61 protein-coding genes and 1 pseudogene (1 of these 62 running past the window's edge) are annotated in these 54918 nt (G+C 62.1%); 34 read left to right on the top strand and 28 right to left on the bottom strand.

Translation table 11 applies throughout. The annotated features are described in order from the left end of the window. A protein-coding gene (locus DLM46_RS11005) for an IclR family transcriptional regulator (protein ID WP_115100793.1) crosses the window boundary here: on the top strand, positions 1–90 show its final stretch. 780 nt of this gene lie to the left of the window's left edge; the window shows 90 of its 870 coding nt (coding positions 781–870); the start codon falls outside the window, past its left edge; the stop codon is at positions 88–90. Next, positions 87–968, top strand: coding sequence for an IclR family transcriptional regulator (locus DLM46_RS11000; RefSeq protein WP_115100792.1), 882 nt, complete (start codon positions 87–89; stop codon positions 966–968). Before DLM46_RS11005 ends, DLM46_RS11000 begins: the two co-directional genes overlap by 4 nt. 60 nt (positions 969–1028) lie before the next feature. On the opposite strand, the gene DLM46_RS10995 is transcribed toward DLM46_RS11000, so the two are convergent. The 3 genes from DLM46_RS10995 to DLM46_RS10985 all read right to left on the bottom strand — a co-directional run bounded on the left by DLM46_RS10995 (position 1029) and on the right by DLM46_RS10985 (position 3910). Next, positions 1029–1889 (bottom strand): MurR/RpiR family transcriptional regulator, encoded by an 861-nt coding sequence (locus tag DLM46_RS10995; protein WP_115100791.1) that lies wholly within the window; start codon positions 1887–1889, stop codon positions 1029–1031. Positions 1890–1963: 74 nt separating this feature from the next. Further along, positions 1964–3046, bottom strand: a complete 1083-nt coding sequence (locus DLM46_RS10990; RefSeq protein WP_115100790.1) for an ABC transporter ATP-binding protein — start codon at positions 3044–3046, stop codon at positions 1964–1966. 90 nt (positions 3047–3136) lie between these two features. Further along, positions 3137–3910, bottom strand: coding sequence for an SDR family oxidoreductase (locus DLM46_RS10985; protein WP_115100941.1), 774 nt, complete (start codon positions 3908–3910; stop codon positions 3137–3139). 337 nt (positions 3911–4247) lie between these two features. Between DLM46_RS10985 and DLM46_RS10980 the strand changes: the two genes are divergently transcribed. The 3 genes from DLM46_RS10980 (at position 4248) to DLM46_RS10970 (ending at position 7388) form a co-directional block, all read left to right on the top strand. Next, positions 4248–5480 (top strand): ABC transporter substrate-binding protein, encoded by a 1233-nt coding sequence (locus DLM46_RS10980; RefSeq protein ID WP_115100789.1) that lies wholly within the window; start codon positions 4248–4250, stop codon positions 5478–5480. A gap of 142 nt (positions 5481–5622) precedes the next feature. Beyond that, the gene (locus DLM46_RS10975) at positions 5623–6540 is read left to right on the top strand and encodes a carbohydrate ABC transporter permease (protein ID WP_115100788.1); all 918 of its coding nucleotides are present in this window, start codon (positions 5623–5625) and stop codon (positions 6538–6540) included. Continuing rightward, positions 6537–7388, top strand: coding sequence for a carbohydrate ABC transporter permease (locus DLM46_RS10970; RefSeq protein WP_115100787.1), 852 nt, complete (start codon positions 6537–6539; stop codon positions 7386–7388). Before DLM46_RS10975 ends, DLM46_RS10970 begins: the two co-directional genes overlap by 4 nt. A 134-nt stretch (positions 7389–7522) precedes the next feature. On the opposite strand, the gene DLM46_RS10965 is transcribed toward DLM46_RS10970, so the two are convergent. The 4 genes from DLM46_RS10965 to DLM46_RS10950 all read right to left on the bottom strand — a co-directional run bounded on the left by DLM46_RS10965 (position 7523) and on the right by DLM46_RS10950 (position 10235). Beyond that, complete coding sequence (locus tag DLM46_RS10965; RefSeq protein ID WP_244306069.1) at positions 7523–7834, bottom strand: hypothetical protein; 312 nt, start codon at positions 7832–7834, stop codon at positions 7523–7525. 128 nt (positions 7835–7962) lie between these two features. Then, positions 7963–8397, bottom strand: coding sequence for a lysozyme (locus tag DLM46_RS41225; RefSeq protein WP_425273979.1), 435 nt, complete (start codon positions 8395–8397; stop codon positions 7963–7965). 198 nt (positions 8398–8595) lie between these two features. Continuing rightward, the gene (locus DLM46_RS10955; protein ID WP_115100785.1) at positions 8596–9225 is read right to left on the bottom strand and encodes a flagellar biosynthesis sigma factor; all 630 of its coding nucleotides are present in this window, start codon (positions 9223–9225) and stop codon (positions 8596–8598) included. Next, positions 9222–10235, bottom strand: a complete 1014-nt coding sequence (locus tag DLM46_RS10950; RefSeq protein WP_115100784.1) for a DUF2515 family protein — start codon at positions 10233–10235, stop codon at positions 9222–9224. The genes DLM46_RS10955 and DLM46_RS10950 overlap by 4 nt, the downstream gene beginning before the upstream one ends. A gap of 278 nt (positions 10236–10513) precedes the next feature. On the opposite strand from DLM46_RS10950, the gene DLM46_RS10945 reads away from it, so the two are divergent. Continuing rightward, complete coding sequence (locus tag DLM46_RS10945) at positions 10514–10789, top strand: hypothetical protein (protein ID WP_425273974.1); 276 nt, start codon at positions 10514–10516, stop codon at positions 10787–10789. 76 nt (positions 10790–10865) lie between these two features. Here DLM46_RS10945 and DLM46_RS10940 read toward each other — a convergent pair whose 3' ends face one another. Continuing rightward, positions 10866–11075, bottom strand: coding sequence for a hypothetical protein (locus DLM46_RS10940; protein ID WP_115100783.1), 210 nt, complete (start codon positions 11073–11075; stop codon positions 10866–10868). 43 nt (positions 11076–11118) lie between these two features. Between DLM46_RS10940 and DLM46_RS10935 the strand changes: the two genes are divergently transcribed. After that, a complete protein-coding gene (locus DLM46_RS10935; RefSeq protein ID WP_115100782.1) occupies positions 11119–12696 on the top strand; it encodes an MFS transporter in 1578 nt (525 codons plus the stop codon). A gap of 332 nt (positions 12697–13028) precedes the next feature. Here DLM46_RS10935 and DLM46_RS41220 read toward each other — a convergent pair whose 3' ends face one another. Together DLM46_RS41220 and DLM46_RS10925 are read right to left on the bottom strand one after the other, a co-directional pair. After that, a complete protein-coding gene (locus tag DLM46_RS41220; protein ID WP_425273973.1) occupies positions 13029–13205 on the bottom strand; it encodes an H-NS family nucleoid-associated regulatory protein in 177 nt (58 codons plus the stop codon). Between the two features lie 167 nt (positions 13206–13372). Beyond that, on the bottom strand, positions 13373–13768 hold the full coding sequence (locus DLM46_RS10925; RefSeq protein WP_115100780.1) for a VOC family protein: 396 nt from the start codon (positions 13766–13768) through the stop codon (positions 13373–13375). Positions 13769–14102: 334 nt separating this feature from the next. Between DLM46_RS10925 and DLM46_RS10920 the strand changes: the two genes are divergently transcribed. From DLM46_RS10920 to DLM46_RS10915, 3 genes are all read left to right on the top strand, one after another. Beyond that, positions 14103–14426 carry an isochorismatase family protein gene (locus DLM46_RS10920; protein ID WP_115100779.1) on the top strand — a complete coding sequence of 108 codons (324 nt, stop codon included), beginning with the start codon at positions 14103–14105 and terminating at the stop codon, positions 14424–14426. A 6-nt stretch (positions 14427–14432) separates the two neighbouring features. After that, positions 14433–14615: a hypothetical protein gene (locus DLM46_RS39010; protein WP_133300325.1), complete on the top strand. Its 183-nt coding sequence runs from the start codon at positions 14433–14435 to the stop codon at positions 14613–14615. Positions 14616–14728: 113 nt separating this feature from the next. Continuing rightward, positions 14729–15355 carry an acyl-homoserine-lactone synthase gene (locus DLM46_RS10915; protein WP_115100778.1) on the top strand — a complete coding sequence of 209 codons (627 nt, stop codon included), beginning with the start codon at positions 14729–14731 and terminating at the stop codon, positions 15353–15355. Positions 15356–15422: 67 nt separating this feature from the next. Here the strand turns inward: DLM46_RS10915 and DLM46_RS10910 are convergent, their stop codons facing one another. Continuing rightward, a complete protein-coding gene (locus tag DLM46_RS10910) occupies positions 15423–16139 on the bottom strand; it encodes an autoinducer binding domain-containing protein (protein WP_133300324.1) in 717 nt (238 codons plus the stop codon). A gap of 282 nt (positions 16140–16421) precedes the next feature. Between DLM46_RS10910 and DLM46_RS10905 the strand changes: the two genes are divergently transcribed. The 11 genes from DLM46_RS10905 (at position 16422) to DLM46_RS10865 (ending at position 24799) form a co-directional block, all read left to right on the top strand. Continuing rightward, complete coding sequence (locus DLM46_RS10905; RefSeq protein WP_115100776.1) at positions 16422–17165, top strand: thioesterase II family protein; 744 nt, start codon at positions 16422–16424, stop codon at positions 17163–17165. Beyond that, positions 17162–17623 (top strand): acetyl-CoA carboxylase biotin carboxyl carrier protein, encoded by a 462-nt coding sequence (locus tag DLM46_RS10900; protein ID WP_165847950.1) that lies wholly within the window; start codon positions 17162–17164, stop codon positions 17621–17623. Before DLM46_RS10905 ends, DLM46_RS10900 begins: the two co-directional genes overlap by 4 nt. Positions 17624–17693: 70 nt before the next feature. Continuing rightward, entirely contained in the window at positions 17694–18506 is an 813-nt protein-coding gene (locus DLM46_RS10895; protein ID WP_115100774.1) for an AfsA-related hotdog domain-containing protein, read from the top strand. 51 nt (positions 18507–18557) lie between these two features. After that, the gene (locus DLM46_RS39825) at positions 18558–18860 is read left to right on the top strand and encodes a hypothetical protein (protein WP_208866263.1); all 303 of its coding nucleotides are present in this window, start codon (positions 18558–18560) and stop codon (positions 18858–18860) included. Beyond that, complete coding sequence (locus tag DLM46_RS10890; RefSeq protein WP_208866262.1) at positions 18853–19557, top strand: SDR family NAD(P)-dependent oxidoreductase; 705 nt, start codon at positions 18853–18855, stop codon at positions 19555–19557. The genes DLM46_RS39825 and DLM46_RS10890 overlap by 8 nt, the downstream gene beginning before the upstream one ends. A gap of 97 nt (positions 19558–19654) precedes the next feature. Next, positions 19655–19903 (top strand): hypothetical protein, encoded by a 249-nt coding sequence (locus tag DLM46_RS39360; protein ID WP_165847949.1) that lies wholly within the window; start codon positions 19655–19657, stop codon positions 19901–19903. Next, entirely contained in the window at positions 19900–21030 is a 1131-nt protein-coding gene (locus DLM46_RS10885) for a ketoacyl-ACP synthase III (protein WP_165847948.1), read from the top strand. Before DLM46_RS39360 ends, DLM46_RS10885 begins: the two co-directional genes overlap by 4 nt. Further along, positions 21005–21661, top strand: a complete 657-nt coding sequence (locus tag DLM46_RS10880) for an HAD family hydrolase (RefSeq protein WP_115100771.1) — start codon at positions 21005–21007, stop codon at positions 21659–21661. Before DLM46_RS10885 ends, DLM46_RS10880 begins: the two co-directional genes overlap by 26 nt. Before the next feature lie 20 nt (positions 21662–21681). Next, positions 21682–22878 carry a cytochrome P450 gene (locus tag DLM46_RS10875; RefSeq protein ID WP_115100770.1) on the top strand — a complete coding sequence of 399 codons (1197 nt, stop codon included), beginning with the start codon at positions 21682–21684 and terminating at the stop codon, positions 22876–22878. A gap of 32 nt (positions 22879–22910) precedes the next feature. Continuing rightward, positions 22911–24356, top strand: coding sequence for a long-chain fatty acid--CoA ligase (locus tag DLM46_RS10870; RefSeq protein WP_115100769.1), 1446 nt, complete (start codon positions 22911–22913; stop codon positions 24354–24356). A gap of 2 nt (positions 24357–24358) precedes the next feature. Next, complete coding sequence (locus DLM46_RS10865) at positions 24359–24799, top strand: carboxymuconolactone decarboxylase family protein (RefSeq protein ID WP_115100768.1); 441 nt, start codon at positions 24359–24361, stop codon at positions 24797–24799. Here DLM46_RS10865 and DLM46_RS10860 read toward each other — a convergent pair. From DLM46_RS10860 to DLM46_RS10845, 4 genes are all read right to left on the bottom strand, one after another. Next, positions 24796–25740, bottom strand: a complete 945-nt coding sequence (locus tag DLM46_RS10860; RefSeq protein WP_115100939.1) for a LysR family transcriptional regulator — start codon at positions 25738–25740, stop codon at positions 24796–24798. The two genes, DLM46_RS10865 and DLM46_RS10860, sit on opposite strands and share 4 nt — an antisense overlap. An 859-nt stretch (positions 25741–26599) precedes the next feature. Next, complete coding sequence (locus DLM46_RS10855) at positions 26600–26899, bottom strand: ArsR/SmtB family transcription factor (protein WP_115100767.1); 300 nt, start codon at positions 26897–26899, stop codon at positions 26600–26602. A 34-nt stretch (positions 26900–26933) separates the two neighbouring features. Continuing rightward, the gene (gene ilvB / locus DLM46_RS10850) at positions 26934–28799 is read right to left on the bottom strand and encodes a biosynthetic-type acetolactate synthase large subunit (RefSeq protein WP_115100766.1); all 1866 of its coding nucleotides are present in this window, start codon (positions 28797–28799) and stop codon (positions 26934–26936) included. Between the two features lie 136 nt (positions 28800–28935). Then, on the bottom strand, positions 28936–29529 hold the full coding sequence (locus DLM46_RS10845) for an AraC family transcriptional regulator (protein WP_115100765.1): 594 nt from the start codon (positions 29527–29529) through the stop codon (positions 28936–28938). Between the two features lie 461 nt (positions 29530–29990). Here DLM46_RS10845 and DLM46_RS10840 point away from each other — a divergent pair, with 461 nt between their 5' ends. Next, positions 29991–30986, top strand: a complete 996-nt coding sequence (locus DLM46_RS10840) for a GlxA family transcriptional regulator (RefSeq protein WP_115100764.1) — start codon at positions 29991–29993, stop codon at positions 30984–30986. Continuing rightward, entirely contained in the window at positions 30983–31513 is a 531-nt protein-coding gene (gene mug / locus DLM46_RS10835) for a G/U mismatch-specific DNA glycosylase (RefSeq protein ID WP_115100763.1), read from the top strand. The genes DLM46_RS10840 and mug overlap by 4 nt, the downstream gene beginning before the upstream one ends. Here mug and DLM46_RS10830 read toward each other — a convergent pair. Continuing rightward, on the bottom strand, positions 31474–32406 hold the full coding sequence (locus DLM46_RS10830; protein WP_115100938.1) for a LysR family transcriptional regulator: 933 nt from the start codon (positions 32404–32406) through the stop codon (positions 31474–31476). The genes mug and DLM46_RS10830 overlap by 40 nt on opposite strands. Before the next feature lie 222 nt (positions 32407–32628). Here DLM46_RS10830 and DLM46_RS10825 point away from each other — a divergent pair, with 222 nt between their 5' ends. The 4 genes from DLM46_RS10825 to DLM46_RS10810 all read left to right on the top strand — a co-directional run bounded on the left by DLM46_RS10825 (position 32629) and on the right by DLM46_RS10810 (position 37715). Beyond that, entirely contained in the window at positions 32629–33303 is a 675-nt protein-coding gene (locus DLM46_RS10825; protein ID WP_115100762.1) for an antibiotic biosynthesis monooxygenase family protein, read from the top strand. Between the two features lie 81 nt (positions 33304–33384). Beyond that, a complete protein-coding gene (locus tag DLM46_RS10820; protein ID WP_115100761.1) occupies positions 33385–35010 on the top strand; it encodes an MFS transporter in 1626 nt (541 codons plus the stop codon). A 12-nt stretch (positions 35011–35022) separates the two neighbouring features. Then, the gene (locus DLM46_RS10815; RefSeq protein WP_115100760.1) at positions 35023–36099 is read left to right on the top strand and encodes an HlyD family secretion protein; all 1077 of its coding nucleotides are present in this window, start codon (positions 35023–35025) and stop codon (positions 36097–36099) included. Next, a complete protein-coding gene (locus tag DLM46_RS10810; RefSeq protein WP_115100759.1) occupies positions 36096–37715 on the top strand; it encodes an efflux transporter outer membrane subunit in 1620 nt (539 codons plus the stop codon). Before DLM46_RS10815 ends, DLM46_RS10810 begins: the two co-directional genes overlap by 4 nt. 351 nt (positions 37716–38066) lie before the next feature. On the opposite strand, the gene DLM46_RS10800 is transcribed toward DLM46_RS10810, so the two are convergent. The 3 genes and pseudogenes from DLM46_RS10800 to DLM46_RS10795 all read right to left on the bottom strand — a co-directional run bounded on the left by DLM46_RS10800 (position 38067) and on the right by DLM46_RS10795 (position 40479). Further along, on the bottom strand, positions 38067–39437 hold the full coding sequence (locus DLM46_RS10800; RefSeq protein WP_341868589.1) for a coiled-coil domain-containing protein: 1371 nt from the start codon (positions 39435–39437) through the stop codon (positions 38067–38069). A 207-nt stretch (positions 39438–39644) separates the two neighbouring features. Then, positions 39645–39905 (bottom strand): annotated as a pseudogene (locus DLM46_RS41115) (DNA-binding protein); the annotation flags it as partial. Positions 39906–40236: 331 nt separating this feature from the next. Further along, positions 40237–40479 (bottom strand): hypothetical protein, encoded by a 243-nt coding sequence (locus DLM46_RS10795; protein ID WP_115100757.1) that lies wholly within the window; start codon positions 40477–40479, stop codon positions 40237–40239. A gap of 295 nt (positions 40480–40774) precedes the next feature. Between DLM46_RS10795 and DLM46_RS10790 the strand changes: the two genes are divergently transcribed. Both DLM46_RS10790 and DLM46_RS10785 read left to right on the top strand, forming a co-directional pair. Further along, the gene (locus tag DLM46_RS10790) at positions 40775–41593 is read left to right on the top strand and encodes a CHAD domain-containing protein (protein WP_244306066.1); all 819 of its coding nucleotides are present in this window, start codon (positions 40775–40777) and stop codon (positions 41591–41593) included. 145 nt (positions 41594–41738) lie between these two features. Beyond that, positions 41739–42305, top strand: a complete 567-nt coding sequence (locus DLM46_RS10785; protein WP_115100755.1) for a hypothetical protein — start codon at positions 41739–41741, stop codon at positions 42303–42305. A gap of 88 nt (positions 42306–42393) precedes the next feature. Here DLM46_RS10785 and DLM46_RS10780 read toward each other — a convergent pair whose 3' ends face one another. The 7 genes from DLM46_RS10780 to DLM46_RS10750 all read right to left on the bottom strand — a co-directional run bounded on the left by DLM46_RS10780 (position 42394) and on the right by DLM46_RS10750 (position 48867). Next, complete coding sequence (locus DLM46_RS10780; RefSeq protein ID WP_115100754.1) at positions 42394–42876, bottom strand: NUDIX hydrolase; 483 nt, start codon at positions 42874–42876, stop codon at positions 42394–42396. A 315-nt stretch (positions 42877–43191) separates the two neighbouring features. Further along, on the bottom strand, positions 43192–43731 hold the full coding sequence (locus tag DLM46_RS10775; RefSeq protein ID WP_115100753.1) for a carboxymuconolactone decarboxylase family protein: 540 nt from the start codon (positions 43729–43731) through the stop codon (positions 43192–43194). Between the two features lie 61 nt (positions 43732–43792). Continuing rightward, positions 43793–44350 (bottom strand): SDR family NAD(P)-dependent oxidoreductase, encoded by a 558-nt coding sequence (locus DLM46_RS10770; RefSeq protein ID WP_425273972.1) that lies wholly within the window; start codon positions 44348–44350, stop codon positions 43793–43795. Positions 44351–44450: 100 nt separating this feature from the next. Beyond that, positions 44451–45119, bottom strand: coding sequence for a DUF2894 domain-containing protein (locus DLM46_RS10765; RefSeq protein WP_115100752.1), 669 nt, complete (start codon positions 45117–45119; stop codon positions 44451–44453). After that, positions 45112–45759 carry an OmpA family protein gene (locus tag DLM46_RS10760; protein ID WP_115100751.1) on the bottom strand — a complete coding sequence of 216 codons (648 nt, stop codon included), beginning with the start codon at positions 45757–45759 and terminating at the stop codon, positions 45112–45114. Before DLM46_RS10760 ends, DLM46_RS10765 begins: the two co-directional genes overlap by 8 nt. After that, positions 45756–48113 carry a DUF802 domain-containing protein gene (locus tag DLM46_RS10755; RefSeq protein ID WP_115100750.1) on the bottom strand — a complete coding sequence of 786 codons (2358 nt, stop codon included), beginning with the start codon at positions 48111–48113 and terminating at the stop codon, positions 45756–45758. The genes DLM46_RS10760 and DLM46_RS10755 overlap by 4 nt, the downstream gene beginning before the upstream one ends. A gap of 10 nt (positions 48114–48123) precedes the next feature. Continuing rightward, entirely contained in the window at positions 48124–48867 is a 744-nt protein-coding gene (locus DLM46_RS10750) for a DUF3348 domain-containing protein (RefSeq protein WP_115100749.1), read from the bottom strand. Between the two features lie 242 nt (positions 48868–49109). Between DLM46_RS10750 and DLM46_RS10745 the strand changes: the two genes are divergently transcribed. Both DLM46_RS10745 and DLM46_RS10740 read left to right on the top strand, forming a co-directional pair. Continuing rightward, positions 49110–49823 carry a cytochrome c biogenesis CcdA family protein gene (locus tag DLM46_RS10745; RefSeq protein ID WP_115100937.1) on the top strand — a complete coding sequence of 238 codons (714 nt, stop codon included), beginning with the start codon at positions 49110–49112 and terminating at the stop codon, positions 49821–49823. Between the two features lies 1 nt (position 49824). After that, positions 49825–50346 carry a thioredoxin family protein gene (locus tag DLM46_RS10740; RefSeq protein ID WP_115100748.1) on the top strand — a complete coding sequence of 174 codons (522 nt, stop codon included), beginning with the start codon at positions 49825–49827 and terminating at the stop codon, positions 50344–50346. A gap of 230 nt (positions 50347–50576) precedes the next feature. Here DLM46_RS10740 and DLM46_RS10735 read toward each other — a convergent pair whose 3' ends face one another. Continuing rightward, positions 50577–51038, bottom strand: coding sequence for a MarR family winged helix-turn-helix transcriptional regulator (locus DLM46_RS10735; RefSeq protein ID WP_115100936.1), 462 nt, complete (start codon positions 51036–51038; stop codon positions 50577–50579). 334 nt (positions 51039–51372) lie between these two features. Between DLM46_RS10735 and DLM46_RS10730 the strand changes: the two genes are divergently transcribed. Together DLM46_RS10730 and DLM46_RS10725 are read left to right on the top strand one after the other, a co-directional pair. Continuing rightward, positions 51373–52083, top strand: coding sequence for an SDR family NAD(P)-dependent oxidoreductase (locus DLM46_RS10730; RefSeq protein ID WP_115100747.1), 711 nt, complete (start codon positions 51373–51375; stop codon positions 52081–52083). A 59-nt stretch (positions 52084–52142) separates the two neighbouring features. After that, positions 52143–52379, top strand: coding sequence for a tautomerase family protein (locus DLM46_RS10725; protein WP_115100746.1), 237 nt, complete (start codon positions 52143–52145; stop codon positions 52377–52379). A gap of 90 nt (positions 52380–52469) precedes the next feature. Here DLM46_RS10725 and DLM46_RS10720 read toward each other — a convergent pair whose 3' ends face one another. Next, positions 52470–53570, bottom strand: coding sequence for an NAD(P)H-dependent flavin oxidoreductase (locus DLM46_RS10720; RefSeq protein ID WP_115100745.1), 1101 nt, complete (start codon positions 53568–53570; stop codon positions 52470–52472). 230 nt (positions 53571–53800) lie between these two features. Here DLM46_RS10720 and DLM46_RS10715 point away from each other — a divergent pair, with 230 nt between their 5' ends. Further along, positions 53801–54727 (top strand): LysR family transcriptional regulator, encoded by a 927-nt coding sequence (locus DLM46_RS10715; RefSeq protein ID WP_115100744.1) that lies wholly within the window; start codon positions 53801–53803, stop codon positions 54725–54727. The last annotated feature ends 191 nt before the right edge of the window (positions 54728–54918 follow it).

Raw genomic sequence — 54918 nt, 5'->3', positions numbered from 1 at the left:
CCCACCGCTCAGGCGCTCCTCGCCACGGCTCGAGACATCGGCGCCGAACTTGCGGCGACGCCTTCTCTGCTTGCTTCTTCCACATCGTGACCGACTCTCCCGACACTTCGCCCAATAGCGCCGCCGATGCGAAACCGCAGCGCGGCATCCAGTCGCTCGACAGCACGGGCGAATTGCTTGCCGCGCTGGTCGCGGCGGCGCGGCCGCTGACTTTGCGCGACCTTGCCGCCGCCGCGGGCATGCCGCCGGCCAAGGCGTTTCCGCATCTCGTGAGCTTGCAGAAGATCGGTTTGCTGAACCGCGATGCGGCGGGGTGTTTCGAAGCCGGTCCGTTGGCGTTGGAGCTTGGCTTGATCGGCCTGCAGCGGCTGTCGCCGACGCGGGAGGCTGAACCGGAAGTGGTCGAGCTGGCGGCATCGACAGGCATGAGCGTCGCGATGGCGGTGCTCGGGCCGCTCGGGCCAACTGTCGTGCGACTGGAGGAATCGGCGCGGCCGCTGCATGTGAGCTTGCGGGTCGGCACGGTGATGTCGCTGGTGAATACGGCAATTGGCCGTGTGTTCGCCGCTTACGTGGCGGACGATGTGCGCAATGGCTTGCTCGCGCAGGATCATTTGCGGCTGGCGGGCGCGGACCAAGCGGATATCTTCGCGACGGCGGCAACGACGACCGCGGCGAGCGCTAAAAAAGCGGCGCCGGCGCAAGGGGCCAAACACTACGCGCAACGGCTCGCACAGATTCGCGCGGACGGCATCGATACCGCGTTGAGCCGCCCCGTGCCGGGCATCAACACGCTGGCCGCGCCCGTGCTGGACCACACCGGCAGCATCTGTCTGGTGCTCGCGCTGATGGGGCCGACCGGCAGCTTCGACAGCGAACCGACGGGCAATCCTGCGCGCACGTTAAAGGCCGCGACGCTGCGGTTGTCGCGGCGGTTCGGGTGGATCGAGGCGGCGGCCGCAGGCTGAAGAGGGGTTCGCCGAAGGGCGTGTAAGCGTTTTAAGTCGCCGTGCGATTCACGCCGGCGGTTAGTCCCCCGCCGCCTCCGGCTCATGCGACAACCGCGCCTTCGCATGCCGCATCTTTTCGAGCGTCTTCGGACCGAGCTTCAGCGCGACGCCGATCGCGAGCGCATCCATGATGCACAGATGCACGAGCCGGGACACGCCCGGCGTATTCGGATCGATCGGGCTCGGCACGCGCAGCAGCAGCGGAATATCGACGAGCCACGCAAGCCGCGAGCCGACGTTAGTCAGCGCAATCGTTGTTGCGCCCCGCTCCTTCGCGATCTGAATGCTTTCGTTCACTTCGACGCTGCGGCCTGAATGGGAAATCGCGAACGCCACATCGCCCGGCTCCATCAAGCCGGCATATAGCCGCTGCAGATGGCCATCGGTAAAAGCCGTCGAAGCGATATCGAGCCGCAGGAACCGCAGCGCCGCATCTTGCGCGACGAGCCCCGACCCCGAACCGACACCGAAGAAGAACACCCGCCGCGCGCTCGCCAACGCCGCGATCGCGCTTTCGACCACGACGGGATCGAGCGCGCCGCGCGCATGCGTGATGCCGTCGACTGCCGCTTCGCCGACCTTGTCCATCAGCGTCTGCACATCGTCGTCGCGCGCCACCGCAGCCGATGCGTACGGCAAGCCGCCCGCCACGCTCTGCGCCAGTTGCATCTTGAAGTCGCGCAGACCATGCGCGCCGATCGCGCGGCAAAAGCGCGTGACAGACGGCTCGGAGACATCGGCGCGCTGCGCAAGCTCGGTGATGCTCGCCCGCATGGCGAAGTCGACGTCGCTCAGCACCATGTCGGCGACCTTGCGCTCGGCGGGCCGCAAATTGGCCAGTGCGCCGCGGATGTGGGGAATCAAGTTCGGTGCGGACACCCAGTGTTCCTTAAGGGTTAAATGAATCCGCGTCGCGTCGCAGCTTCAATCGGCTTCAGCCAGCATCGCGCGGTTCAGACCAGCCTGTGCCCACTCTCCGTATCGAACAGATGAATATGTTCGGCCGGCAAGCGCAGCGTCACGCGCTGACCGGGCTCGACTTTCGAGCGCTGGCGAGTCGTCACACACCACGTGCTGCCGCCTATTTTCCCGTACAAATGCGTCTCGGCGCCAGTCGGCTCGACTACTTCGACTTCCATCGAAGCATCCGGCGTTTCCGCCGCGGTCTCGATGTGCTCGGGACGCACGCCGAGCGTGACCTTCGCGCCGGCAGTCGCCGAAGCCGGCGCGCCCTCCAGAACGATTTCGCCGCCGTCGCCCAGCTTCAACGCGAGACCGGCGCCTTGCGCGCGATTGACCAGCACGCCTGCGGCGAAATTCATCGACGGCGAGCCGAGGAAACTCGCGACAAACAGATTCGCCGGATGGTCGTACAGTTCCAGCGGCCGGCCGATCTGTTCGATACGTCCCGCGTTCATCACGACGATACGGTCGGCCATCGTCATCGCTTCGATCTGATCGTGCGTGACGTAGATCACCGTATTCTTCAGACGCTGATGCAGCGCCTTGATTTCCGTGCGCATCTGCACGCGCAGCTTGGCGTCGAGATTCGACAGCGGTTCGTCGAACAGGAACAGCGACGGCTCGCGCACCACCGCGCGGCCCATCGCCACGCGCTGCCGTTGACCGCCGGACAGCGCACGCGGCAAGCGATCCAGGTAGCCACTGAGATTCAGCATCTTCGCGGCGGCTTCGATGCGCGGCTTGAAACTCGCCGACGGCTCCTTGCGAATGCGCGGCCCGAACGCAATGTTGTCGTAGACGGACAGATGCGGATAGAGCGCGTAGCTCTGGAACACCATCGAAATATTGCGCTGCTGCGGCGCGAGACCATTCGCGCGCGTGCCGCCGATCATCAGATCGCCGCCGCTGATTTCTTCGAGCCCCGCCACCATCCGCATCAACGTGCTCTTGCCGCAGCCCGACGGGCCGACCAGCACGACGAACTCGCCGTCGTCGATGTGCAGATCGATGCCGTGGACCACCTGCGTGTCGCCGTAGCGCTTGAAGATGCCGCTCAGTTGCACTGCTGCCATGCTGTCCTCATTGTCATTCCGTCGTGCTGTCGTGCCTCATTGAACGCAGTACGCGCCGCGCGTACCCGTTCAAGGCCCGTTCAAGGCGTTTCAAAGCGTCTCGAGCGTCAGTTCCTCGGCCATCGGACGGTTGCCGGCCATCAAGCCGCCGTCCACTGGCAACGCGACGCCGGTAATCACACGCGCCATCGGCGACGCGAGAAACAGCACCGCATCGGCGATATCGTCGGGCGTCGCGAAGTCGCGCAACGGGTACCACTTCTTCAGATCCTCGAAGACCTGCGGATTCTTGTCGACCCGCGCCTGCCACGCCTGCGTCTTCACCGTGCCCGGACAAACGATGTTCGCGCGAATGCCGTAACGGCCCAGCTCGATCGCCAGCGCTTTGGTGTAGCTGATGAGACCGGCCTTCGCCGCGCTATACGCCGGATGACCGAGCGCGGCCATGCCGTTCACCGAACCGATCAGCACCAATACGCCCTTTTGCCGTTCGATCATCGACGCGCGCACCGCTTCCACCGTGTGGTACGTGCCGTTCAGATTCAGATGGATGTCGCGCTGCCAGCTGGCGGCGTCCGTCGTGGCGAGCGTCAGCCCGTTGGCTGCGCCCGCGTTCGCGACCAGCACGTCTACTGGACCGCGCGCCTTGACCGCTGCGGCCACCGTCTGCTTGACCGCCTCGGCGTCGCCGAGATCGACCGCGATCGGCGTGACGTGCGCGTCACCGAGCTGCGAAGTCAAAGCGCCGAGCGCGTTCGCGTCGATATCGAGCGCCAGCACCGTATCGCCCTGCTCCACGAACCGCTTGCACAACACGCTGCCGATTCCGCCGCAAGCGCCGGTTACCAACACCACACGATTCATGTTCGCCTCACTCCTCAAGCCCTCGCTGCCGCCGCTGGTTTGGCGTGTAAATTTCCTACAAATCCGACAACCCCGCAAGTGTCCGGCCATCCCGAAGATTGGGTATCCGTTTCTTCGCGCCGCACAAAATACGCCTGCTTTACAGCATCTTAGGCACAAAATCGGCCGAGAAAAAATATCGTAGACCCTACGTGACAAGCGATTTTTCGTCATGTAGGATTTTTTCAAACAATTCAACCCAAAGCGGCCGGCGACGGCAGCAGACCACCCCCACCATCGTTGGATGGGACCGGAGTAAGCGTTAAAGCGCTAACTCCGATCGACACAGGAGAGAGAAATGTCGTTGCATGCCCGTGCTTCCCTCGCGCTCGGCAAAGTTGCCGTGGCGCTCGCGTTTGCAGGTATCGCCGTGGCGGCTCACGCCGACACGGTCCGCGTCACCGTCGCGCATTACAGCGATGCCACCGCGCCGTACTTCGAAAAGATGGCCCGTAACTTCGAGAAGGCCAATCCCGGCACGACCATCAAGATCGAAGACGTGAACTGGGACACGCTGCAACAGAAACTGCAAACGGACATTTCCGGCGGCGCCAATGCCGACCTCGCGATCGTCGGCACGCGGTGGTTGCTCGACTTCGTGAAAGACGACGTTGCCGAGCCGCTCGACAGCTACATGGACCCGAGCTTCAAGGGCCGCTTCATCGGCCCGTTCCTCGCGCCGGGCGAGATCAGCGGCAAGGTGTACGGCCTGCCGATCGCAGCTTCTGCGCGCGCGCTCTACTACAACAAGGACCTGCTCGCGAAGGTCGGCTATCCCGACGGCCCGAAAACCTGGAATGACGTGATCGAAGCGTCGAAGAAGCTGAAGGCGCAGGGCGTTGCCGGCTTCGGTCTGCAAGGCAAGGAAATCGAAACCGACGTCTACTATTACTACGCCCTGTGGACCAACGGCGGCGACGTGGTCGGCAAGGACGGCAAGGCAGCGTTCAATTCACCGGCCGGCATCAAGGCGGCCACGCTGTACAAGACCATGATCGACCAGGGGCTGACGCAACCGGGCGTCACCGGCTTCAGCCGTGAAGACGTGCAGAATCTGTTCAAGCAGGGCCGCGTCGCGATGATGATCTCCGCACCCTTCCTCGCCAAGCAGATCAAGAAGGAAGCGCCGAACCTGAAGTACGGTATCGATCCGATCCCGATGGGCACGACGCACGCCACCTACGCGGTGACGGACTCGATCGTGATGTTCAAGAACTCGAAGGTGAAGAAGTCGGCATGGAAGTTCCTCGACTACCTGTTCACGAAGGAGCCGCGCGTCGAGTTCACGACGACCGAGGGCTTCCTGCCGACCACCAAGGCCGAGGCGACCGATCCGGCGTTCAACGATCCGGACACCAAGGCCTTCGTCGCGCTGCTGCCGACTGCCCACTTCGCGCCGACCGTGACCGGTTGGGAAGACACCGCGAAAGCCGTGTCCGATGCGATGCAGTCGATCTATCTCGGCAAGGCCAAGCCGGCCGATGCGTTGACTACAGCGGCCGCGCAAGCGAACAAGTCGCTAGGTCATTGATCGCGTAGTCTCGCAGTGATTTGCTGAACCGGGAACGCGCGCCGCCGTTGCGAAGGCGGCGCGCGTTCCGGTGGTACTGCACTGTCCGGCCCATCCCGACGCGCCCGCTTTTGATGCGGGCGCGTCTTACGATCGAGCACGCATGAGCCGTTCCATTTCTTCCGTTTCTTCGGCTTCTTCCGCTTCTTCGCGCCTGCAAGCGCCCTGGTTGCTGATTGCGCCGAGCCTGGTGCTGGCGCTGTTCATCATCAGCTATCCGATTTTCAACATCGTGTGGCAATCGCTGCACGAGGTCTCGCGCTTCGGCGCGATTCGCGATTTCACCGGCCTGCAGAATTTCTATACGATTTTCGGCGACCCCGCCTTCCTCGCCGCCGCCAGGCGGACGGTGACCTGGACCGTCTGTGTAGTGGGCGGCACAGTGCTGATTTCGGTGCCGGTCGCGCTGGTGCTGAATCAGGATTTTTACGGACGTGGCATCGCCCGCACGATCGTGATGCTGCCGTGGTCCGTCTCGCTGACGATGACTGCCGTGGTCTGGCGCTGGGCCTTCAACGACGACTACGGCACGGTCAACGTCACATTGCAGCGACTCGGATTCATCAGCGGTCCGATTCATTGGCTCGCTACGCCGGAGCTCGCGTTCCCGGTGGAAATCGCGGTCGGCATTCTGGTGTCGATTCCTTTTACCGTGACGATTCTGCTCGGCGGTTTGTCGTCGGTGCCGGGCGATATCTACGAAGCGGCGCGCATGGACGGCGCCAGCGCCTGGCAGCAGTTTCGCCAGCTGACGCTGCCGCTGTTGCGGCCGTTCGTCAACATGACGATTCTGCTGAACGTGATCTACGTGTTCAACTCGTTCCCGATCATCTGGGTGATGACGCAAGGCGGCCCTGACAACGGCACGCACATTCTCGTCACCTATCTCTACGAGCTCGGTTTCCGTCTGGGACGACCCGGCGAAGCCGCGGCGGTGTCGCTGATCATGCTCGTCATGCTGTTCGTTTTCTCGATCGCCTATCTGCGCCTGCAGCCCGCGAAGGAAGGAGGTCCGACATGAGTCTTAGCGTCAAGATGAAGCGCTCGCTGTGGTGCTGGCTCGCGCTGTCTCCACTGGTTGTGGTGGTGCTGTTTCCGTTTGCCGTCATGCTGTTTACCGCCTTGAAACCGGCTGCTGAGATTTTTGTGTATCCCGCAAGGTGGTTGCCGGTGCATTGGCAGTGGAGCAATTTCGTCGATATGTGGGTTGCGGCCAATTTTGGCGTGGCGCTGAGGAATAGCTGCGTGATCAGCTTCCTGTCGACCGCGTTGGCGTTGGCTGTGAGTTTGCCGGCAGCTTACGCGATGGCGAGGTTTCCGTTTCGCGGGAAGGGGTTGTATTCGCAGTTTCTTCTGGTGACGCAGATGTTGTCGCCGATTCTGCTGGTGGTTGGCTTGTTCAGGTTGGCCGCGATGATCCCTTATGGGGATGGGAATCTGGTTGACTCCAGGATCGGGGTCATCGTTTCTTATGCGGCTTTTAACATCGCGTTCGCGGTTTGGATGTTGTCTTCTTACTTTCAGACTGTGCCGCGGGATCTTGAAGAGTCGGCCTGGCTCGAGGGATGTGGGAGGACTCGGGCTGTTTTTAAGGTGTTCTTGCCGTTGGCTGTGCCTGCGATTGTCGTTACCGCGATCTTTACGTTTATTAATGCGTGGAATGAGTTTGCGGTTGTTTATACGTTGATTCGGTCGCCGGAGAATAAGACTCTCACCGTTCAGGTGACCGACATGGTCGCCGGGAAGTACGTCGTCGAGTGGCATCTGGTGATGGCCGCTACCCTGTGCGCGACGCTGCCGGTTTCAATTGTGTTTGCGTGGTTGCAGCGGTATCTGGTAAAGGGGTTGGCGTTGGGGGCGGTGAAGTAGAGGTTCGGGAAAGTGCGGCAGGTTTTATCCTGTCGCACTCAATGTTCTTTGCAGAGCTTAGGTGCGCGCCCCGGTCAGGCATCGTTGTGAATACAGATGCCTTGGGTGAGTCGGATTTGACCTGCGTTGTTCGATCACTTTTCGCGCATAGCTCGCACCATCACGCCGTTCCACCCAAATGCGATACGGTTATCTGCCATGCGAAAAACGGCGGTGCAGTTCGCGCTGTCCAGCAACGTGGTGCGCGCAGGCAAGCCGACGTCCGGTGGATACACGTCGTAAAGCTCCTTCAACTTCGCGGCGCTGTCCACCTCGCTTACGAGGAAGCCGTCATGGGGTGTGCAGTTCTGGTTGCTGAATTCAATACCTTTCGGTGAGATCGTCAGGACCTGGCCGAGAATTCGCTTCGCTTCTGGAATACCAGCCGAAATGGTGGAGTAGGCCACGACATCCGTAACCACCCATCTGCCTGCAAATCCAGCCGGCGATAGCCTCGCCTCTGACGTACCCCCTTGCGCGTTAGATAGTCCAGCCGCGAGGATCAGTGCAACGGCCGCGCATAACTGACGGACGCTCATTGCGCAGACTGCCGGAAGGGAGCGGATTCGCGCACACGCCGATTCACAAGTCCTTGACTGCGCTGCGCGGGCCCGGCCGCAGTGCCATCCGGTCTACGCGGGGTAATCATCACGTTGCTCATCATCTGTGAAACCACATCCGTCATATGTCCACCATTCGCAGGAGAGAGCGCTTGCCGGGTGTTGACGTTACTCGAGTTGTACGCGAACGATACGGCCGCATCGAATTGTGCCTGCGTCAACTGACGCTCCGTAACAATAGCCCTAAGCCGACGCTCTGCATCTTGCACGCGAGATTGAAGGACCGCGTTGGCCTGTTGCGGAAGGACAGTTCGCTTAAGCTCTTCTGGCGTGCATGGCCCCAAGTGAGCTAGCGTACCGATACCCCACGTGCAATTACCGTTCACCGGCGCATCGTTGTAGTAGCGCATCACAACGCCCTCATTGAATCGCAAAGCTGCATACCCGGCTTGACTCATTCTCATACTGTCATTGGCACCTGGCATTCCCCACTCCTTGAAATGACCGGTGAAGAGCATAACAGGCGACGCGGGTGCGATAACAACCTATCAGAACGGATAGGGTATATTCCTCGTCGATGCTTCCGTTTTATGTCATGTGGTCACGCATTAGCTAGCGGGGCTGTCCGTCATTAAAGGCGGGCCGCTCAATCGCAGTGTTATCAGGTAGCGTTCGTCGTTCGGGCGGTTCTCGTGAACGAAGCGGCGAATGTCGAGAATGACTTCATATTTGTTGTCGGCTATCCAATAGGTTATCGGATCGGATCGGTCACGGATTTGCGCTCGGATGGCCGGCGTATCCGTGATGGGCGGATTTTCGGCAGTCCGGGTTCGACGCCATCCTCCACGCAGAAGTTGATCCTGCAAATCAATAAAAATCTCCATGGCGTCGTCAAGCGGCAATGTTTCGATTTGCGGCGATAGGGTCACTGACCACACGTTGCCCTGCCCGTCATAACCTACCGTCAGGAATTTCGCGGCAGGAGTAATGAAGCCATATTGGGGGTCGTTGAAGCGCAATCTCGCAGGACGACTGACATAGCCGCCCCAGTTTGCATTAGGCTCGGCGGGGGGCAGGGTTGAGTGTGATTGCTGACGTACTTGCTGATAAGGTTCACCGAGCGTCAAAACAACTTCATCGACTGGCCTGGCTCTCAAATAGATTCCCCACACAGCAGCAAATCCAAGAATTAAACCGATAACCCGCCATCGCCATTTGGTGGTTCGCGTTTCTGTCATCGTCCACCACCTCCGGCAAGAAGGAACAGCGAGTTCTCGACTGATTGGCGTTCGATCGGATGGCGCAGCAAGTCATCAAACCGGTGCGCCGCGCGCAGGACAAATGCCATCCGTTGACCAGGATCAGCAAGGTTCGCCAGAGGCTCCTTGCTGAATATCTCGTATTTTGCGCTGGCACCCGTGACCGTGCATTGATTGGCAAGCGTCAACTGGATTTCCCGCGCAGATCCGGTTGGGATGTTCAACGCCCACGCAAACTGATTGGCCCTCGTCAGCATGGCAAACGTAGGGTCGTTGTACATGGCTGGTTGCAGGATATTGAGTTGCTCATGCCGGGCCAGTAGCTCTACGCCGCCTGTAATGTCCCCGGCATCAACCGCCTTAAATCCCCTTCGAATTTCCGGCGCGGGAACGCCGAATCTGACCGAATCTGCAATCGGCCAGTTGACGGCCCCACTCAATAGCGCTCGTTCGGTTAGGCAGCGCTCAAACCTCTGCAAACCGAATTTCTTGTAAAACATGTGCAGCGGCCAGATATCGAGAAACAATGCGGTGTTGCCCTTCGCCAGCATCTCATACAGCTTGCGTGCGCCTTCGCCGGACGCCTGATCAGGCACCGGCATACGCGGCGAGGCATGGGGCGACAGGCGTTCAAGCGGCGAACTTGTTTTGTCCCATTGCTGATAGGCGTCCGGCTGTCGGTTCGACTTGCCGATCATCTCTGCGGCGTTGAGCAGGCCGCAGCCTACCTGTTTGGATGCAAATGCAGCGAGCCCCGCCCACTGGAACCGGTGATCGTCCAGCCACAATTGCGCGTAGGCCGCGTTGATACGCCGGTTACGCGCAACCGGATCGTCAACGGATACGATGGCCTCGGCCTTCTTCTGATAGAAGCGCCAGCAGTCGATACAGTCCTGCTTGTCGTCTTCGGCTCGCTTTCTTGCGGCAGCCTCTTCCTCTTTCCAGTTCGGGTAACAAATCGGACGCCTTGGGTTATCGCACTTTTGCATGAAATCTGCTCGTTGTTATCGGCTTCGTTTTCATCACGTACCGCAACGTTCGTTTGCGGCGCACGCCCACATATAAGGTTGGCCGCATCGAACATCGAGCGGCCATTCTCGACGCGGGGTAAACCTAGCAGATTGCAGGACGCCCATGTTTTTGGGATATTCGCCGCCAGCAAAAAAGCCGACCCTCGTTGAGCCAACTCAACAAGCTGATAACACTTGCATCCTCAATGCGTAGGAATCCTGCCATCACGAGTGACGAAAGACGGCGTCAGCAGACCATGATTGATTTGCTTGTCGAAACGGCGGAACGATATCAGCAGGATCTCGAGTGTGACCGTGAGCTGTACCAGGTGATCGCGCTCGATGCGAAGGGCATCCCTCAAAGCCGCATCACCGCGAACCGTGCTGCGCGCCTTCTTGCGGAGGCATCACAAATAGCGACGACGGAAACACCGGCAGCCACGAAGCCCAGCCCGCGCAAACGAACGTCAGCCAAAGCCGCGACGAACGTAGACGCAGACACTACGCAGCATCCGATTCCCGTTAAGCACTAACCGTTCAACGCAGTCAACGTGCTGCGTCAACAAGTGACCGAACAGAGTGCGGGGCAACCGCTACCGGGTATCGAAGTCAAGCGATCGCCCCGTCATGCGGACTCTCCCACGGGCTGTCGGCCGTTGTCGACATCAGCGCACGCACGAAGCGGTCAGTCCACTCAGATTGCCTATCGCTCGGGTCGATTGCGGAGTATTTGTCCGGATAGATCGGAATGGAGATCGATTTAATCACAAATTCAATCCAGCTAGTATCGGCCTTGGTACAAAGGCTCGCCTCTGCCATCGAGGCGGGAGGCTCCGCCCGGCATCTCTTTTGAGGAATCCGTATGGCCAACGCTGCCACCGACTCGCACCGCCCAGCGCACAAGCTACTGGTTCTGGGCGCCGTGTGTCTTTCTGGACTTTCGATGCCCGTCAGCTTCACCGGCCCGGCCGTTGCTTTGCCGGCCATCGCGCAATCCTTGGGCGGGACCCCGATCGCTCTCAACTGGGTCACAAACGCGTTCATGCTCGCCTTCGGCAGCAGTCTGATGGTTGGCGGTTCGCTGGCCGACCGCTACGGGCGCAAGCGCTTGTTCCTTTGCGGCACGCTGGGATTTGCGATCTTATCGCTCCTTGCGACGCAAGCCTCGAGCATGTCCGGACTCGATGTTCTTCGCGCACTCCAAGGCATATTCAGTGCCGCGGCCCTGTCGTCAGGTGCCGCCGCGCTCGCTCAGGAATTCGAGGGCGAGGCTCGGACGCGTGCATTCAGCCTGCTCGGGACCACGTTTGGCGTCGGTTTGTCGTGCGGGCCTGTTGTCGCCGGAATTCTCATCGAGCATTTCGGCTGGCGGTCGGTGTTCCTCAGCGTGACGGCGATAACGCTCGTCGCGTTCGCATTCGGCGGAAAATGGATCCGGGAGACGAGGGACCCGGGCGCGACCGGTCTCGATTGGCCGGGTGCGACGACGTTTACATGCGCATTGACGCTCTTCACCTACGCGGTGCTGCGCGTGCCCGAAGGCGGATGGTTGAGCGCGCCCGTGGTGGCCATGCTCGTTGTTTCCGGTGTCGCCATGGCCGCCTTCATTGTCGTGGAGCGCCGCGCGAGACGGCCGATGCTCGACTTGTCGCTTTTCCGCTACCCGCGTTTCATTGGGGTCCAGTTTCTCGCGGCAGCGCCCGCCTACTCATATGTCGTTCTGGTCGTGCTACTGCCCTTGCGCTTTATCGGCGTTGAGGGCCGCGACGCGGTGACGGCCGGACAAATGATGTTCGCATTGTCGGCGCCGATGCTCATGATGCCCCTCGTCGCCGGCTTGCTGACCCGGTGGCTGACGGCCGGCTTCATCGCAGGCGTCGGATTGCTGCTCTGCGCATGCGGTCATGTGTGGCTCGCCCAATGCCCGCCGGGGCAACTGCTCACGCAGACGCTCTTGGCCATGATCGTCATTGGCATCGGCGTGAGCCTGCCGTGGGGGCTGATGGACGGGCTCGCCGTCAGCGTTGTGCCGAAGGAGCGCGCGGGCATGGCTACGGGCATCTTCAACACGACGCGCGTCGCCGGGGAGGGTATCGCGCTCGCAATCGTCTCGGCGCTCCTGGCGGGCATGGTGGAGTCGAGCTTGCGCCGCGCAGCGCTTGCCGGTAGCGGTGGCGCGACGCTGAGCGAAGCAGCCAATCGACTCGCGATGGGCGACATGTCGCGCACGTTGGAGCTGCTGCCGCATGCGACGCGTGTCGCGCTCGTGCAAAGTTACGGTGCCGCATTCCATCTTCTACTTTATGTGCTCGCCGGAATCAGTGTGCTATCGGCCGCGATGGTGTTTGGCTTCCTGAGCCACTCGAAGTTGCCGCATCTGGAATCTGCTGGGTCCGGCAGGGCACAGCGACGCTCGCAAGCATCGGCCACGATACAGTAAAGAAGCAAGCTGGCGTTGTCGCGGCTTCGTGCGCAGCCGCCGGGCCGAGCGCGAAGGCAGGAGCCAGCGCGAGCTCATAACCGGCCAGCCAGACCCGCACTGACTCACTCTGCTCAGGCTGGGCGACCTTCTACCCCATCAGGGCCGATCACAAGCGGTCGAACCCCTCGAAATGATTTGCACAGCTCATCAACCGCCGCCCTTATCGGCGGTGTGGATCAGCTCGCCTGTGTTACCTGAAAATGGTGGTTTTTGAACCACGCCCCGCCCTCTCCACGCGGTTTGGCTACCGCGGCGGATCGTGTGACCCTTGCCGCATCGAAGTTTGACGATCAACCGGGTTCGCCGATCCTGTACTGCTCGATGTCCTTGCCGCGCAGCCACGCGGGGCGGGGGCCCCGTCCGTTCCACGTCGCGCCGGTCGCCGAATCGCGAAAGCGCGCCGGCGTGCGAGGCGCGTTGCCGGTCGGCTGACCGGCGAACACCTCGGTTCGCGTGAAGCGAAACATGGCCACTGTCTCCCGTACCACTTTCAGTGCGGACGGAGCTTCCCCTCGCCGTGCATCTTCGATGCGTCTGTCCAGCACGGCTCTTTCTTCGAGTAATTCCTTCAAGGTCGACACGTGTGTGTAGTCTCCGTCTATACAGGCCTGCCATCAACGCGCGTAGCTGCCATTCAGATCGCTCTCTCGCGACTTCCATAAGCGATTTCGACTACCACGCCGTTCGGATCACGAAGAAATAATTGTCCGGAGCGCCGGCCCGTGGGCGGCGTGATGCCCCATCTTCGCCAGCCGGCCGCGAAGCGGTTGACGTCCACGACGCGGAACGCGATATGGTCGACATTGCTGCGCCCGTCGGCACCGGAGTGACCGGCGCGCTGCGCGCCTTCGTCAATGACATGAACCAGCGGTACGCCCTCGCCCGGCGGAGCGTTATAGAGCCATACGCCGGGAAACGGAAAGTTGGGCCGCTGGCCGACAGTCAACCCCAGGACTTCCGCATAGAAGCGGCAGGTGCCTTCGAGATCGGTCGTGCGGATGGTGCAGTGATCAAACGTCGTGGCATGCATATTTGCCACTCCTGAGGATCGGGTTACGTCAGTGTGTCACGCTTGTGCGTGTTAACCGCGTGACTATTTGTCCGAACATCAAGGATCGAGCGTACAACCATTCCTGGTGAATTTCGGGGATCCAGCGCTTCGAACTATTTGTCGCTGCAGTGCGGAACAATTCACTTAAATCCTCCCTCGGGTTACCCCTTAGACTGAATTTCACGTCCTTTAGGGAAGACGAACATGCTACCGACATAGCGGGGCGGCGTGTGGAGCAGGATGTGCTTTGCATTCGGCATGGGCGCCCTTGCGCGCCTGTGCGACATTCTCTTTGCGCTCTGGCAGAGATCGCATGACCACACAAAGCAAGCGCGCCGCGGTGTTTGCGAGCGGTACTACTGCGGTCGAGTTGGACCCCGTCACCACCTCGCGCGAGCACGATCTGCTGATCGAGAAAACGCTGCCGAGCGCGTTCGCCGAAGCCGACCTCACCGGCTGGCTGCGCGAGCGCGGGGTCGATACGCCCACGGTCAGGGGGTTCACCTCGAACAATTGCGGCAAATCGACGGTACGCGATGCGGTCCGTTCCGGCTTCCGAGTCGAGTTTCTCGCCGATGCAGCCGGCGCCTTCGCACACGCGAACCGGGCCGGCGCCTCTATCGCGGAGGAGTCGTAGTGCGCCGTGTGCGTGAGCATCCAGTCGCGCAATGGCGCTGTCGCGACGACCGGGGAGTGGATCGGCGCGGTGAGCGCGGCCGTACCGCTGCCGCGCGATACGCCGCTCGGCTCCACGCAGAAGGTACGAGAACTCGGACTGGCGCGTCCGTCGAGCAACGCCGCGGCCGTTGCGGAGCCGGCGCACTAGTAGACCCTGTCGTTGGCATAAGCACAGCTGGGCTGCCTGGCGGGCGTCGTGCAGCATCGGCTGTGCGATGCGCGCTTCAGGCGCTGCGTTCTTTACTTCGTCGAGGGGATCTTATGAGACTGTTGTCGGGCCGGGCGTGCGATCTTCCTCCTGTACTGCGAAATAAACTGTTCGCGTTTCGGTATCGGGTGTTCGTCGAACAGTTGGGCTGGCAGTTGGGGGATGGGCAGTCGCGTTTCGAACGCGACGAATTCGATCGCTTCGACACGCTTTACGTCGTCGGACAGGACGCCCGCGCGGAGGTGGTCGCCTGTGCCCGGTTACTGCCGACTTTGCGGCCATGTCTGCTCGAACGGCATTTCTCCGACCTGCTCGCCGCGCCGCTGCAATCGGCCGCTCACGTGTGGGAACTGTCGCGCTTCGCGGTCGGACGGGACCTGCCCGACACGGACGGCCTGACGGAGCTGCTCGCGGCGGTGCTGGAAGCGGCCGCCTACTGCGGCTGTGACGAACTGGTCGGTGTGACCTTTAGCAGTCTCGCGCGGCGGTTTCGTTCGCAGGGGGCGGAGGTCGTGAGCCTCGGTCCATCCAGAATCCTGGACGGCCGCCGCGTGGAGGCCTGCGCGATGAACATTCACCGTTCTTTGAATGGCCTGCGGGTCCGCTTGCCGGTCGGCAGTAAAGCCACGCCGCCAATTGCGGAAATAGCGGGATCTATTTCGGAGAAAATGGAAACCTAGCGGATTGCCTGCGCGGGGCGAATTGCGCAAAAACCGGTCGCACCAGGCGCTTTCGAGATGCGGCAATTTAATTATTGATTATTCCAAGGGCAACGGCTCGCACCGCAGCCTGCATTTTATTGATGGCACCCATTTTTGACAGGATCTTGTTGATATGGAAATTAACGGTGCTCGGCGCGATATTTAAAATCATGCCCACTTCCTGAGAGCTTTTACCCTCGCTGGTCCAGCAAAGAATTTCGCGTTCCCGCTCGGTCAGACTTTGGGTACCGTCGGTTTCGGCATGCCGGAACAGGAAGCGGCTCATTTCCGTATGCGTGGCGTTGGCAAGCCACGCGATGCACATCGAAATGGCGTTACGCTCGGCCGGCGACACCGCCTCGGCGCTACGCGCCAGCGACAACACGCCGAACGAGCCATTTTTCCCCCACGACGATTGCGAAATGCCAGCCCGGATGCCGAACGCTTGGGCTTCCTGCCACATCGTGCCGGCCTCGGCGAACAAGGCGTCCGACCAGACGATCGGCAGCGCCGACTGCGCGCCGCGCAGCACGACGGGGTCGGTTCTAAGGTAGCCTTGCTCCATATAGTGGGCCATCCAGCCTGCCGGATAGGTGTCGAGTACCCTCACGGGCCGCCGCGACACCGGCACCGGCGAGCGGAAGCCATAGCAGCAGAATTCGTACCCCAGTGCGACCGCATAGCCGGACAGGATCAGGAACAAGTCCTCCATGGAATTAGCGCTGGCGAAGCAATCCAGTATTTCATCACTATTCAGTTTCACTTTCGATCTCCCGTTTCAATGAAAGACGTAATGGGTATGGTGGAATAATTGCCTTTCCCAGTAACAAGTCAACCTGGATGTTGAAAATTCGACTTATATATGGCCCATCTTCAGTATGCAACAAGTCATAAATATTAAAGTGTTACAGAGAGAAGTGAGTGGCGTAACTTTATGCACATTAATGGCGCAACTGCATCATGCCAGTGCCTGCTATTAACCTTGCCAGTGGCCCGGAAATATTAAGTCAGATACTTTTACAACTCCGGATTCGTGGAGCCGAGCATGTCCGCCGATAAGTTTCGGGCGCCGCACGCCATCGTCTTTATTCCTTATGCGGGAGGCAGTGCCTGCTCGCTGCCCGCCGTGCGCCTCGCGGTGCAGGAGAGCCGGCCATTCGTCGGCGTGCAATATCCTGGCCGGCACGCTGCCTGCGCGACGCAGGCGCCGCGCAGCGTCGGCGAGATGGCGGATCACGCGGTAGCGTGCATTCGTGCCGCGCGGTTGACGGACGTGACGCTGTTCGGCTACAGCCTCGGTGCGCTGGTCGCGCACGAGGTGGCGCTGCGGATGCAGGACGAAGCTGCGTGTCCAGTGCGGCATGTCGTCGTCGCCGCCTGCCGGCCGCCGCATCTGTTTCGCGGGTCGGGCATGTCCGCCTGTCAGGGCGACGAAGCCTTTCTGACCGAGGTGGCGCGGCTCGGCGGCGTGCCACGCGCATTGCTTCGAGATGCAAGGCGGGCGTCGCATTTTCTGCCCGTGCTGCGCGCCGACTTCGGTGTCTGCGACCGCTTCACTTATGTCGAGCGCGGTGCCCTGACGTTGCCGCTCACCGTGCTCGGCGGCACCCGCGACCAGTTGGCGCCGCTCGCCGACGTCACGCACTGGCGTCAACACACCACCAACGCTTACCGCGAGCGAATTCTGCCTGGCGATCACTTCTTTATTAACCAACACGCGAGCGCCGCCGCCGCCCTGCTGACGCTGGACTACGTGCCATGCTGCGCTTCCATGGAACCCGTCCCATGAACACATCGAGCATCCGCCGACTGGTGCAGATGGTGACGCAGTCACGCATCGCCGAACTGCAGGTAGAAAGCGAACCGATGGGTCGCGTGATCGTGCGTAACGCGGCGCCGGTCGTGGCGAGTCCGGGCAACGAGTCGCTCGCGCCGGCCGCGCGTTTGGCTGGCCCGGCCGCTGTGCCGCCGCACGTCACGCCACGCCCGCTGCTTGCGCCGCGGCGGATCGTGGCGTCGTCGCTGGTCGGCACCTACCGGCACGGTGCGGCCGAAAACAGCGCGCCGCTCGTTCGATGCGGAGAGACGATCGAGGCGGGCCAGGTTATGTGTGTGATCGAGGCAATGCGCCTGAAGCACGAGATCCGCTCGCCGCACGACGGACGTCTCGTCGAAGTGCTGGCTGACGAAGGCGAGCCGGTCGACTTCGGTCGTCCGTTGTTTATCATAGAAGCTTTGGATAACTAACAAGGTTACTAGTGGAAACGCGCGGCGATCGCGGGTCAAATGAACGCCGTACCAGGAACGGAGTGAAGCGATGAGCGAAGTTCAGGCGATGGGGTTGCAGTGCCCTTTTCTAACGGCGGTGGGTTTGCCGCTCGAAGCACCCAGAAGCGCGACAGTGCACCGTGCGCGAATCGTCGTCGGAAGCCGGATCAAGTCGCAGTGCGACCACGAACGTCTGATTTCCGTCGACGAGGCGCGTCGCTTGATCGATGGCTGGTCGGCAGCCGACGGCACGCTGGCGCTGGTGGTCGGGCAAGGTCTCGACGATGCGAGTCTGCACGGTGTGTACGCGGCGGTCGAACGGCGCGGGCCTTGTGTGGTGCTGAGCCCGTCGGCGCCGCCGAGGCGGGCCAGCCGCAGGCTAACGCACAAGCATGTGGAACCGAACATCGCGATTACCGATCCGCTGGCGGGCGGCGACGGCAGCTATAGCTGCGCGCTGCTGCTCGACGAACGCAGTGCCGATGTTAGCGACCACCTGACCGGCCGGCACATCCCCGGCCAGATGATCGCCGAAGCCGCGCGCCAGACCGCGATTGCCGTGACGGAACGCTTCTTCCTGCCGCCTGGCCGGCCGGTCGAGGTGCGCTTCGTCACACACGAGATGAGCGTCAGCTACGCCGACTTCGTGCTGCCGTTGCCGATCGACATCCGCTGTGTGCCGTTGAAGCTGCGCCGCGCGAGCAGTTGCAGCCTGCGCGTGTCGTACGAGATGCACTTTACGCAGTTGAGGCAGGTGGCGGCCGTCGCGCAGTTCAGCATTTCGGTCGTCGACCGGCGCTACTTCGATTCTCGCGAGAAAGCGCTACTCGACGCGCTGTACGGACAGCTTGCCGCCGCCTAGCCACTGTGCTCACCCGTGGCGTGTGCCACCACAACCGAACAGGAGTGTCCAGTGAGAAGCCAGATCATCGACATAATCCGGGCCGCGCTGGAAAACGAGAGCGCGATGCACAGCGAGCCGATCAGTCTCGCCGACGGCGAGGCGACCGCACTGTATGGCCGCAACGGCCAACTCGACTCGATGGGGCTCGTGTCGGTCGTCGTGGATGTCGAGCAGGGAATCGAACGCGAACTGGGCGTGCGCATCACGCTCGTCAGCGACGGCGCGATGTCCGCGCGGCGCAGCCCGTTCGCCACGATCGGCTCACTGGCCGACTACGCGCTGGGTCTGTGCGGCGAGGTCGCCCGTGTCTAACGCCCGTCAACCTATCACGGTGGTCACCGGCGCGCGCAAAGGGATCGGCCGTCATCTCGCGCAACACTACGTCGCCAAGGGGCATCGGGTGATCGGGTGCAGCCGCCAGGCCGCCGACTTTTCGCTCGACGGCTACGAGCATGCGCTCGTCGACGTCAGCGACGAAGCGGCCGTGGGTGAGGTGTTCTCGACGATCCGAAAAAAGTACGACGTGCTCGACAACCTCATCAACAACGCGGGCATCGCCAGCATGAACCACTGCATGTTGACGCCGCTCGACACCGCTCAGCGCATCGTGCAGACCAATCTGATCGGCACCTTTCTGCTGAGCCGCGACGCAGCGCGGCTGATGCGCCGCAACGGCGGACGGATCGTCAACTTCACCACCGTGGCGCGCCCGCTCAAGCTCGACGGCGAGGCGATCTACGCGGCTTCGAAGGCGGCGGTCGAGTCGCTCACAGAAGTCATGGCGCGCGAACTGGCGAGCTACGGCATCACCGTCAACGCAGTCGGCCCGACGCCGGTCGACACCGATCTGACGCGCACGGTGCCGAAGCAGAAACTCGACGCCTTGCTGGCGCGCCAGGCGATTCCGCGTTTCGGCACGTTCGAGGACGTGGCCAACGTGGTCGATTTCTTCCTGTCGCCGCAAAGCGCGTTCATCACCGGACAGACGCTGTATCTCGGCGGCGTTTGACGCGGGGCGAGCCGCATGGGTTGCGCATTGAGCCGGGCTGCGTCGTGCGACGCAGCCTGTTCCTAACGTATCACCACCGTTTCCATGAGGTCTGATCATGACGCTGCAACCGTTACTCGACGAACTGGGCGGTTTGCTCGAAGTGGACGCCGCCGAACTCACCCGCGCGGTGAAGCTGGACACCTTCGAGAACTGGGACTCGCTGACCAAGGTGACGCTCCTCGGCTTTGTCGAGGACCATTATCGCGTCGCGCTCGACGCCGCGCTGCTCGATCGGCTCACGGACGTCGGCAGCCTGCTCGACGCGCTGACGGCGTCGCTCGACCGCGCTGGGCAAGCGGCATGAACACTACCATCAACGGCGTGTCGATCGCGGCGATCGCGGCGTCGCTGCCGCGCGAGGTGGTCGCGGTCGATTCATTCGCGGCGCGCTATGGCCGCCATGAAGTGGAGCGCATCGCGCGCAGCACCGGCATCGAGGCGATCCGCGTGGCGGGCGGGCTGACGACGGGCGACCTGAGCACGGCGGCGGCGCATTCGCTGTGCGCCGCCATTGACGCTGACCCGGCTTCGATCGATGGCCTCGTGCTGGTGACGCAGACGCCCGATTGCGCCATGCCGGCCACCAGTGCGCTGATCGCCCACCGGCTCGGCCTGCGCCGCGACGTCGTCGCATTCGACCTGAACTTCGGCTGCTCTGGCTATATCTACGGGCTTTACCAGGCGGCGTTGCTGGTTGCGGCGGGCGGGTGCCGGCGCGTACTCGTATGCACCGGCGACGTGATCACCAAGCTGCTGCATCCCGACGATCGCCACGTACGGCTCGTGTTCGGCGATGCGGCAACTGCGACGCTGATTGAGCAGGGCAACGACGCCATCGATTTCGCTTTCAGCACCGACGGCAGCGGCATGCAGCATCTGCACACGCCGCTCGCTTACACGGACGACGCAGCGCACGCGAGCCGCACCGGACACCTGTTCATGGACGGCGCCCAGGTGATGAGCTTTGCGCTCGAACAGGTGCCGCTCGCGGTCAACGCGTTTCTGGCGACGCATCGCCTCACGCTCGACGAGGTGCCGCTGTTCCTGTTTCACCAGGCCAACCGCTTCATGCTGCATTACCTCGCCCGCAAGCTGGGTATCGCGCCGCAGCGCATGCCGGTGAGCGTCGGTGCAGTCGGCAACACCGGACCGTCGTCGATTCCGCTAACCGTGTCGCTCGCGGCAGCCGAGACTGGCTGGCGCCATCAGGGCGTGCTGGCGTGCGGTTTCGGCGTCGGGCTGTCGGTGGGCGTGGCGAGGCTGTCGCTGCGCAATACGGTGGTGGCGGCGCCGGTCGACGTAGGTGACGAAACCGCCGGCCTGGCCGACGCACCCGGTCCCGCCCCCGCACCGGCAGACGATCTTCTTCGACAATCGACTCGTAAGTCCTCCATAGGGGAATCCAATGACCATCAATACGATCTGGTTTGACTTCGGTGGCGTGCTGTCGCCGCCGATCGATGAGCTCTACACCGTTTATCAGCGCAAGACCGGTGTCTCGCGCGTGGAGATGGAAGCGGCGATGGCCGAGGTCGCACGCCCGCTCGGCGTGCATTTCCTTGCACCGATCGAGCTGGCCATGATTACGCAGCGCGAATGGGCCAAGGGCATGCGCGAAGCGCTGACGCGGCTCTACCCGGACCTCGACATTTCACGCTGCAATTTCGATAACCATGGCGAACAGTGGTTCCAGGATCACCGCGTCAATCCAGGCGTGGTCGAGCTGGTGACCGAAATGAAAGAGGCCGGCTTCAAGGTAGGTATCCTTACCAATAACGTGATCGAGTGGGAGTACTCGTGGCGCACGATGGTCGGTCTCGACCACCTCGTCGATCTCGTGGTCGATTCCTGCAAAGTGCGCATGCGCAAGCCCGAGCCGCGCATCTTCGCGCTGTCCGCCGAACGTGCGCGGAGCCAACCGTCCGAGTGTGCGCTGATCGACGATCTCGACGAGAACTGCGCGGCGGCGCGCGCCTGCGGCTGGGAAGCCGTCGTGTTCCGTGACGCCGCCCAGACCGCCGCCGAGCTGCGCCAACTGGTCGGCGGCGCCGTCATCTCCTGACCTTCCACGCGGACGTTGCCATGCTCACCAAGACGCTTGTGCGCGTATTCGACATTCCGAACCTGGACGCGCCGCCGTACTACACGCCGGTCGAAAGCGAGACGCCGTTTCCGCAGGTACGCTTGCCGAGCGGTCATCTTGCGGTGCACCTGACGCGCTACGAAGATTGCCGCGCGTTCCTCGCCGACCCGACGGTCAGCCGCACGCTCTGCAATGTCGAAGGCGGCCCGACGTTCCTGCCGGGCACGACCCAGAAGGAACTGCTGCTGAACCTCGACAATCCGGCGCATGCGCGCTCGCGCGCCACGGTTACCCGCGATTTCAGTCCGCGCGGCGTCGAGAACCTGCGCGAACTGGTTGACCGCACCGCGCGGCGAGGGATTGCCGATATGGTGGCGGGCCGCAGTCCGCCCGATGTGTTCGAAGCGGTGTTACAGGACGTCACGTCCGCCACGGTCTGCCATATCCTGGGCATTCCTCTGTCGGACCGGCCGATGTTCCGGGTCTGGAGCCGCACGATTCAGGAAGCACCGCCGCATGACCTGGCCGGTATCGAGCACGCGGTCAAGGCGAGCTTCGACTACCTGATGGACTTCGTGCGCGGCACGCGCGCGGCGGAACCGACCGGTTTTATCCGCTCTTATGTCGACCACCGCGCGAAACTCGAAGCGCCGCTGTCAGACGAGGAGTTCGTCGGAGTGCTGCTCGGAATCCTGCTCGGCGGCGACCACAACGCGTTGAGCGTGATGACCAAGTCGCTCTATACGCTGCTGTCGGCGCCCGCGCTGTGGATTCGCGTGGTCGAGGAACCGGAGCGCCTGCCGGCGATGATCGAGGAGCTGATCCGCGTGATTCCGATCGGCAAGCTGTCGGCGTTTCCGCGCATGACGACCGTGCCGCTCGTCACCTCGGTCGGCACGATTCCGCCGGACACGCCGGTGTACGCAAACGTGTTTCTAGCCAACCGCGATCCGGAGGTGTTCGCCGATCCGTTGACGATCGATTTCGACCGCACCGCCGGCAAGCCGCATCTACAGTTCGGGTTCGGCATCCATAGCTGCATGGGCCCGGCGCTGGCGCGGCTCGAGATCGCCGCCGTGCTGCGTGCGCTGGCCGAGCTGGTGCCGAACCTGAAATTGTCGATGGAACCTGGAGCACTGCGCTGGATCAACGGGACGGTGCTGCGCCGGCCCGACGAATTGCCGGTGAGTTTCTGACCGGCTCCGAGAACTGCCCTGCGAGGTGGATCATGACTGACAAGCCGTTATTCGCGCTGCTGCGCACGTTCGGCGAACGCCCGGCCGTGCAGACCGAGCAAGGTTCGCACAGCTACGGCGAGCTTTGCGCGCAGATTGAGCGGCAGACGGACAAGCTCCGTGCCGCGGGCGTCGCGCCGGGGGACGTGGTGTTTCTGCAAGGCGATTATTCGCTGTCCGGCATCGCGCTATTTCTCGCGCTGTACCGCAACGCGAACATCATCGCGATGAACACGGCGAGCAATGCGCAGGAGATCGACACCAAAAGCCGCACCGCGAACGCCGTGTATTTCGCCGAGGTCGACGAGGACACACTGACGCCGCTCGCCGATGCGGACCGCCGTGCGGCCGCATCGCCGCTTATCGAGGCATTGCGCGCCGAACGGCACGCCGGGCTGATCCTGTTCAGCAGCGGCACGACCGGCGCGCCGAAAGCGATGCTGCACGATCTCGACCGGCTGATCGACGGCTATGTCGGGCGCCGCGCGCGGCCGTTGAGCATTCTGCTGTTCCTGCTGTTCGACCATATCGGCGGGATCAATACGCTGCTCAACATCCTGTCGATCGGCGGCACCGCGACGCTGGTCGCCGAGAAGACGCCAGAGCGCGTCGCTTCGCTGATCGAACGCTATGGCGTGACCGTGTTGCCAACTTCGCCGACCTTCCTGAATCTGATGCTGATGGGCGACGCCGTCGGCAAGCACGACCTGTCGTCGCTGCGGATGATTACCTACGGCACCGAGCCGATGCCGGAGAGCCTGCTGCGCCGGCTGCGCGAGAGCCTGCCGCGCGTCAAGTTGCTGCAGACATTCGGCACCAGCGAAACCGGCATCGTTAGCACGACCTCGATGTCGTCGGACAGCGTCTACATGAAGTTCAACGATCCGTCGATCGAACACAAGATCGTCGACGGCGAGTTGTGGCTGAAAAGCGCGCGGCAGATCCTCGGCTATCTGAACCATCCCTCGGACAGCTTCACCGAAGACGGCTGGTTCAAGACCGGCGACGTCGTCGAGGAGGGACCCGACGGCTTCCTGCGCGTGCGCGGAAGGCGCAAGGAAGTGATCAATGTCGGCGGCGAAAAGGTGTTCCCCGCCGAGGTCGAATCGGTGTTGATGCGGCATCCCGGCGTGCGCGACTGCAAAGCCTATGGCGAGGCGAACTCGCTGACGGGCCAGTTCGTCGCCGCCGATGTCGTACTCGATCTCGCCGCGGGCGTCGAAGCGGCCGCCGTGCTGCGCGACATCCGTGCCTTTGCGCGCCGTTCGATGGACGGCTACAAGGTGCCAGTGCGACTCACGCCGGTCGAGGCGATCGGCTATTCGAGCCGCTTCAAGAAAGTGCTGATCGAGCGCTCCGGCCCGGCCGATGCCGGTGCTGCCGCTGATTCCATTGATTCCGTCGCATACAGCGAACCTACTGGACAGGATCAGAACTGACCATGAACGAGACCCCGACTTCACGTTACGAGCGCGGCATCGCCCGGCTGACCGAAGTGGTCGGCAGCGCCGGCCTGCAAGTGATCGATGCCTTGCAGCAGATCGCTTCGGACATGGCACGCTACACGATCGAGTTTTCCTACGGTGACCTGTACGGACGCCGCGCGCTCGACGATTGCTCGCGGCAGATCGCGGCGGTCGCCGCCCTGGCGGCGCTCGGTCACTGCCGGCCGCAACTGAAAGTGCATATCAACGGCGCGCTGAACGTGGGCTGCACGCCGGTGGAAATTGTCGAGGTGATCCTGCAGATGGTGCTGTACGCCGGTTTTCCCGTAGCGACCAATGCGATGCTGGCCGCGCATGAAGTGTTCGAGGAGCGCGGTTGCCTCGCGGCATTGCAGACGGCCGGCGGCGGCGAGGCTCAGACGCTCGCGCCCGCTTAAGCGGCCGGCGCAGGCGGGGCCACGGGGGCAGTGGCGGCGAGGGCGTCCGGCGCGGACTTGGGAAACAGCGATAGCGCCATGAAGTCGATCAGCGCGCGATTCTTCGGCAGCAGATGGCGGCTCGACGGCCACAAGACCCAGAACGTGCCGGTCACGCTGTAGTCGGTGAGGATCGCGCACAGCGCGCCGCTGGCGAACGCTTCGCGGGCGACGAAGTCGGGCAGGTAGGCGATACCCGTGCCGCTGACGCAGGCCGCCAGCACGCCCTCGATGTTATTCATCACGGCGGCCGGGGAGATTCTGGCTTCAAAGACGCGATTGTCCGACTTTAATGTCCAGGTCTGCAATTTGCCGTTTGACGGATATTTGAAATAAATGCCGTCGAAAGCGGGTAGCGCGTCAAGGGATTCAGGTTCGCCATGGCGATTCAGAAAATCGGGCGAGGCATAAAGATTAAAGCGGTACTGGCCGAGCGGTTTCGACATCAGACTGGAATCGGGCAGATCGCCGCTGCGCACGACGGCGTCGAAACTCTCTTCGACCAGATCGACGATCCGGTCGCTAAAGTCGAGGTCGAGTTCGATTTGCGGGTAGAGGCGCCGGAAGGCGGGCAAGGCGCGGGCGATCAGCCGGTAACCGACGGCCGGGAAGCTAACCCGCACCCGCCCGCGCGGCTCGCCGACGCTGCGGCTCAGTTCGGCCTCGGCGTCTTCGAGGTCGCGCACGATGTCGCGACAGCGGGCGAAGAATTGCGCCCCCTCTTGAGTCAGGCTGATCTGGCGGGTATTGCGGTGGAACAGACGGACGCCGAGTCGTTCTTCGAGGCGGGTGATGCTTTTACAGACCGCGGACGACGAAATGCCGAGCATGCGGCCGGCAGTCGTAAAGCTTTCATGTTGAGCGGCCTGGACGAATATGGTCAAGCTGTTCAGATTATCCACAAACACTCCACCTTGGCCGATTTATCCGATCAGCGTAGAGTTTAACACCTCAATTTGATTATGTTGCTGAATATATTATCGGGAGTGGGCATCACTCGCCATGCCATTAGTTTCTTCGATGACGGCGATTTTCCTTCAATTGGGCCGATTCTCTTTTTTATGCAGAAAACATCACAAACAGTTCAAATCGCGGCAAGTGTTCCGTGTAAACGATTTTGAAGTTTGTGCGTTTGAGCATGGAGTCGGGGATGGCTCAAGCTGAGCACCAATTTCTATCATAAGCGCCAAAGTTATATAGATTTGGCGAAATATTTGGGAAGATCGCAGTCGGTGCCGTTTCCGGATACCGGAACAGTCATTGTGATGGCGGCCCGATGTAATTCACCCGCCTTAACCCCATGACGGAGGCTCACATGCAATACCTGTTGATGATCTATGCGTTTGCCACGCGAGGTTGCAAGCCGCGCGCTAACGCGGCTCAAACCTCGCGCCCCGCTGCGCGGTCCGGACCGTTCCATTCCCACCGGAATTGGGTTGAGTCCGTATAAGTGTGCATGGCACAGCGCAGGCAACGCACCGTCGATCGACTCTAGCAGCGCGGAGGCCAGCGCCTTGGAACAACGCTCGCATGTCAACTGGGGAGCAACCGATCAGACAGCGGGTCAAAGCCCCGACACCGGGCCCTGACACGCTCGATGCGAAATTGATGTCGACTAGGCGAGTGTCGACGATGCGAGAACGGGCTTCGTTTTTATTCGGCCGCAGGACGCAGGCCAGGTTCGTTTCGAGAGGCAACCAAGTGTTTCGTCTTGGAACGCAGGCGAGAAAGCGCCGACACTTCAGTCGATAAAACCCGCGGCTACAAATGCGACTTGACCTGTTCCGCAAAGGTGCGAATGACGTCTTCGTTTCGCGATAGAAACATCCACTGACCCACGCGCGTCGAATCAAGCAGTCCCGCCTCGACCAATGCCGCGATGTGCGCCGATACGGTCGATTGCGCTAGCCCGCTGCGCGCGAGGATGGCATTCGACGGCACCCCGCGCGCAAGATCGATGTGACCTTGCACAAAGTGCTCTTTGGGGGCCTTTAACCACCTCAAAACCTCGCGCCGGAACGGGTTGGCGAGTGCCCTATGAATCAAATTCTCGTCAATCATGGATTTCGACGACGCCTCAATAGCAGTTGAACGGTTAGAACATATCCGTGGCACTGTTGCGTCCCACGCCCTGAATGTGTGTTTCTCGCCCGGTGCGAGACGGAATGAAGGGACCTGTGATCATGTTCGAGTAGCTTTGTCCCGGGCCTACCATCGGAAATACATCGGCGTTCTCGTCGATCATCACCTCGAGAAAGGCAGGTCCATCGAATTCCACGAACTCCCTCAACGCGCCCTCGAGTTCATCTACCGCTTGAACGCGACGCGCAAATTCAAAGCCATCGGCCTGCGCCGTCATCACAAAGTCCTTCCTATGCAATGACTTGTCGCTGACGAACATCCGTCCTTCATAAAAGAGACGCTGCCACTGCCGGATCATTCCGTCACCGCGATTGTTGAGCAGCAATACCTTGACGGGGACGCCGTACGTGGTTGCCGTCTCCAGTTCGCCGATATTCATCCGTATGCTTCCGTCGCCGTCGATGTCGATCACGAGGGCGTCCGGTCGCGCCAATTGCGCGCCAATGGCCGCGGGCAGCCCGAAACCCATCGTCCCCATGCTTCCTGATGTCAGAAAGCTTCGAGGCTCGACAAACGCGAAGAACTGCGCGGCCCACATCTGATGCTGGCCTACGCCCGTGGTGATGATCGCTCGTCCGCCCGTGATTTCGCTGAGCTTCTCGACCACCCACTGCGGCTGAATCGCGGGGTTGTTTCGGTCGTAGTTCTGCCCGAACGTCCGCTTCAACTCCGCGACGCGTTCGAGCCATTTCGAAGGCGATGGCATCGCTGGACTGTGCTCGATCAAAGACAGCAATGCGTCTTTCGCATCTCCCACGTGAGCCCAGTGCGCGCGTTTGACCTTGTTGATCTCCGCCTCGTCGATGTCGATATGAGCGACATAGCGAGCACCGGCGGCAAATGATTCAGGCCGGCCACCGGCAACCCGATCGTCGAACCGGGCGCCCACCGCGATGAGAAAGTCACAGTCTTCAACTGCGTAGTTGGCGCAGGCGGTGCCATGCATGCCGAGCATGCCGAGATACAGCTCGTGATTGGCAGGGATGGCGCCAAGACCCATGAGCGTCGTCACGATCGGAATGCGGTTGCGCTCGGCAAACGCTCGTAGCTCAGCCGTCGCGCGAGCTGTGATCACGCCGCCGCCGACATAAAGCAGCGGCCGCCGACTCTCTCGCAGAAGGTCGAAGAAGGCGTCGGCCTTTTCTCGTTCAAGACGCGCGCCTTGCGCCACCATTCGGAGACGATCGGCGTAGCCGCGAGAATGCAGCGTGCCTTGCCCATGATAGGGGCCCCTCCAGTTCTGAATGTCTTTGGGCACATCCACGACGACCGGGCCCGGTCGGCCGGTGCGGGCAATTTCGAATGCGGTTCGCAGTGTTTGCTCGAGCTTCGCCGGGTCGGTTATCAGGAACACCTGCTTCGCGCACGCCGACATGATGTTGAAGACGGGCGCCTCCTGAAACGCATCGCTGCCGATCGCGGCGCGTGGCACCTGCCCGCAGATGAGGACAACCGGTATCGAATCGCCATTGCAGTCGGCGATCGGCGTCACGGCATTCGTTGCGCCCGGGCCGGACGTCACCATGAAGACGCCGACTTTTCCGCTGGCCCGCGCATAACCGGCGGCCATGAAGCCCGCGGCTTGTTCATTGGCGGGTACGACGAACTTGATCTGACGTTCGGCGTGTGCCGCGTTCATTTCGTTATGACGAAACACGGCGTCGTACGTCGGCAAAATCGCGCCGCCGCTATATCCGAACATCGTGCCGACGCCCTGCTCGGCAAGTACGCGCAAGATAATGTCGGCGCCCGACAGCATTTCACTCGTATTCGTTGGCGTCGGATCGGCTGGTGAAGCAATGATTGGGTGTTGAGTCATGGCTGGCTTGAGTGCGAACGTGAGGTGCGCTTGCTGCTGGAATTTGCTGCTTGAAGAATGGAGAGAAAGGACACAACGATTCTGCCAACGATCGGAACCGCGCGGTCCCTTCGTTGCTGTGGCGCATGGGCCAAAATTAGCTACATTTGGGCCATGAGCGCTGCCTCGACAATGACTGTGTGACGCTTCTGGCGAACTCTTCGCCAAGGTCCTCCCCGACGAGAGCCAAGGCCACCCGGATACCGTCGCTCACGCCGCGCGACGAGTACAGGTTGCCATCCTTCAAATAGCTTTGATGGCTGATGACGTGGACGAGGGGAAACTCGGTGGACAGACGTTGTGCGTCGCGCCAATGCGTAGTCAACGCGCGATGGTCGGCAAGGCCGGCGCGCGCGATTAGAAAAGCCCCGTTGGACACCGACGCGAGCCTTCGCACCCTGCTTCCGGCATCACGAAGCCAGGCCACCAGTTCGCGATGCTCAGGCTCCGGACCGACGGCCGGTGAACCCGGCACGACGACGATGTCGAATGAAGTAGGCACATCCGACAGAGACTCCGTCGTGCCCACCGCTACGCCATTCGAGCACGCGACGGGCCTTGGGGACGGCCCCACGAGATGCTGCTCGTACAACGTTGCGCCGCTCAGACGATTCGCTTCGTGGAAAACATCCATCGGGCCCGTCACCTCGAGCAGCCGGAATCCCTCATACAGCATCATCGCTACTTGCATACACCGTCACTCCGCGAATGCACTGCACACGAGCGCCGCGCATCTCGCCGCGTCAGGTCTGGCGAAGCGGTGCGAGGTATGAGGTCTTTCAACATGCCGAGTCTGTCCTTCGATACGTGTTGCCCAAGGGCCGGCCCTCCTACGCTCTTACGGCCGGCCACATCCACGAGATCAAGTCTATTCAGCCGGCACGGGCGAGGAAACACGCGGTTGTCGCCATGCTGGGCCAATCAACTTGAGATTTGGGCCAACGTGCGTTCGACATCTCCCCAGTCCAATCCATTTGTGACTCGCACTCAAAAGACAGTTTCAGCCCAGTACGTCCCTGTTTTCGAGCCATTGCGGTAAGCTCGGTTACCGACCGTCGTCGCAGGTTCGCAGGCTTGGTCCGGTCGTTCGGGCAAAGCCAATCGGGTCGCCGGTATCGGAAACGGGACGATTAACTCCATGAAGGTCACGGCATGAAAGTCGCCATTGTCATATTCGATGGTGTTCAAGCGCTCGACGTTGCGGGCCCCCTCGACGTGTTTGCGGAAGCCAACACGATCCTTACTGAGCAGCAGAAATATGAAGTCACTCTGGTGGGCCCCCACGCCGGCACCGTGACCTGCTCGAACGGGATGGGGCTTTCCGTGCCGTATAGCTATGCGGATCTCGACACGCAATGGGACCTGCTGCTGATCGCAGGCGGGCCGCAACTGCCCGAGATTCAACCGTCAAACGATTTTCTGACATGGCTGCAAAATCAGGCACGAGACGCAACACGGTTCGGCTCCGTTTGCAATGGGGCATTCGTGCTTGCCCATGCGGGACTGCTCGACGGCAAGGAAGTGACGACTCACTGGGCGGACGCGGGCCGCCTTGCGCACGAATTTCCGCAGGCGCGTTTGCAGCCCGACAAGATCTTCGTTCGCGACGGACGCCTCATTACGTCGGCGGGCGTGACGGCCGGCATCGATCTGTGCCTGGCGCTGGTCGCCGAAGATTGGGGACACGAACTGGCGGTGCGTGTCGCAAAACGTCTTGTCGTGTATATCCAGCGGGAAGGCGGCCAATCTCAGTACAGCCCGTATATGGGAACAGGCAGGGACGAAGATCCGATTATCGGCAAAGTGCACCGGTATGTGACCGCGCATATAACCGATGCTCTATCGATCGAGCAGCTCGCGGACGCAGTTGGCGTGAGCCGGCGGACCTTCTCGCGAGCCTTTGCAAAGTACGCGAAAGTGACACCATCCGCGTTTGTCGAGCAGGTTCGCGTCGACAGCGCGAGGAAGTTGCTCGAAGATTCGGATGCGCCGCTGAAGACCGTTGCCTATCAGTGCGGCTTCCGCAGCGCCACGCATATGCGCACGACGTTCTCCCGGCGGTTAGAAGTCACGCCGAAACAATATCGACAACGATTCCGCGGCGATGCAGGCACGCAGGTCTCATTTCAAGCACTCGCTCATTCGTGACTGCCGCCGATTCGCTTCAATCGCTTCCCGATCTCCTTGAACCGAACTTGTCGTTGGTATTTTGCGGAATTAATCCAGGTATCCGTGCGGTATCGACAGGTCACCACTTTGCGGGCCGAGGCAATCGATTCTGGCGGGTCGTGCATCTCGCCGGCTTTACCCCCGAACACATTCGGCCCGAAGACGATCACACGATTCTTCGATATGGCTGCGGTCTCACTGCAGTGGTCCCTCGACCAACAGCGCAAGCCGCCGAGCTCTCGCGATCGGAGATTGAACTGGCCGGGGATACTTTCCGGCGAAAGATCGAGCGATACGCGCCGCGGCACATCGTTTTCCTCGGAAAGATGGCGCTTTCGGCGATCTCCGGTACGCGCGATATCGATTGGGGTCGACAAACAGAGCCATTCGGCGGCGCGCACACGTGGGTCGTCCCCAATCCAAGCGGGCTGAATAGGGCGTTCGACCTCGATGCGCTGGTGACCGCTTACCGCGAAGTTCGCGTTGCGGTAGCGTCCTCAGCCTGAAGGTGCGGGTTTTGGCGTAGCGTCTCGGTCACGTATTCCACGAAAGCGCGAATCTTGCCGCTGGTGCTGCGCCGCTCGACATGCAGCAGGCTCACCGGTGCCGACTCGGGCTCGAATGACATCAAGACCGGTTGGAGTTTGCCATCGGCTACATCCGGCGCCGCCTGGTACGACAGCAACTGAGTGATGCCCACACCCTCGGCGGCAGCGAGAATGGCAGCGGGAGCAAGGTCGACCACCATCCGCGGCCGCACCCTGACGGGCAGCCTCGAACCGTTTTCGTTGAACACCCACTCGAGCGGTTGCGAGACGCCGGTGAAGGACACACAGTGGTGATTGATCAGATCCCTGGGGTGAACGGGTTCCCCACGCTCGGCTAGATAGGAGGGCGCCGCATACGTCCGACGCCGCACAAAGCCCAACGGAATGGCGTATGTCGAGGAGTCTCCGAGGTGGCCGATACGGAGAGCCACATCCACCCCTTCCTCCAGAAGCCGCGTGGTTCGATCGGCGTACATCGCGTTGATGGTGACGTCCGGATAACGCAGCGCGAAGGCGTTGACCAGAGGCGCCACATATCGCTGGCCAAACAGAACCGGTGCAGAAACGGTCAACGTCCCTACGGGATTGAGCGGATCGGCCGCAATGCTGGCTTCCGCGTCCATGATGGTGTCCAACACCTTCCTGCAGGCTTCGAGGTAAGCCATGCCTGCATCCGTCGGACGAACCGTTCGAGTCGTCCGAGCAAGCAGTTGTGTGCCGAGACGGGATTCCAGCGAATTGACCGCTCGCGAGACCCCGCCGGCCGACATGCCGAGTTTCTCGGACGCGGCAGTAAAGCTGCCTCGGTCAACGATGGCGACGAAAATCTCCATCTCACGTAACTTGTCCATTCCGCCCCCCACCCTGATCACCGTGTCCACTCGCCGTGATTCTATTCGATCAGTTCGCAAAGAACTCTTTCAGGCCGTGATGGTTATCGGAACGTCATTTGCCGCGCTGGCAAAAATCGCAAATTCATTGGCCCAATAGCAACTAGCTTGGGCCCCAATGAATTCGGGCTTTCCCCGACAATCACTGCACGTCGTATCAGCAATCAATCGAAAGAGGTGCCTATGTTTGCCGCAATGCTCGAAGTCAATCCGAAGCCCGAACAGTTCAACGCGTATCTCGGCATGGCCAAGGTGCTGCGCCCCGAACTCGAGAAGATCGACGGGTTCATCGACAACAATCGCTACGCAAGTCTCACACGCGAGGGATGGCTTCTGTCGCTGTCGAGCTGGCGCGACGAGAAGGCGCTGGTGCGCTGGCGTAGCCAGGCGGCCCACCACAAGATCATGCAAGCCGCGCGTGACCGGGTGTTTTCCGACTATCGCTTGCGTATTGGCCAGGTCCTCAGCGACAACCAGCTGCCTGCGGGACAGGTCCTGATTGAGCAACGCCTCGATGTCACCGAGACGGGTCGCGGCACGGCAGTGACCCTGCATGAAGGGAAATTCTCGCCGGACGGGGTCAAGCAAGCTGGCGCGGAAGCGGTGGCGAAATCGCTTGGCGTCGATACGAGCGCGGCTGGCCTCGTTGCCTGGGATGTGTTCGACGCGTTGATGACGCCGGGGGACGTGATCGCGGTGGTGACGTGGCGCGACCAGGCGGCAGCCGAAGCGTTCGAACGCGAAGCAGCGACGGCAGACGGCTTGCGCCAGCGGAACGTCCGCATCATCCGAGAGTACGGAATGTTCGATCGCCGGGAAGCACCGCAATATTTTGCAGAGGCACAACGCACGCAGTAATTCTGCTGTTCGGCGTTATTGATGTGGCTCGATATGGAATGGTTAGATTTCCTATCGAATCAGAATAGCAATGAGGTTTCCATGACCACCGTCGACCCTTTTACCACTGGAGCGGAACCATTGACCGTCGCGCACGCGCCGGCACCCGCTCCTGCGCCGAAGACAGAGGCTCCCGCACAGCCGACGCCCCCACAGTCCACCCTTTCGCTGCGCCTCGCCGTCGGCCTCGTCGGGATGCTGCTTGCGTCTCTCCTGGCCATTCTCAATGAGCAGGTCACGGCGCAAGCGATGGCGGACATTCAGGGTGCGTTCTCGATTGGTCATGACGATGGAACCTGGCTGACCGCTCTGTTCGAGGCGGCCAATGTGGCGACGATGGTGTTTGCCCCGTGGTTTGGGATCACCTTCACGCTCAAGCGATTCACGAGCGGCGCCGTGATCGCGACGATGCTCTTCGGGTTCCTTTGCCCCTTCGCGCCGAACCTGCTCACGCTCGATGGGCTGCGCGTGCTGCAGGGGATGGCCGGCGGATGCCTTCCCCCGATGTTGATCATCGTGGCGCTGCGCTATCTCCCGCCCAAAGTGAAGCTCTACGGACTCGCAGGGTACGCACTCACGGCGACCTTCGGGCCGGCGCTCGGCACACCGCTCGCCGCGTTGTGGACCGAGTACGTCGGTTGGCAAATGGCCTTTTGGCAAATCGTGCCGCTGGGCATCGTGAGCTGCGCGGCGATTCAGTGGGGGCTGCCGGCAGATCCGCTCAAACTCGAACGGCTCGCGGCATTCAACTGGACCGGGTTTCTGACCGGCTTTCCGGCCGTCGCCATGCTCGTGATCGGCCTTCTGCAAGGCGATCGTCTCGACTGGCTCGATTCCGCGTTCATTCGCGCGATGTTTATCGGCGGCGGGCTGATGTTGGTGACGTTCCTCGTCAACGAGTGGTTTCACCCGCATCCCTTTTTCAAGCTGCAGCTGCTTGCGCGCAGAAACTTTGCGCACGGACTCACGACACTCGCGGGCGCGGTCATCTTGCTGGTTGGCGTGGCTGCGATACCCGGCCAATTTCTCGCCAATGTTCACACCTACCGGCCGCTGCAAACTGCACCTTTGTCGCTGCTGGTTGCGATGCCGCTCTTGATCACGCTCCCCTTGACGGCCGCACTTTTGAATCTGCGGCGCGTTGACCACCGGTGGGTCATGGCCATTGGATTGAGCCTCATGATCGCCACGTGCGTGATGGGGAGTTTCATCACGTCCGAGTGGATCCGCGACAACTTCTACTGGCTTCAATCGATACAGATCGTCGCGCAGCCGATGCTGATTCTCGCGATCCTGATGGGCGTGACGACGGGCTTGCCCCCGGCAGAAGGTCCCTTTGCTTCAGCGATGTTCAACTCGCTCAAGACATTTTCCGCGGCTGTGGCGACGGGTCTCATAGAAGGGCTGGGTACCGATCGCGAACGTCTTCATTCGAACATGCTCGTGGACCAATTAGGCAATCACGCGCTTGTCACGAGCCAAAACATCGACGCGGCCCATGGCCTCGGCGAACTTGCACACCGGATCCACGCGCAAGCAGTGGTACTGACATCGGCGGATCTCTACCTCGCGATGGCGGGAGTCGCCATCGCGCTTCTTCTCCTCGTGCCAGTGTTACCCGTGCGCATTTACCCGCCCTGGAGCACGACGCCCCCCTCTTCGAATTAAGGGAACGCAATCATGTCAACCGCTGCTCGATCTCCCCTCAAACTCATTCCTGCGGCCGCTATCGCCGTCGCAGTCGGTATTGGCACGTGGGCTTATTCAAGCCTGTCAAGCGGCTCGAATTCCGAATCCACTAACGATGCCTACGTCGCGGCTGATTTCACCCTCGTGGCGCCGCGCATCCCCGGCCAGATCGCCGAAGTCCCGGTCAACGACAACCAGTCGGTCAAAGCCGGGCAATTGCTGGTGCGTATCGACGACCGCGACTACAAGGCCGCATTGATGAGTGCTCAAGCGGACGTCGCCGCGGCAAAGGCGTCCGTCGCGAACTACGACGCCGAAATCGCGCGGCAGCCCTCGCTCGTCGATCAGGCGCGCGCGACGCTCAAGTCCGACGATGCGGCGATCGCGTTTGCGCGCGACAACGCCGCGCGGTACCAGGATCTCTCGCAAACCGGCGCAGGAACAGCTCAGGAGCAACAGCACGCCTCGAGCGCGCTCGCCGAGCAGCTTGCGCAGCAGGCCCACGACCAAGCCGCGCTGGAGGCGACCGAGCAGAACCTGAACGTACTGAATACCCAGCGCGACAAGGCGACCGGCGCGCTCGAACGCGCCGAGGCGGTACTCGAGCAGGCGCAGCTCAACCTGTCCTATACGGAGATTCGCGCGCCGATCGACGGCAAGGTTGGACGGCGTTCTGCGCGCGTTGGCGCGTACGTGACGCCCGGCGCGCCGGTTCTCGCAATCGTGCCGCTTTCCGAAGCCTATGTCGTCGCCAACTTCCAGGAAAACCAGATCACCAGGATGCGGCCTGGCGAAAGCGTGCGCATCAAGGTGGACAGCCTTCCTGGCGTGGTGATTCACGGCCGGATCGATAGCCTCGCGCCCGCAACCGGCGTGAGCTTTGCGCCTATCGCGCCCGACAACGCGACGGGCAACTTCACGAAGATCGTCCAACGCGTACCGATCAAGATCGACATCGACAAAGGTCAAGAGGCGGCGTCTGCGTTGAGCGTGGGGCTTTCTGTCGAAACCGAAGTGGCCACCGGTCGACATGGCGATGCGCGAGCCGAAGCGGGAGAGCAAAAATGAGTACGCACGACTTTTCATTCCGCGCCATCCGCGCGTTGGCGCTGGAAATCCTGGCATGCCTTGTGATCGCGGGCTGTACCGTGGGACCGAATTTCGTGCCTCCCACGACGTCCGCGCCGCCGCAAGTCTTTGAACGCACCGAAGCGGCGCAAGCACCGAGCAAGGCCGTCGAAGCCGGATTCAATTCCGATTGGTGGACACTGCTCAACGATCCCAGGTTGAACGCGCTTGAAAAGCAACTGGCCAATGCGAACCTCGATGTGGCCGCGGCGTCGGCGCGCCTGCGGCAAAGCCGCGCCGGACAGCGCATTGCGGGGGCCGCGGAATTGCCCACGCTGGACGGCGCTGCGTCCTACGACCGCGAGCGCGGCAGCCCGAACGGCATTCTGTCGCTGCTCGGCGTCCCTTCGCTCGGCCCCCAATCGCAATCGGCTTCGGGGAAAACGCCGCTTGGCGTGACGCCGATACCGGGCTCCAAGGGGTCGCCTGCCTACAACCTCTATCAAATGGGCTTCGATGCCTCTTGGGAACTCGATATCTGGGGCGGGGCTCGACGCGGTGTCGAAGAGGCGTCCGCCTTGTCGGATGCTTCTTACGAAGACCGAAACGCCGTGTTGTTGTCTGCCCGTGCCGAACTCGCGCGTGACTATATCGAGTTGCGCGACACACAATCGCTGCTGAACATCGCGAAACAGAACCTTGAGATTGCTCGCGATACCACGAAGCTCACGCAGATCCGCGAGCGTGACGGCGTGACGACGGATCTGGATGTGGCGAATGCTTCCGCGCAGGCGGCATCAATCGAAAGTCTGATTCCGACGCTCGAATCGCAATGCGAGACCAAGATCAACGCGATCGGCGTCTTGCTCGGCGAGGAGCCGGGCGCGCTCAAGCAAACGCTCGCCGAGCCGCATGACGTGCCCGAGCTGCCCGCACAGGTGCCCATCGGCTTTCCGTCAGAGCTCGCGCAACGCCGAGCCGATATCCGGCGAGCGGAAGCGCAATTGCATGCGGCCACGGCGTCGATCGGTGTGGCAAAAGCCGACTTTTATCCGCACATCTCGCTCAATGGCAGTGCGGGTTTCCAGAGCCTTCAGCTCTCCAGCCTCGCCAGCTGGGCGTCGGGGCAGTTTGTTCTCGGCCCCTCCATCACGATGCCGATCTTCGAAGGCGGGCGTCTCAAGGGCACACTGCAGCTACGCGAGGCACAACAACAGGAGGCCGCGATCGTCTACAAACGTACCGTACTCGAGGCGTGGCACGAGGTGGACGATGCACTGGTCGCCTACGATGCCGAGCAGCTGCGCCGCATCAAGCTAAAGGAGGTGGTGGCGCTGAACCAGCGCGCACTCGCCGTGGCGCAGCAGCGCTACAAGGCTGGGGCATTGGACTACCTCGACGTGCTGAACGTTCAGAAGCAACTGCTCGAAGGCCAGAGCAAGCTCGAGCAAAGCCAGGCGACCGCTGCCGCGAATCTGATCACGCTCTGCAAGGCGCTCGGCGGCGGCTGGGAATCGACTTACGCAGTCCAGGCGCCTCAAGTTGGTGGGGGCACTGCGGCGTCTCAGCGAGTTCCGCCAGAACACGACACGTCGATCACAGCAAAGGCAGACTGAGCCTGACGTGCTCTGCGAATGAGGCGGTCAAACGCGATGCATGCGCCCGCGCGAATTTCAGGGAGATGCCGCGCCTTCTTGCGGAGGCATCACAAATAGCGACGACGGAAACACCGGCAGCCACGAAGCCCAGCCCGCGCAAACGAACGTCAACTAAAGCTGCGACGAACGTAGACGCAGACACTACGCAGCATCCAGTTCCCGTTAAGCACTAACCGTTCAACGCAGCCAACGTGCTGCGTCAACAAGTGACCGAGCAGAGTGCGGGGCAACCGCTACCGAAGGCGGCCACTGCACCGCCTCCCCTCCCCGCAGTGGCGACGCTATCTCTCGAACCGGGACACACTTACATCAGCGCTCCACTTTCGACATAGCCGCCGTCGTCGGGTCATACCGATAACCCTTCTGCGAAAGCCGCTCGGCCATCGTCGCCCCGATAAGCTTTTGCTGTGCGTCCCGGGAAATCAACTCGCTATCTGGCTTGAGGCGCTCGAGTTCGGACGAGAGTTTCCGGATGAGCGCCACTTCCCCGGTGCTACGTGAGTCGATGAACAACAGCTTCTCGTTTGCTGAACCGAGTCGTTCCTTAAGGTCCTTGGCATGCGCGACCCACTGTTCAGCAATCGCGCGAAGCTCGTTAAAAGCCTTCTCATGCGCTTTGGCCTGAGCCGAAATCTGGCGCTGTAACTCGGCGACCTTTTCCGCCGACGCAGATTCGCCCGCTTGATTGGCAAGTTGAAGGCTGCGCCGCGCTTCTTCCGCGCGAGCCTTCTCGACTTCCGCGACGCGCAGCGCCAACGTTTCCGCACGCTGTTCGGCGGCATCTGCCCGCTCCTTCGCGGCAGACGCATCCTGCCAAACCTGGGCCAGCTCAGCGATCGCGGCCGTTTTCGCTGCGGTCATAGTACTGACCTGTTCTCTTGCCTCTTCAAGCTGACGGGCAACGCCTTGCAGTTCGTCGCGCTGATTCGACGCTTCCTCGCTCCGCGCTGCACTTGTCTGGCGCTCCGCCGCAAGCGCGGTGCGCGACTCATCGAGTTCAGCCTCCAGCGCAACGACCCGCGCGAGGCTCTCATCCACCTGCGCCGCGGCAGCTTCTGCGCGCGATGATGCCGCGCTGACCTCCTGCGTCCACCGTTGCGCTTCGGCCGAGTTCGCCTGCTCGACTTCTACGAGCCGCTGCTGCAACGTCGTCGCATGCTGTTCGGCGGCCTCGGCCCGCTCGCTCGCCACAGACGCATCGTGTGAAACCCGGGCCAGCTCAGCGCTCACCGCCGCGTTCGCCTCAGTCACAGCACCGAGCTGTTCCCGCGCCGCCCCAAGCTCCCGGCCGACGCGCTGCAATTCTTCAAACTGAATCGACGCTTCTTCGCTACGCGCTGCGCTTGTCTGGTGCTCTGCCGCGAGCGCGGTACGCGCCTCGTCCCGCTCAGCCTCCAGCGCAGCGACCCGCGCGAGGCTCTCGTTCGCCTGCGCCGTAGCGGCTTGCGCACGCGATGACGCCGCGCTAGCCTCCTGCAACGCTCTATCCGCTTCGGTCAACTTCGCCTGACACTCGTAGCCCAACGAGGCGATCTCCTTGCGCGCCTCATCGAGCTCCTGCTTCATCCGCGCGATCTCATCGTTTTGGCTCGAAACGGCAGCGGCCAGCTCTCCACGCGCCTTGCGCTCCTCGTCAAGTTCCGCCTTGGTGTGTTCCAGCGTGGCCTCTTCCACCGACACCCGCTGCGCCAGTTCCTCCGCTCGAGCCTCGGCCGCTTCGGCACGGCCGGTCGCCGAAGCGAGTTCCGCGGTGAGGCGCGTGGACGCATCCTCGGAAGCGCTCAGCGCATTCGTCAGAGCAATGTGCCGCTCACGCCCGGTCGCAACTTCTTCCGCCGTCTTCTGGTACTCGAGTAAAACCTCATCCCGTTCCGCACGGACAGCGTCGAGGTGCTGATTCACGACACTCAGTTGCTGACTGACCGCCCGGTCGGCTTCGCCTTGAGCGGCCATCCAGAGCCGGTCCGCTGCGCTCATCATGGTTTCGGCAATGTGCCCCGGCAACCCGGCCTGGACCTGCACGTGGGGCGTGAGCGGCAGCCGCGCTTCGCGCCAGCGTTGCAAGGCTGCCGCTATGGCAACGATCGAACCGCCAGGAATCTCCGGCCAGATGGTCACAGGAGAAACCTTCCGGCCTTCATCGACCATGCGATCCGCGATTCCCGCGACCATTTCATCCGTGATTGTGTCTGCGTTCGTGGACATAAGCGCCTCAAACCTCATTTTGATCTGGCGGAAAATTGAGTCCCGAATACGTTACTTCGTCCTGCGACACGCCCGATGAAAGGATCGCAAGGTAGCTCAGTGCGTTCGGTCTGGAAGCCGATAACTGCCATTGTTATCGACGATCGACATTATGACGGATGATGCCTGCCACCCTGATCGTGCGTGGCGCTCTCTGGTGATGGCCGCTACCCTGCGCACGACGTTGCTGGTTTCCGGACTTGAAGCAGCATTCGCCGGCGGGCCGAAAACTTCGCTAATCCGGGCCCTTCAATACCTCCTTGTACCAAGTCCGCATCTCCTGAAGCAAAGCGATGTATTCGGGCAGGGCATCCGTCGCCAGCATCGCGGCAGCGGCGGCCCGATTCACTTCATCCCACAGTGAGTCGAATTTCTCCAGCGCGAGCACGCGAGGCAACCGATGCGCCGTCATGGTTTTGAACGCAAGCCTGAGTTCGGCGGCACTCCGCTGACGCGAAGGTTCATTCGATGGGGACATTGAGGTCAATTGCGGAGCGGGTATGCATTCAATTGTATTGAAGCGAAATGGCGTTGTAGCATTGACATCTCAGCCTGACGATACGTAGTCCGGTTACGTTCCGCACACCGCCCACCTCACCTCGTTTTTCCGTCCAGATCGCGGAATCAGGGAGTTCGTGCCGATGAACTCCAAATCCAAGGCGCCTGAAGCAGCAGGCGCGCAAGAGCGGACTTCAACCGCCAGCAGCGGTCACATTCAGGTGATGGCGCGAGGAATGTCGCTTGCCGACGCTTTTTCGATTCTGGCGGCTCCGATGGTCGCGCAGGTGGCGCGGCAAGTGTGCGAGTGCAGGTTAAGTGCTGATCCGGAAAGTCTGCACAAGCTGCGGGTCGCGCTGCGCCGCCTTCGGTCGCTATGGTGGGCTTACGAAAAGCATCTGAACGTGCCGCAGGCGCGACTCCAACGTCGCGAATTCAAGTCTCTGGCTGATGCCGCGGGGCAAACGCGTGACTGGGATATTCTGAAACACCTGCTGACAGCGGACAAAGCGATGAAGCGTTCCTTCAAGACGCTCATCGAACGTGTCGATGTACAACGCAGCGACGCTCTTTTATGCAGTCGCAGAACAATAGAGGGCGCGGACGTCGGGCAAATGCTGGAGCAACGGGTAGCTGACGCGCTGCGGCAACTGAATGCTGATTCGGTCCACGAATCGCTTGAACTGTTCGCCAGCGAGCGCGTCGCGTCGGCCGAGAAAGCGCTGAAGAAGCGGGTCAATCGCGTCGTTACGCATCTGGACCCTGAGTATGCCGAGCTTCATGAGGTCCGCATCGCCGGGAAGAAGCTTCGCTACCTGCTGGAGTTCTTTTCGCCGCTTATCGACAGCCGCCAGGAAATGGGCGTCGACGACCTCGCGCAGTTGCAGGACGAACTGGGCAAACTCAACGATATTGTTTCGAGCGACGCGCTGCTTCGTGAGCATGCGGAGCAACTCGGGGAGCACGCGGCGGTAGAGAACGCCATCTCGTACCTGACCGTCCAAAAGGAGCATCACATGCAACGCGCATACGAAATGTTGCGCGCGGTCGGTGCGATGCGTGCTGAAAAGCGCCCTGACGCGTACACCGGTTAGCGATTACAGGATTTCTGTCTCTGCGCGTTTCTGCACTTCAGGGCGGCGCACCGGGTAACTATAGAAAGGCGGTGGAACCTGTCCGGCGGGATAATTTCAATAAACGGTATATACTGTTTATACAATTATCAACGTAGAGGTCCACATGACTGCTCCCATTACCCAGAAGCCCAGCAAGAAAGCATTCCACTTCCCGAAGAATTCAAATAGCGTTGTTTCAGGCGACGACCAAGCCCTTGCCCCTGCGGAGCAGCCGCTTGCGGAGCAGCCTGTCACTGCGGAGAAGTCCGCCTCTGCGAAGAAGCCCGCCTCTGCGAAAAAGCCTGCCTCGGCAGAGAAGCCTGCCTCTGCGAAGAAGCCCGCCGCTGCAAAAAAGCCCGCCACGACGAAAAAGTCCGCCACTTCCAAGAAGGCCGCGAAACCAAAAAGCCCGGTGGCTGCGGAGGCCGCACCGGCCAGCGCTCCCGCAGACGCAAAGGTGAAGCGCGCAAAGAAAGAGAAGGTCGTGCGCGACAGCTTCACGATGCCGAAATCCGATTACGACAAAATCGCGGCGCTGAAGCAGAAGTGTCTGGATGCCGGCGTTTCCGTCAAGAAGAGTGAGCTGTTGCGTGCAGGGCTGCTGATGCTGGAGTCCGCTGCGCCGAATCGACTCGTTGCCGCGGTGTCGTCATTGGAAGCAGTGAAAACGGGGCGACCGGCAAAGGGATAGAAGCTGCGCCGACGGCACGTGCGCGAAGGGCTGATTTTGCCCCCGCGCTAATCATCCGTTCCGAAGCGCGGGCGACTGCCTGGCGGTGTCAGCCTTCGGCGTTCGTGAAGCAAAGCTGGCCCTGATTGCTCCCTTCCTGTAGTGCGAGCCTGAGGTTTTGCACGAACGACTGTGCTCGCTCGCGGCGGTTTTGCAGCCGTAGCGGGCGGCGCGTATCCATGGCCAGCAAACTCACGATGCCCTTGGTGGACACACTGGTGGCGAGCTTCGGGACATCCGTCACCTTGGCCCACCAGCAATGGGCGATCTCGTTGCTGGGCACCGGGAATTGCCCCTGCGCAACCTCAGCCACAAAAACGTGATGGCGGGTATGCGCGCCGGCAAATTCGAACATGAATTTCAAGGCAGCCGCACGAAGGCAGGTTTCCTCGAACAACTCGCGCAACGCCGCATCTTCCAGCGTTTCGCCCACTTCCGGCCTGCCGCCCGGCAGCGACCATCTACTTTGTTCCCGGCCTACCAGCAGAACTCGCGTTCCTTGCCGGCACACGACCGTCGCGCGCTGTTTCATGAAGTCTCGTCCATTGCTGCCGGGCGTCGGGCGGTGATAGCTGTGGCGTCACGCCTCAATACGATCTCAGGCTCATCGGCGCGAGTGATGCTCGCTTCTGGTCCAGCCGCGCCGACCGTCCGGCTCGGCTAATTCGTCAAGCGATGTTGATTTTTTGGTGTGACAGGTTTGTGACGGCACGCAACGCGTGCCGATGAAAAACGGCTATTGCGGTGCAATAGCCGATCGGCGAACCATTCGTCGATTTTCAGTTGGCCGGACGAGCCTGACATCGTGCGCATAGCGTGACGTCCACGGCTCGCCCGGCGGCAACGATCAGGCAGGCAACTGCGGAGCAGCGGGGAAGTCGACCGGTACGCGTGTCGTCGCGTGCAGATAGTTCGTTACCGTCTTGTCGCCGATCCCGACGATCGCGTCGACCAGATTGGCCTTGGTCCAACCTGCTGCGAAGAAGACATCGACGAGCGCCTGATCGGCATGCCCGCGGTTGACCGCGATGTTTTTCACCAATCGTGCGAGCGCATCGAACTTCGCGTCGAAACTTGCCTTGCCGCTGCGGATTTCGAGAATCTGTTCGTCGGTGAAGCCGGTCATCTTGCCGATCACGGTGTGGGCAGCCAGACAGTATTCACAGCCGTTGACCTGGCTCACGACGAGGTTCACGATTTCGCGCGCCTTGCCGCTGATGCTGCTCTTCGCGTTCTGGAACGCGAGGTAGCTGCCTAGCGCATGCTCCGAATGCGCCAGCGTCGCGTATAGGTTGGGCACCGTGCCGAGGCTGCTCTTGAGCTTGTCGAAGATGGCCTGGTTAGCCGGGGAAACTTCGTCGCGCGTCGGGACATGGATGATGGTCATGGTGATGCTCCTGAGTAAAAAAGATGAAGCGATGGCTAAAGTGGGTGGGAACAAGCGCGTGTTATTGCGCCGTGTAGGCGCCGTCGACTGCGATGTTCTGTCCGGTGAGGTAGCGCGCCTTATCGCTCGCAAGGAAGACGATGGTCTGGGCGATCTCGTCCGGGGTCGCGGCGCGGCGCGCCGGTATCGTCGCGAGGAAACCTGCCTTGCCCTCTTCGCTGCCGCCGGCAAAGCGGTCGAGCATTTCGGTGGCGACAGGACCCGGCGCCACGGCGTTGACGCGCACGCCGGCAACAGCGCCTTCGAGCGCCGCGCTCTTCGTGAGGCCTTCGACCGCATGCTTGCTGGCCGCGTAGACCGACGCGCCCGCGATGCCGACCTGACCTGCGATCGACGAAAGGTTGATGATCGAGCCCGAGCCCTGGGCCAGCATCACGCGCATTTCGTGCTTGAGCGACAGCAGCGTGCCGAGCACGTTGACCGCGAACGTATCTTCGTAATTGGCAACCGATTGCTCGACGAGCGGCGACTCATCGCGGGCGACGTTCAGCAGCTCCTGCCGGATTGGGAACCGCCCGCCATCCCGATCCAGCTGGTGAGCCCTCGCGAACGCCGGCATTCGGCCAAGGTCAAGGCTTTCGTCGAACACGTCAGCCAGCAGATGACCCGTGGCTGAAATTGCGGTTGCGGGATTGCGTTTTCTTTTCGCGCTGTAGCCGCTAGCGTGCTTTGCCCCGGGCGCTCTTCCTGGCATTCCCGGCGCGAGGCGCATCTTTACCCGCCACGACACCGCCGCCGTTCATCTGCTCCATCCATGACAAGGCGTCGACATACGACAGAAACTGCTGGAGATACCCTGGCGACAGCTCGCGCATCAACGAGAGCGACCGATGCACGAGGCTGCTCGAGTTGAGCGGACCCGCATTCCCCGGCACCTGCTCCAGCGACTGCCGTAACTGCCGCTGGGTGCTGAGGCCGGACCAGATGTCTCTGAAGTAGTCGAGCACCTCCAGTTCCGGATAGGCGGGACGCCGCGGCGCGGCGTTAGCCGCAGCAGGGCCGCCGCCATCCATCGGCGCGTGGCCGGCGATGTGATCGATCAGTCCGGCAAGCGCTCCGCGGGCGGGCTCGCCAGGTGATGGGACGCCTGGTGATGGGACGCCGCAGGGCTCGCCAGGCTTGGGGCCGGCGCGCTCGAGATCGCCGGCATAGGCTGCGAGCAGCTTGGACAGCTTGTCGTCCAGGATGCGCCGCGCCTCGCCGCTGTGGCCGGCCGCCCGCCGATCCAGCGCCTCGATGAAATGAAAGCGGATGGGATCCAGGCGATCGGCGCCGTGCTCGCGCCAGGCGTCGAGCGTGGCTCGGGCGCGTGTCACGCCGCTAGTCATGGGACTTCACCGTTGCAGTCGACGGCCTCGGGACAGGCGCGATTTCCACTCGACGGTTCCTGGCCCGTCCGGCGTCGTCGGTATTCGAACTGACCGGCTGCCCGGAGCCGAACGCAGCCGCGAATACCGAAGCGGCAGGCACGCCTTCATCGATCAGCGCACGCGTCACCGTCAACGCGCGCTGCGCCGACAGCTCCCAGTTGTCGGCAAAGCGGCGGTTGCCGTCGCGCACCAGGCGGTCGTCGGTAAAGCCGCTCACCATCAGGATTTCGTCACGGGCCTTGAGATACCCGGCAAGAGGCCCGGCCAGGCTCTTCAGTACTTCGCGGCCTTCGGGCTGCAATTGATCGGAGTTCAGCGCGAACAGCACGCTGCCGCTGATGCCGATGCGCCCGTTGACCAGCGTCACCCGGCCCGCCGCCAGCGGCCCTGCCAGCGCCTGCTCCAGGCTCTTGCGGCGCTGCGTTTCCATCTGCCGCTGCTTGACCTCTTCATCCAGCCTCGTCGAGAGTTCCAGCTGCACGCCGATGATGCCCACCAGAATCAGCACGAAGGCGCCCAGCAGCACCGACATCAAGTCGCCGAACACGGCCCATATCGGCGCCGTCGTCTCCACACCGCCGTCGATTTCCTCGCTCATGCCGCTTCGGCTCCGGCAGACACCCGCTGGCCGGCGAGCTGTTGCAGGTCTTCGACGATCTGCTTTTGCGACCTCATGCTCAGGTCGACGACTTCCCTCGCCTGCGCCACGTAATAGGCGAGCTGTTCGTCGCTGCGCGCGAGGGACTTGTCCAGCGCGGCTTCGATACGTTGCAGGTGGGCCACCAGCTTGTCGTTCGACTCGCCGAACAACTGGACGGCCACGCCGAATGCTTCGCCGAGGCTCGCCACTTCGACGGCGCTGCCGGTGACCTGCGCGGCAACGGCGCCCAGCTTGCCGGTCTCGAGCTCGACCTTGTCGGTGAACTGGGTGCCGACACGCTCCAGCAGATTCGCCGACGTCGAGACCAGCGCATCCACGGCCGACCGCTGCTCGGTGGAGGCATGGTTCACGGCATCGAGCAGCGTTTCCAGCGTCGCCAGCAGCCGGCTGCGCTCTTCCAGCATCGCGGTGTCGCGAACCATGCTGTCGGAGAGCTTCTGACGCAGTTCGGCGACGACTTCGGCGGCCACCTTGGGCGCTTCCGAGGCGGCTTGCACGAGGCGGGAAATCTCCGCGATCGTGTCGCTCGTGTGCGCCTGCGTCTGAGCCGAGATGTCGCGCGCGGTCTGCTCCAGCGTGTCGCAGATTTGCTGCTGCCGGCGCGCGGCGTGCGCGTTCGTCTGTTCCCACTCCTTGCTCAGCGTCGCGGCCATCGAACCGAGCGCATCGGTCCAGGCCGAGAGGCGCTGCTGGTCGCGCGCCGCCAGTTCCGCCTGCAAGTTCGCCGCGGCTTTAGGCGCTTCGGCCGCTGCCTGCACGATCCGGTCGATCTCCGCGATCGTATTGCCGGCATGCGTCAGCGTCTGTGCCGAGACGTCGCGCGCGGTCTGCGCGAGCGTCTCGCAAATCTCCTGCTGCCGGCTCGCGGTACGCATGCCCGCCTGCTCCCACTCCTTGCCCAGCGTCGCGGCCATCGAGCCGAGCGTATCGGTCCAGGCCGCGAGACGCTGCTGGTCGCGCGCCGCCAGTTCCACCTGCAAGTCAGCATGCGATCGGCTCACGCCGCTTAGCAGCGACGCCGAATGCTGCTCGAAGGTCGCAGTGGCCGCCTCCAGGGCTCGCTGGTTGTCGCCCGCCAGTTTCTCGCCGACGCGCTCTTGCCGCGACAACGCCTCGTCCCACGCTTGCGCCACACTGCCGGCCGTGGCTTCCAGGCGCGCGGAGACGCCCTCCAGCAGGCCGGCCGAGCGTTGTTCGAAAGTCTCGTTGAATCGATCCAGCGAGGCACGCAGGTCTTGGGCAAGCAGTTCGCCCGATCGCTGGTGTTCGCCCAATGCCCGGTTCCAGATATCCGCCACGGTCGTCGTGGTCACCTCGAAACCGCTCGACAGCCCGTCCAGGTGACGCTGCACGGCGTGCGTGACGGTCTCATGCAACGAGGCCGACTCGCGCGCGAGACCCGCCATCGTGGCCTGCATGACCGGCTGCAACGCCGCGCCGGCGACGCGGGTGCTTTCGGCGACGCTCTCCTTCAACGACTGCTCCACGGAGGAAGCAAGGCGCGAATAGGCAGCCTCCGCCTTGCCGTGGAAGGCATCCTGGCTGGCGATCTGCCGCTCGTTCAAGGTGAGGCCCTGCTGCTCGATGGCCGCCATCATCGTCTGTAGGCGATCGACCAGCGTGGGCATCACCTCGGCCTGCCGCTGGAGGAGCTTGAAGGTTTCCTCGCGCTGATGGGTCTGCGAGTACATGCGCAAGGTCGTGGCGATCTTGACGTCGAGCAGTTGCGCCGCGTGGATCCGCTCGCGCCGGCACAACGCTGAAAGCAGCCCGAGCATGGCGGAGGTGGCCACGCCCGCAATCGAGGTGCCGAACGCAAATCCCAGCCCCTTGACCGGTGCGGCCAGCGAAGCGCGGATAGCCTGCAAGTCCGTCGCGCTTTCCAGCGCCATCCCGGTGCCCCTGAGGGTCGCCACCATGCCCAGCAGCGTGCCCAGCATGCCCAGCAACACCAGCAGGCCGACCAGATACGGCGTCAGCGCCGGCCCCGGCAAAGCCACGCGCTCACCCTCGATGCGCAGGCGCGCCGCATTGCGCAGGCTGGGATGCAAGCGATCGAGCCATGCGCCAAGGCTGGGCGGTGGCACGGACAGCTCCGTGACGGCGCTCGCCAGGGTGGAAGTCGCCTGGCTGTAGCGTCGCAGCTCGAGCGCGCCCGCCAGATAGCAAACGCCAACCAGCATCGTGACGGCCAGCGCGAGCGGATTCGAGCCGGCGTAGCCGGCGCCGATCCAGCACACAGCGGCCAGACCGACCAGAAAAACAACGAGATTGAAAAGATGTCTGGACATAGTGTCCCAGTTAGCTGGTGCGAAGGGCTGCAAGCAACCCTTCGACCGGTTGAAAACGAAGATCCAGTTCGGCGAGCAACACGCTCTGCATATCCTTGCGGAACACGTCCAGCCAGGCGCCTGGCGTGACCGCCGCGGCATCACCCGAAGCTTGAGCGTCGGCCGGCGTGTCCTGCCCGGCCTGGCGCAAACGCTCGAAGTGCGCGGCAAGGAGCCCCGGCACAGCGGCCAGCAGGTTCTGCTCGCGCGGACTCAGCGCTCGCTCCATGACGGCATCCATTACCGCGAGCCGTGTCATGGCGGGCGTCCTGGCGGCCAGTATTTGACGCAGACGGCCGCGCAGATTGCCGATACCCGTCTCCATCTCCTGCTGCAAGGAGAGATAGCGTTGACGAAAAACCGCGTAATCGACCGCTGCATCCGCGGGGGCGCCCTGGACGGGCGCTCGCGCCGGCCCGCGCCGCCTCGCGCCGGCGAACGCGCTGTCACCGGCGATGGCATGTGCCAACGAGGTGCGCACGCGGGCGCACTCGTTCTCTTCAGCGTTGCCGAAGGCGCGCGCGCCGGACGCTACGGCAGGCGGAGCGCCGTTGAGCGCGGAGGACAACGCAATGGCGTCGGTCCAGCCGAGCCATTGGCTCAGCCGGTCCGAGAGCGATTGCGTGGATTCGGGAACGTCGACGTCCGTCAGGCGAGCAAGTAAGCGAATAAGCGTCGGACCGCTGAAAGCTGTGCGCTGCGGGGCTTGCACCATACCACCAAATTCAAAAAAGTCAGCAGTTTACACGCCGCCGGGCTGAAGACCGCCGCTTCTTGATGAGTTGGACGGGTGAACGTGGATTTTCAGGCTGCTGGTGGCATAGCTCCCGGATTTGTATCGCAACGTATCCATGCGCCGGATAGACACAAAACATGGCGCATTCGAATCCCAGTAGACACACGCGAGATACATCCAGACGTTCCAATGCAGTCATGCCATTCACAGGAACGCCCATCGTGCACGACCTTATCGAAACACCGGTCTCGCTGCTCGCCGGACTGCTCACCATCGCATCGCCTTGTATTCTTCCCGTGATGCCGATTCTGCTCGGCACGTCGGTCGAGCGGCCGAATCGTCTGAGGCCGCTCTTCATCATGGCCGGTTTCATCCTCACGTTTGCCTCGTTTGCGATGATGCTGGGGGCCGTCTCGAGTGCGGTTCACGTCGCTCAACAGGCGCTGCGCGACACCGCCCTCGCGCTCCTCGCCCTGTTTGGTCTGCTGCGCCTGTGGCCGCGTCCTTATGAATGGCTGGCGGCGCATGTCATCGAACCTCTTTCCGAAAAACTGGCCGGCGCTACCGGTAGCCGACCCGGTGACAGCAACGCCGGGGGCTTCCTGCTCGGCATGTCGCTGGGTGCGGTCTGGACGCCCTGCGCGGGGCCCGTGCTCGCGTCGATCCTGGTTCTGGTCGTCAAGGCGCAGGATCTGAAATGGTCGGCGCTGCTGCTCACGTTGTATGCCATCGGTGCGGCCATTCCGATGCTCGCCGTTATCTACGGCGGACAGTACATGAGCCGTCACATCCGCCTGGTAGCGCGCCACGCACAACGTCTGCAACAGCTCTTCGGCGTGCTGGTCATCCTGACCGCGCTTGCGATCTATCTGCAATACGACGTCCTCGCCTATGCGTGGATTTCCGCTTTCTTCCCGTCACTGAAAGGACTCTGACATGCTCTCGCGACTCAAAACCTTCACCGCCGCTGCGCTGTTCGCCGCTATCGCCGCCACGAGCGGTGCAGCATCTGCCGCTACACCCACCGCACCGGAATTCACCGGCATCGAAAAGTGGCTCAACAGCCAGCCGCTGACCATGCAGCAGTTGCGGGGCAAAGTGGTACTGGTCGACTTCTGGACGTACACGTGCATCAACTGCATCCATACGTTGCCTTACGTCAAGAGCTGGCACCAGAAGTACAAGGATCAGGGACTGGCTGTGGTCGGCGTGCACACACCGGAGTACCCGTTCGAACGCGACACCGACAACGTCAAGACGGCAATCAAGCGCTTCGATATCCAGTTTCCTGTCGCCCAGGACAACCGTTATGCGACCTGGAACGCCTACGACAATCAGTACTGGCCGGCCTTCTATCTGATCGACAGGAAAGGACAGATCGTCTACAGCCACTTCGGCGAAGGCGATTACGCCCAGACCGAAGCAGAAATCCAGAAGCTGATCGCCCAGAAGGGATAACGCGTGTGGCCGGACGAAACATTGAATCCATCGGCGATGCTTTCGTTCGCGCCATGTTCAAATCCTGTTGCGACCTTTATATCGCACACGATTCTATCTCGCTCGACTTTAATATCCGGTTGACCAGATATCGTCAGATGCTGCCGATATCGACCGAGTGCCGCGATGAAGTCGATCGCAAGTCCATATGTAAGCGAACGGAATCCAGCGTGGCGCTCATGCGCGCACGCTCATTCCCGTTCGTGCACGGCCTTGACGAGATTGTCGCGAAGCGTGGCGACGGACTTCTGCACCTTGCGAAACTCCTGAGGCGTCAGCCCGCACGCTTCCACGAGATCGATGTCCAACGCTTTCTCGCGCAGACGGCGTCCGTTTTTTGTCAGACTGACGCGCACCTGACGCTCGTCGGCAGGATCACGCTGCCGTTGCAGATAGTCCATCGCTTCGAGCTTCTTGAGGATCGGCGTCAGTGTGTTCGATTCGAGAAACAGTTTTTCGCCCAGACCGCTGACCGTCTGGTCGTCCTGTTCCGATAACGCAACGATCGTGATGTATTGCGTATAGGTAAGCCCGAGCTCGTCGAGAATGGGCTTGTAGGCCTTACCGAAAGCGAGGTTGGCCGAATACACCGCAAAGCACAGGAAGTCGGTCAGCTGCACGTTTGCGTTTTCTTCCTTCTGGGTAGCTTTCATCTGCGTCCTCGTGAGCGCCAGGCGGATGCCTCGCCAACGTCGCATTATATATCGGATGCGATTTAATCGTAAATGCACGATATTTGCGCGAGATGCGCGGCCGCGCGACGGCGTCCGGCGAGGGGTGACGGGCACCTGCTTCGATCAGTGATGGTCGCGAGCGACCTGTTCTCCGGTTTGCTCCCCGATTTGCTGCCCGATTTGTTCCCAGCACGCACGACTGTTTGTCCATCGCGGGTATTCGAACTCCGGGTGAATACGCATAAATTGCTCTCCATCGGCACCGCCGGCACGGCCGGCACGGAAACCGAAACAACTTATCTGGAGAACAATCATGAGCACGTCACAAAAGGTCGTTGTCGTTACAGGTGCGTCGCAAGGCATTGGCGCAGAACTGGTCAAGGCGTTCCGCAGGCGCGATTACCGCGTTGTCGCAACGGCTCGAGGCATCAAGCCGTCGGACGATCCGAACATCGTGACGGTGGCAGGCGATATCGGCGATCCGTCTACCGCCCAGCGGGTGATCTCGGAAGCCGTAACACGCTTCGGCCGCATCGATACGCTGGTCAACAATGCCGGCATCTTCGTCGCGAAGCCTTTTACCAGCTACACGGCCGAAGACTACGCCGCGGTGATCAGCGTAAATCTCAACGGCTTCTTTCACATCACCCAGCTTGCGATTGCTGAAATGGTCAAGCATTCAGCCGGCCACGTGGTCAGCATCACCACCAGTCTCACCGACCACGCCATCGACGGCGTTCCCTCAGTACTGGCATCGCTGACCAAAGGCGGCCTGAACGCAGCCACGAAATCGCTCGCGATCGAGTATGCGAAGCGCGGTATCCGCGCGAACGCGGTGTCGCCCGGCGTGATCAAGTCGCCGATGCACGCGCCCGAAACACACGAGGCGCTCGGCGCGCTGCATCCTGTTGGCCACATGGGCGAGATGAGCGATATCGTGGAAGCCGTGCTGTTCCTCGACTCGGCACCGTTCGTCACGGGCGAGATCCTCCACGTCGACGGCGGCCAGAGCGCCGGTCACTAAGCGTCGGGGCGCCGCTTGCCGGCGCCTCGCCATTGCCAATCACTGTCAAGGAAAGCGACATGCCTATTGTCACGATCAAGGTGACCCGCGAGGGCACCAAGCCCGGCACGACGGCGGTTACCGCGGAAGAAAAGGCCCAACTGATCAAGGGCGTCAGTCACCTGCTGCTGGACGTGCTGAACAAGCCGCTCGAATCGACTTTCGTCGTCATCGACGAGGTCGAAACGGAAAACTGGGGCTGGGGCGGTCTACCCGCGCTCGAATATCGCAAGCAGCGCGCACTCAAACCAGGCTGACCGCGCGATCGTGCCGGACGCGTTGCGGCATCAGCGCCGCGCGACAAGCTCCGCCACAGCAGGCGGAGCCCTACGCATGCAACGAATTCATCAGCCGCCGAATAGCTGCAGTTGCCGGACGCTCGCCTTCAGTTCGTGTTCCAGCTGGGCGAACAGTTCGGCCGCAGGCAATGCCTTTGCGAGAGCCGCGGCCTGCCCGGCCCATTGCGCGCCGTAGCCGAACTCCCCTTTCGCTTTGGCAGCGGCATGGAGTGCTTTTCCCGCGTCGTACGCAATCGGATAGGCAGGCACCGCCGGCGCCTTCGAGTCGGCGCCCAGCTCCGTGAACCGGTTCACCATGCTTCTCGCCACCCGTCCTGAGATGGCCGCGGTAAAGGTCGTGTGCATCGCCGGGTCGCCAAGGATTGCCCGACGATAGCCTTCGTCGATGGATGTTTCCGTACACGCAACAAAGGCAGTGCCCAGTTGAGCAGCCTGAGCACCGAGCGCGAGTGCCGCGGCAATTCCAGCCCCATCCATGATGCCCCCAGCGGCGATTACCGGCAGATCGAATCGTCTGACCAGCAGGCGCGTCAACGCGAACGTGCCCAGCCGCTCGTCCGGCGCATCCGGGTCGAACACGCCGCGATGCCCGCCCGCCTCGATGCCTTGCGCGACGATCGCGTCGACGCCGGCTGCAGCAACCTGCTCCGCTTCGTCGATGCTGGTTGCCGAAGCCAATAGCCTGATTCCCGCATTCTTCAGATCGGCGATGACCTCGGCTGACGGCAAGCCGAAGTGAAAACTGACGATCGCCGGCTTCTCTTCGAGGAAGACCTCGAGCATCGCCGTGTCTTCGAGGAAGCTCGTGTAGATCTCCGACAACGACACCGGCGGCGTTGCCCCATATTGTTCGAACCGGGGCGCAAGCCAGTTCAGCCATTGCCGCTCGACCGCCTCGTCCGCCAATGCCGGCCGATGACAGAACACGTTGATGTTGAAGGGCTTCGCGCTCAGCGCCCGGGTTTCCCTGATGACCTTGCGCGCGCCTTCCGCACTCATCGCTCCGACGCCTAGCGAACCCAGGCCGCCCGCATTGGAGACCGCGGCAGCCAGCGCAGGCGTGCTGACACCCGCCATGGGCGCCTGAATGATCGGTTTCTCGATACCCAGCAAACGCAGCAAGGCTCGATGGTCTGTCTGATTAGTCATCTCGCTTCCTCTTCAATTCGGGGGTGTTGTCACGTCTATCGAGAGGTCGTGCCGGCAGCATGATGCACTGCACACGCGCTTCGCCTCGCGCGGCTCCCGACGAACGGCGGTTGTGCTACGCTGCGCGCTGAACCGCGCAACCTGCACTGCCTGTGCATGCACCGGGCGGTCATTTCCGGCGCCCTCGCAGCGCGCACAAAGAACACAGACCGGCAAGCCATCCAGAGACAATGCAGAGGCAATTTGAGGATCTCCTCCTGGGCAGCATCGAGCTGTTCTGCCTCGCCGCCGAGGCCGAGAGTTTCACGGTTGCTGCGACCGCCGCGAGCGTCATGCCTGCCGCGGTCAGCCGCGCGGTCGCGCGTCTCGAGAAGCGCCTCGGTATCCGGCTGTTCGTTCGCACCACCAGACAGATCCGGCTGACGGACGAAGGCCGGCGCTACTTCGAACAATGCCGGCTGGCGCTCAATCAGCTTGCCGAAGCAGAGCGTGAAGCGACCGGCCAGCAGACGACGCCCGCAGGCGTGCTGCGCATCAGCATGCCCACGCCGTATGCGCACTACCGCATTCTGCCGCTGCTTGGCGAGTTCCGCGAGCGTTATCCCGGCGTCACCATCGACGTACATCTGAGCAACCGCAACATCGACTTTGCCGATGAAGGCTTCGACCTTGCGATTCGAGGACGGGCACCACAAGACTCCAGTCTGATCGCGCGAAATCTCGAGGATGCCGAGTTGGTCGTCGTGGCGTCGCCGTCCTATCTGCGTAAGGCCCGACAGCCAGGCACACCCGATGACCTCGACAGCCACGATTGCATCCAGTACGAGTTGCCGAGTACCGGCCGCAGCCTGCCCTGGCTCTTCAAGCGCGATGGCGAACTGGTCGAGGTCGTCACGCGCGGGGCCTACCGCTCATCCGGCGACGTGCTGGCCGGCGTGACGCTGGCCCGCCATGGAGCCGGCATTTTTCAGACCTATCGGTTCGTCGTCGAGAAAGACCTCGAGCAGGGCACACTCAAAGAACTGCTTATTCCCTATGGCGGTTGTTCACGGCCTTTTGTGCTGCTCTACCCGCATAGCCGTCACCTGTCGTCGCGCGTACGCAGCTTTCTCGACTTCCTGATCGAAAAATTGAGGCCTTCGCAGGTCGGGGACTAGCGCGTCCGGCCTCCAGAATTCCGGGCGTTTGGGGAACCACCCCCATTGACGACCCATACTCGGGTCTATAAAACGGAAACGGAGACAACGAGGGGACAACTGAGCCTCCCGACCACGTTCCACACGAAAGAACGCGGCTCTCTTTGCGTACCCAGGAAGGAAGCCTGCACACAGCGCCGCCAAGGCGCTGC

The organism is Paraburkholderia lacunae, from assembly GCF_003353175.1.
Lineage (GTDB): Bacteria > Pseudomonadota > Gammaproteobacteria > Burkholderiales > Burkholderiaceae > Paraburkholderia > Paraburkholderia lacunae.
The sequence above is the reverse complement of the archived record's forward strand: the minus strand, read 5'-3'. Positions and strand labels throughout refer to the sequence as shown.

Excerpts from the sequence above, each read along its gene's own strand:
- DLM46_RS10990 (WP_115100790.1), bottom strand. The coding sequence starts at position 3,046 with ATGGCAGCAGTGCAACTGAGCGGCATCTTCAAGCGCTACGGCGACACG.
- DLM46_RS10985 (WP_115100941.1), bottom strand. The coding sequence starts at position 3,910 with ATGAATCGTGTGGTGTTGGTAACCGGCGCTTGCGGCGGAATCGGCAGC.
- DLM46_RS10980 (WP_115100789.1), top strand. The coding sequence starts at position 4,248 with ATGTCGTTGCATGCCCGTGCTTCCCTCGCGCTCGGCAAAGTTGCCGTG.
- DLM46_RS10975 (WP_115100788.1), top strand. The coding sequence starts at position 5,623 with ATGAGCCGTTCCATTTCTTCCGTTTCTTCGGCTTCTTCCGCTTCTTCG.
- DLM46_RS10970 (WP_115100787.1), top strand. The coding sequence starts at position 6,537 with ATGAGTCTTAGCGTCAAGATGAAGCGCTCGCTGTGGTGCTGGCTCGCG.
- DLM46_RS41225 (WP_425273979.1), bottom strand. The coding sequence starts at position 8,397 with ATGCGCTACTACAACGATGCGCCGGTGAACGGTAATTGCACGTGGGGT.
- DLM46_RS10955 (WP_115100785.1), bottom strand. The coding sequence starts at position 9,225 with ATGACAGAAACGCGAACCACCAAATGGCGATGGCGGGTTATCGGTTTA.
- DLM46_RS10950 (WP_115100784.1), bottom strand. The coding sequence starts at position 10,235 with ATGCAAAAGTGCGATAACCCAAGGCGTCCGATTTGTTACCCGAACTGG.
- DLM46_RS10945 (WP_425273974.1), top strand. The coding sequence starts at position 10,514 with ATGATTGATTTGCTTGTCGAAACGGCGGAACGATATCAGCAGGATCTC.
- DLM46_RS10940 (WP_115100783.1), bottom strand. The coding sequence starts at position 11,075 with ATGGCAGAGGCGAGCCTTTGTACCAAGGCCGATACTAGCTGGATTGAA.
- DLM46_RS10935 (WP_115100782.1), top strand. The coding sequence starts at position 11,119 with ATGGCCAACGCTGCCACCGACTCGCACCGCCCAGCGCACAAGCTACTG.
- DLM46_RS41220 (WP_425273973.1), bottom strand. The coding sequence starts at position 13,205 with ATGTTTCGCTTCACGCGAACCGAGGTGTTCGCCGGTCAGCCGACCGGC.
- DLM46_RS10925 (WP_115100780.1), bottom strand. The coding sequence starts at position 13,768 with ATGCATGCCACGACGTTTGATCACTGCACCATCCGCACGACCGATCTC.
- DLM46_RS10920 (WP_115100779.1), top strand. The coding sequence starts at position 14,103 with ATGACCACACAAAGCAAGCGCGCCGCGGTGTTTGCGAGCGGTACTACT.
- DLM46_RS10915 (WP_115100778.1), top strand. The coding sequence starts at position 14,729 with ATGAGACTGTTGTCGGGCCGGGCGTGCGATCTTCCTCCTGTACTGCGA.
- DLM46_RS10905 (WP_115100776.1), top strand. The coding sequence starts at position 16,422 with ATGTCCGCCGATAAGTTTCGGGCGCCGCACGCCATCGTCTTTATTCCT.
- DLM46_RS10900 (WP_165847950.1), top strand. The coding sequence starts at position 17,162 with ATGAACACATCGAGCATCCGCCGACTGGTGCAGATGGTGACGCAGTCA.
- DLM46_RS10895 (WP_115100774.1), top strand. The coding sequence starts at position 17,694 with ATGAGCGAAGTTCAGGCGATGGGGTTGCAGTGCCCTTTTCTAACGGCG.
- DLM46_RS39360 (WP_165847949.1), top strand. The coding sequence starts at position 19,655 with ATGACGCTGCAACCGTTACTCGACGAACTGGGCGGTTTGCTCGAAGTG.
- DLM46_RS10885 (WP_165847948.1), top strand. The coding sequence starts at position 19,900 with ATGAACACTACCATCAACGGCGTGTCGATCGCGGCGATCGCGGCGTCG.
- DLM46_RS10880 (WP_115100771.1), top strand. The coding sequence starts at position 21,005 with ATGACCATCAATACGATCTGGTTTGACTTCGGTGGCGTGCTGTCGCCG.
- DLM46_RS10875 (WP_115100770.1), top strand. The coding sequence starts at position 21,682 with ATGCTCACCAAGACGCTTGTGCGCGTATTCGACATTCCGAACCTGGAC.
- DLM46_RS10870 (WP_115100769.1), top strand. The coding sequence starts at position 22,911 with ATGACTGACAAGCCGTTATTCGCGCTGCTGCGCACGTTCGGCGAACGC.
- DLM46_RS10865 (WP_115100768.1), top strand. The coding sequence starts at position 24,359 with ATGAACGAGACCCCGACTTCACGTTACGAGCGCGGCATCGCCCGGCTG.
- DLM46_RS10855 (WP_115100767.1), bottom strand. The coding sequence starts at position 26,899 with ATGATTGACGAGAATTTGATTCATAGGGCACTCGCCAACCCGTTCCGG.
- ilvB (WP_115100766.1), bottom strand. The coding sequence starts at position 28,799 with ATGACTCAACACCCAATCATTGCTTCACCAGCCGATCCGACGCCAACG.
- DLM46_RS10845 (WP_115100765.1), bottom strand. The coding sequence starts at position 29,529 with ATGCAAGTAGCGATGATGCTGTATGAGGGATTCCGGCTGCTCGAGGTG.
- DLM46_RS10840 (WP_115100764.1), top strand. The coding sequence starts at position 29,991 with ATGAAAGTCGCCATTGTCATATTCGATGGTGTTCAAGCGCTCGACGTT.
- DLM46_RS10830 (WP_115100938.1), bottom strand. The coding sequence starts at position 32,406 with ATGGACAAGTTACGTGAGATGGAGATTTTCGTCGCCATCGTTGACCGA.
- DLM46_RS10825 (WP_115100762.1), top strand. The coding sequence starts at position 32,629 with ATGTTTGCCGCAATGCTCGAAGTCAATCCGAAGCCCGAACAGTTCAAC.
- DLM46_RS10820 (WP_115100761.1), top strand. The coding sequence starts at position 33,385 with ATGACCACCGTCGACCCTTTTACCACTGGAGCGGAACCATTGACCGTC.
- DLM46_RS10815 (WP_115100760.1), top strand. The coding sequence starts at position 35,023 with ATGTCAACCGCTGCTCGATCTCCCCTCAAACTCATTCCTGCGGCCGCT.
- DLM46_RS10810 (WP_115100759.1), top strand. The coding sequence starts at position 36,096 with ATGAGTACGCACGACTTTTCATTCCGCGCCATCCGCGCGTTGGCGCTG.
- DLM46_RS10795 (WP_115100757.1), bottom strand. The coding sequence starts at position 40,479 with ATGTCCCCATCGAATGAACCTTCGCGTCAGCGGAGTGCCGCCGAACTC.
- DLM46_RS10790 (WP_244306066.1), top strand. The coding sequence starts at position 40,775 with ATGGTCGCGCAGGTGGCGCGGCAAGTGTGCGAGTGCAGGTTAAGTGCT.
- DLM46_RS10785 (WP_115100755.1), top strand. The coding sequence starts at position 41,739 with ATGACTGCTCCCATTACCCAGAAGCCCAGCAAGAAAGCATTCCACTTC.
- DLM46_RS10780 (WP_115100754.1), bottom strand. The coding sequence starts at position 42,876 with ATGAAACAGCGCGCGACGGTCGTGTGCCGGCAAGGAACGCGAGTTCTG.
- DLM46_RS10775 (WP_115100753.1), bottom strand. The coding sequence starts at position 43,731 with ATGACCATCATCCATGTCCCGACGCGCGACGAAGTTTCCCCGGCTAAC.
- DLM46_RS10770 (WP_425273972.1), bottom strand. The coding sequence starts at position 44,350 with ATGCCGGCGTTCGCGAGGGCTCACCAGCTGGATCGGGATGGCGGGCGG.
- DLM46_RS10765 (WP_115100752.1), bottom strand. The coding sequence starts at position 45,119 with ATGACTAGCGGCGTGACACGCGCCCGAGCCACGCTCGACGCCTGGCGC.
- DLM46_RS10760 (WP_115100751.1), bottom strand. The coding sequence starts at position 45,759 with ATGAGCGAGGAAATCGACGGCGGTGTGGAGACGACGGCGCCGATATGG.
- DLM46_RS10755 (WP_115100750.1), bottom strand. The coding sequence starts at position 48,113 with ATGTCCAGACATCTTTTCAATCTCGTTGTTTTTCTGGTCGGTCTGGCC.
- DLM46_RS10750 (WP_115100749.1), bottom strand. The coding sequence starts at position 48,867 with ATGGTGCAAGCCCCGCAGCGCACAGCTTTCAGCGGTCCGACGCTTATT.
- DLM46_RS10740 (WP_115100748.1), top strand. The coding sequence starts at position 49,825 with ATGCTCTCGCGACTCAAAACCTTCACCGCCGCTGCGCTGTTCGCCGCT.
- DLM46_RS10735 (WP_115100936.1), bottom strand. The coding sequence starts at position 51,038 with ATGAAAGCTACCCAGAAGGAAGAAAACGCAAACGTGCAGCTGACCGAC.
- DLM46_RS10730 (WP_115100747.1), top strand. The coding sequence starts at position 51,373 with ATGAGCACGTCACAAAAGGTCGTTGTCGTTACAGGTGCGTCGCAAGGC.
- DLM46_RS10725 (WP_115100746.1), top strand. The coding sequence starts at position 52,143 with ATGCCTATTGTCACGATCAAGGTGACCCGCGAGGGCACCAAGCCCGGC.
- DLM46_RS10720 (WP_115100745.1), bottom strand. The coding sequence starts at position 53,570 with ATGACTAATCAGACAGACCATCGAGCCTTGCTGCGTTTGCTGGGTATC.
- DLM46_RS10715 (WP_115100744.1), top strand. The coding sequence starts at position 53,801 with ATGCAGAGGCAATTTGAGGATCTCCTCCTGGGCAGCATCGAGCTGTTC.